Below are 42,303 nucleotides of genomic sequence, written 5' to 3'. Positions count from 1 at the left end.
GGAAGGGCCGCCCCGCACCGAGGGTGCCGTCCCCCCGCGAAGCGAGAGGGGGAAGCGGCGCAGCTGCTCAGGGGGCTCAGTCGTTGTCTCCGGTCATCTTGCGATACCACCCCCGGTGATGCTGCTTGGCCCAGGCCCGCGTTACCGTGCCGTACAGCATGGCGCGGATGGTGCCCCGGGTCCAGATGGCCGCGTACACGTGCATGATGATCAGGCCGATCATCCACACGCCCGCAATGGCATGCACCACCGAGGCGGCGCGCACCACGTTGACGGGCAGCGTCCACCAGGCGCGCCACATGAGCGCGCCGGTCACGGTGATCGCCAGCATGCCGATGACCAGGCCCCAGAACAGCAGCTTCTGGCCGCCGTTGTACTTGCCCTGCTCGGGCATGTCGTGGTCGTCGCCGTCGATCATCTTGTTGACGTTCTTGAGCCACTCGATGTCGCGAGGCTCGACCACGTTCAGGCGCCAGAAGCGCAGCGCCATGATGATGAAGAACAGCGCCATCACCACCCCGATGTAGGGGTGAAGGATGCGCGTCCACGGCCCGCCGCCGAACAGCTGCGTGAGCGGGAAGAAGGCCGGGTGGAAGAACGCTAGGCCCGAGAGCGCCAGCAGGATGAAGCAGATGCCGACCACCCAGTGGTTGGCACGCTCCGATGCGTTGTAGCGCACCAGGTCACGTGGATTGCGTTTCATCGGCGGGCCTCCTTTTCAGCGGCTTCCTGGTCCTTGCGGTCCATTTCGTCTTCCAGTTCCTTGGACACGTCGTTCGGGCCCTTGGTGATGTAGTGGAACAGGCTGCCGACGGCAGCTGCACCCAGCGCGGCCATGGCCAGCGGCTTGGCAACGCCCTTCCACAGGGACACCATGGGGCTGATCTTCGGGTCGTCGGGCAGGCCCTTGTACAGCGAAGGCTTGTCCGCGTGATGCAGCACGTACATCACATGGGTGCCTCCCACGCCTTGCGGGTCATAGAGGCCCGCCTCGGCATAGCCGCGCCGCTTGAGGTCGCCGATGCGGTGCTCGGCCTGGTCCTTCATCGCCTCCTTGGTGCCAAACATGATGGCGCCCGTGGGGCAGGTCTTGACACAGGCAGGCTCGCGGCCGACGGCCACGCGGTCCGAGCACAGCGTGCACTTGTAGGCCTTGTGGTCCTTCTTGGAGATGCGCGGGATGTTGAACGGGCAGCCCGTGACGCAGTAGCCGCAGCCCACGCACTGGTCCTGCTGGAAGTCCACGATGCCGTTGCTGTACTGCACGATGGCGCCCGGCGAGGGGCAGGCCTTCAGGCAGCCCGGGTCCTCGCAGTGCATGCAGCCGTCCTTGCGGATCAGCCACTCCAGGTTGCCGGTCGCTTCGTTCTCGTACTCGGTAAAGCGCATGACGGTCCACGACTGATCGGTCAGATCGGTCGGGTTGTCATAGACGCCGGCCGCGCAGGTTCCGATTTCGTCGCGCAGGTCGTTCCACTCCATGCAGGCGGTCTGGCAGGCCTTGCACCCGATGCACTTGGAGACATCGATGAGCTTGGCCACCTCGCCGCTGTGCGTTTCGCGCGCACTGGGAGCAGGCGTCGTCGTGGCCGAGCGACGCTTGATATCGAGAGACATGGTTGATGACATCAGCTGCTCCTTAAACCTTTTCCACCTTCACGAGGAAGGTCTTGGATTCCGGGGTAAGGCTGTTGCCATCGCCCACCGATGCCGTCAGGTTGTTGGCCATGTAGCCCTTGCGGCCCGTCGACGAGAAGCCCCAGTGAATGGGCACGCCCACGTGGTGGATGGTCTTGCCATCGATCTTCATGGGCTTGATGCGTTTGGTCACCACGGCTGCGGCCTTGACGAAGCCGCGCTTGGAGCTGACCTTCACATGCTGGCCGGTCTCGATGCCCAGTTCCTTGGCCAGCGCCTCGCCGATTTCCACGAACTGCTCGGGCTGAACGATGTTGTTCAGCTGAACGTGCTTGGTCCAGTAGTGGAAGTGCTCGGTCAGGCGGTACGTCGTGCCCACGTGCGGGAACTCGCTGGGCGAGCCCGCCGAATCCTTGACGGAGTCAAAGATGCGCGTGGCCGGGTTGATGACCGCCAGCTTGTTGTCGGGATACATGGGGTTGTATCCCAGCGGGTTGTCAAAGGCCTCGTAGTGGGTGGGGAACGGTCCCTCGTTCATGCCCTTGCGGGCGAAGAAGCGCGCCACGCCCTCGGGGTTCATGATGAACGGATCGGTGGTCTCCGGCGGCATGGTCGGGCCCATGTCGGGCACGTCGGCACCGCCCCAGGCCTTGCCGTTCCAGCGGATCAGCGTGCGCTTGGGATCGAACGGCTGGCCGTTGCGGTCGCAGGAGGCGCGGTTGTAGAGCACGCGGCGATTGGCCGGCCAGGCCCAGGCCCAGTTCAGCGTGTTGCCTATGCCCGTGGGGTCGCTGTTGTCGCGCCGGGCCATCTGGTTGCCGGACGAGGTCCAGCAGCCTGCCCAGATCCAGCAGCCGCCCATCGTCGTGCCGTCGTCGCGCATCTCGCCGAAGCCGGCCAGCTGCTCGCCGGCCTTGCGGATGAGCTTGGTCGGGTCCTTGGGGTCGAACAGGTCCACCAGCGCGCGGCCGTTGTACTCCTTGGCGATCTCTTCCGAGGTCGGATGATCGGCATGGGCATAGGGCCACCACAGCTTGGTGATCGGCTCGGGGAACTTGCCGCCATCCTTCTCATAGGCCTGCTTCAGGCGCAGGTGCAGGGCCGACATGATGGCGATGTCGGTCTTGGCCTCGCCCGGGGGCTCGGCCGCCTTCCAGTGCCACTGCAGCACGCGCGAGGAGCTGACGACGGCGCCGTCTTCCTCGGCAAAGCAGGTCGTGGGCAGGCGGAACACCTCGGTCTGGATCGATGCCGGATCCACGTCGTTGAACTCGCCGTGGTTCTGCCAGAACTCCGATGTCTCGGTGACCAGCGGGTCCATGATCACCAGGAACTTCAGCTTCTTGAGGCCTTCGCGCACATTGTTGCTGTTCGCAAGTGCCGCCAGCGGGTTGAAGCCCTGGGCGATGTAGCCGTTGATCTTGCCCTGCGCCATCAGGTCGAACACCTGCAGCATGTCGTACTGCCTGTCCAGCTTGGGCAGGTAGTTGAAGGCCCAGTTGTTCTCGGCCGTGGCCGCCGGTCCCCACCAGGCCTTCATCAGGCTCACGTGGAACTTGGGCGTGTTCGACCAGTAGTTCATCTGGCCCGGGCGCATGGCCTTGGGCGTGCGCGCGTCGATGTACTTCTGGTAGTCCTGCTCGCCCTCGTTGGGCAGCGTCAGGTAGCCGGGCAGCGAGGCCGACAGGATGCCCAGGTCCGTCAGGCCCTGGATGTTGGAGTGCCCGCGCAGCGCGTTCATGCCGCCACCGGCCACGCCGATATTGCCCAGCAGCAGCTGGACCATGGCGCCCGTGCGTAGGATCTGCGCGCCCGTGGTGTGCTGTGTCCAGCCCAGTGCGTACAGGATGGTCGCGACGCGGCCCGGCACGGCGGTCGATGCCAGCTTCTCGCACACGTGCAGGAACTTTTCCTTGGGCGTGCCGCAGGCGCTCTCCACCTTCTCGGGCGTGTAGCTGGCGTAGTGGCGCTTGAGCCATTGGTACACGCAGCGCGGATGCTGCAGGCTGGCGTCCACCTTCACGTAGCCGTCGGCGTCGAGCTCATAGTCCCAGCTGGACTTGTCGTATTTGCGTGTCTGCGGGTCGTAGCCCGAGAAGATGCCTTCGTCGAACGCAAACTCCTCCTTCACGATGTACGAGAAGTCGGTGTAGTTCCTCACGTATTCGTGATGGATCTTGTCGTTCGTGAGCAGATAGTTGATCACGCCACCCAGGAACACGATGTCCGAGCCCGACCGGATGGGGGCGTAGAAATCGGCCACGGAGGCGGAGCGGTTGAAGCGCGGATCGACCACCATGAAGTGCGCACCGTTGTGCTCCTTCGCTTCGGTCACCCACTTGAAACCGCAGGGATGTGCTTCAGCGGCATTGCCGCCCATGATCAGGATAACGTCCGCGTTCTTGATGTCGACCCAATGGTTCGTCATCGCTCCACGGCCAAACGTCGGGGCAAGACCTGCCACCGTCGGGCCGTGTCAGACACGTGCTTGGTTATCGAGTGCGAGCAGGCCCCAGGAACGGGCAACCTTGTGTGTGACGTAACCGGCTTCGTTGCTGGAGGCCGAGGCGGCCAGCATGCCGGTGGTCAGCCAGCGGTTCACCGTCTGGCCCTTGTCGTTTTGCTCGACGAAGTTCGCGTCGCGATCGTCCTTGAGCAGCTTGGTGATGCGCGTCAGCGCCTCGTCCCAGGACATGCGCTTCCACTCGTTGGAGCCGGGGGCGCGGTACTCGGGGTACTTCAGGCGGTGCGGGCTGTGGACGAAGTCCAGCAGCGAGGCGCCCTTGGGGCACAGCGTGCCGCGGTTGACGGGGTGGTCCGGATCGCCCTCGACGTGGATCACCGACAGCTTGGCGTTCTTGGCGCCGTCGCTCAGCGAATACATCAGGATGCCGCAGCCTACCGAGCAGTAGGTACAGGTCTGGCGGGTGACCGTGGTGGCGGCCAGCTTGAACTGGCGCACTTCAGCCAGGGCGGCAGTGGGCGAGAAGCCCATCAACGCCAGGCTGGATCCGGCCAGAGTCGAACCAGTCACTTTCATGAACTGGCGTCTGGAGAATTGGACCATGTGGGGTACCTTCTAATAGAAATTGACGCTTGTAAGCAAATTCTACGAGTGCACCCCGGAATCAATCCGGGAAATAACCCTTAATCCTGAGTCGGCCTGTGCGGCATTCGCGCGCAAGCTCCACGCCAGGCCTTGCTGCGCGGTGCTTGCCGGGGCGCCGCCCGGCGGGATCATCAGTTGAAATGATTATCTGGATTCAGGGCTTCGGACATTTTGTTTTATATCAATCCGCCATTCATTGAATGGATGAATGAGGTCGATGAATCCAGGCTATTGCGCGAATGCGATCCATTTGCACCCATTGAATGCCTGAAAATGGATTTCCGGCCCCCGTCCAGAGGGAGGGGCCGGAGCGGGCTCAGCGTGCCGGCGGGCGCGGATCGTGCGGTGCTTGCTTGAGGTCCATATCATCCGATGTCTGATATTCAGCATGCGCCAAACCTGCCTGGGCAAGTTGGCGGCGCTTTTCCTCATCCTGCACTTGCATGCGCGAGAACATGTCCCAGATCGCCATGAACAGGGCCGCGATCACGGGGCCTATCACAAAACCCGTCAGTCCGAAGAGAGCCATGCCGCCCAGCGTCGAGATCAGCACGATGTAGTCGGGCATCTTCGTGTCCTTGCCCACCAGCAAGGGGCGCAGCACGTTGTCCACCAGTCCGATCACCAGCACGCCGTAGGCGATCAGGATCAGGCCCTTGCCCATGGCACCGGTGGCCAGGAAGTAGATGGCCACCGGTGCCCAGATCAGGCCGGCGCCCACGGCGGGCAGCAGCGACAGGAAGGCCATCACCACGCCCCACAGCACGGGCCCCTGGATGCCCAGGATCCAGAAGATCAGCCCGCCCAGCGCGCCCTGGGCGGCCGCCACGGCCAGGTTCCCCTTGACGGTGGCGCGGATCACGGTGGTGAACTTGCTCGACAGTTCGGCCTTGTGGTCGGACTGCAGCGGAATGGCCATGCGGATGCGCTGTGTCAGGTCACGGCCGTCGCGCAGCAGGAAAAACAGCAGGTACAGCATCACGCAAAAGCCCACCAGAAACCCGAAGGTGTTCTGGCCTATGCCCAGCGCCTTGGTGGCCGCCAGCTTGGAGGCCTGCATGGCGATGCTGGACAGCTTGTCCTGCAGCTCGGCCAGCGAGCCCAGGTGCAACCTCTCCAGCCAGGGTGTGACCCAGGAGGGCAGGGCGTCCATGATCTGTTGCACATAGGTGCCCGCGTCCAGGTTGCCGCTGTTGACGCGCTCATAGATCAACGAGGCCTCGCGCACCAGGGAGGCGCCGATCAGCGCCAGCGGCAGGATGGCCACGACCAGGCACAGCAGCAGGGTGGACAGGGCGGCGAGATTGGTGCGCCGGGGCATGCGCGCCAGCAGGCGCCGGTGCAGCGGCGAGAACAGGATGGCCAGGGCGACGCCCCAGAAGATGGCCCCCATGAATTCCCAGAGCACGGCACCGAAGCCTATGGTCGCCGCGATCAGCAGCAGCATGAAAGTGCGTTTGTGTAAGGGCAGCAGGTTCATCTGTCGGTCCGTTCGGAAGATGCGCCAATGTACGCGACTGCGGGAACTCCCGGAGGGTCCAGGTAATCGCTTGGTAACTGCCCTGCTGCGATGTTTGAACGGTGGCACAATGGCGGTCGCAACCAGGCCCTTCCCCAGCCACAGTCGCATCCGCCAATCGGTACAGCCGTGTCGCGGAAGGTTCCACAAACCAGCTAATGCCTCCTTCAGGGAGGCTGAGGTCAGCGCAATATGAGCGATCAGACGTCGGTCTACCAAGCCTACCAAGGCAATACCTACCTCTTCGGCGGCAATGCCCCCTACGTCGAAGAAATGTACGAGAACTACTTGGCCAACCCCGGTAGCGTGCCGGATTCCTGGCGCGAGTACTTTGATGCACTGCAACATGTGCCCGCAGTCGACGGCACGGACTCCAAGGACGTCCCGCACCAGCCCGTCATCAACGCTTTTGCCGAGCGCGCCAAGCAAGGCGGCACCAAGGTGGTCGTGGCCTCCGGCGCCGACTCCGAGCTGGGCCGCAAGCGCACCGCCGTCCAGCAGCTGATCGCCGCCTACCGCAATGTCGGCGCACGCTGGGCCGATCTCGATCCCCTCAAGCGCACCGAGCGCCCCGAAATTCCCGAGCTGGAGCCGTCGTTCTACGGCTTCACCGATGCCGACCAGGAAACGGTGTTCAACACGAGCAACACCTTCTTCGGCAAGGAGAGCATGTCGCTGCGCGAGCTGATGAACGCGCTGCGCGAGACCTACTGCGGCACCCTGGGCACCGAGTACATGTATGCCACCGACCAGACGCAAAAGCGCTGGTGGCAGCAAAAGCTGGAAACCAGCCGTACCAAGCCCAGCTTTGACGCCAACCAGAAAAAGCGCATCCTCGACCGCCTGACGGCTGCCGAAGGCCTGGAACGCTACCTGCACACCAAGTACGTCGGCCAAAAGCGCTTCTCGCTGGAAGGTGGCGAAAGCTTCATCGTCGCCATGGACGAGCTGATCAACGCTGCCGGCCAGAAGGGCGTGCAGGAAGTCGTGATCGGCATGGCCCACCGCGGCCGCCTGAACGTGCTGGTCAACACCCTGGGCAAGATGCCCAAGGACCTGTTCGCCGAGTTCGATCACACCGCTCCCGAAGATCTGCCCTCGGGCGACGTGAAGTACCACCAGGGCTTCAGCTCCGATGTGTCCACCGCTGGCGGCCCTGTCCACCTGTCGCTGGCCTTCAATCCCTCGCATCTGGAAATCGTCAACCCCGTGGTCGAAGGCTCTGTGCGCTCGCGCATGGACCGCCGCGACGACCCGCACGGCAAGCAAGTGCTGCCCGTGCTGGTGCACGGCGATGCCGCCTTTGCCGGCCAGGGCGTGAACCAGGAAACCCTGGCGCTGGCCCAGACCCGTGGCTACACCACGGGCGGCACGGTGCACATCATCATCAACAACCAGATCGGCTTCACCACGTCCGATCCGCGCGATACCCGCTCCACGCTGTACTGCACCGACATCGTCAAGATGATCGAGTCGCCCGTGCTGCACGTGAACGGCGATGATCCGGAAGCCGTGGCACTGGCCGTGCAGCTGGCGCTGGAATTCCGCATGGAATTCTCCAAGGACGTGGTCGTGGACATCGTGTGCTTCCGCAAGCTGGGCCACAACGAGCAGGACACGCCTGCCCTGACCCAGCCGCTGATGTACAAGAAGATCGGCGCCCACCCCGGCACCCGCAAGCTGTACGCCGACAAGCTGGCCACGCAAGGCCTGGGCGAATCGCTGGGCGACGACATGGCCAAGGCCTACCGTGCCGCCATGGACGAAGGCCGCCACACCGTGGACCCGGTGCTGACGAACTTCAAGAGCAAGTACGCCGTGGACTGGAGCCCGTTCCTGGGCAAGACCTGGACCGACGCTGGCGACACCGCCATCCCGCTGACCGAATGGAAGCGCCTGGCCGAACGCATCACCACCATCCCCGAGACCGTGACCCCGCACGCGCTGGTCAAGAAGGTCTATGACGACCGCGCAGCCATGGGCCGCGGCGATGTCAACGTGGACTGGGGCATGGGCGAGCACATGGCCTTCGCATCGCTGGTCGCATCGGGCTACCCCGTGCGCCTGTCGGGCGAGGACTGCGGCCGCGGCACCTTCACCCACCGCCACTCGGTCATCCATGACCAAAAGCGTGAAAAGTGGAGCGAAGGCACCTACATCCCGCTGCAGAACGTGGCCGACAGCCAGGCTCCGTTCACCGTCATAGACTCCATCCTGTCCGAAGAGGCCGTGCTGGGCTTCGAGTACGGCTACGCGTCGAACGATCCCAACACCCTGGTGATCTGGGAAGCCCAGTTCGGCGACTTCGCCAACGGCGCCCAGGTGGTGATCGACCAGTTCATCGCCTCCGGTGAAGTCAAGTGGGGCCGCATCAACGGCCTGACGCTGATGCTGCCGCACGGCTATGAAGGCCAGGGCCCCGAGCACAGCTCGGCACGCCTGGAGCGCTTCATGCAGCTGGCCGCCGACGCCAACATGCAGATCGTGCAGCCCACCACGGCCAGCCAGATCTTCCACGTGCTGCGTCGCCAGATGGTGCGCCCGCTGCGCAAGCCGCTGGTCATCATGACGCCCAAGTCGCTGCTGCGTAACAAGGATGCGACCTCGCCGCTGTCCGAGTTCACCAGCGGTGGTTTCCAGACCGTGATCCCCGAGCAGGACGAAGCCGTCGTGAAGAACGCGGCCAAGGTCAAGCGCGTGATCGCATGCTCGGGCAAGGTCTACTACGACCTGGTCAAGAAGCGCGCCGAGAAGGAAAGCAAGGACGTCGCCATCATCCGCGTCGAACAGCTGTACCCCTTCCCGCACAAGGCCTTCGCCGCTGAACTCAAGAAGTTCGGCAACGCCACCGAGATCGTCTGGTGCCAGGACGAGCCGCAGAACCAGGGCGCCTGGTTCTTCGTGCAGCACTACATCCACGAGAACATGCTCGATGGCCAGAAGCTGGGCTACTCCGGCCGCGCTGCCTCGGCATCGCCCGCCGTGGGTTACGCACACCTGCACCAGGAGCAGCAAAAGGCCCTGGTGGAAGGCGCGTTCTCCAAGCTCAAGGGTTTTGTCCTGAACAAGTAAGGCAGCCCCCACCCGCTACGTATCAGTACAGAACACTTTTGGAAAGAATCACAAATGGCTATCGTTGAAGTCAAAGTTCCCCAGCTGTCCGAGTCCATCGCTGAGGCCACCATGCTGACCTGGAAGAAGAAGGCCGGCGAAGCGGTTGCAATCGATGAGATCCTCATCGAAATCGAAACCGACAAGGTCGTGCTCGAAGTGCCCGCACCTGCCGCTGGCGTGCTGGCCGAGATCGTGCAAGGTGACGGCGCCACCGTGGTGGCCGAGCAGCTGATCGCCAAGATCGACACCGAAGGCGTGGCCGGCGTGGCCGCTGCCGCTCCTGCCGCAGCCGCCGCTCCCGCTGCCGCCGCTCCCGCCGCCGCTCCCGCTGCCGCCGCTCCCGCTGCCGCTCCCGCCGCTGCTGCTGCCACTGGCGGCAGCAAGGGCGATGTCGCCATGCCCGCTGCTGCCAAGCTGCTGGCCGAGAACAACCTGTCGGCCGCCAACGTGGCTGGCTCCGGCAAGGATGGCCGGGTGACCAAGGGCGACGCCCTGGCCGCCGTCAAGGGCGGCGTGCAGTCCACGGCTGCCGTCATCCCCACCGGCGTGCCCACCAAGGCGCTGCCCCAGGTGTCGGCTCCCGCTGCCAAGGAAGACCTCAGCGGCCGTCCCGAGCAGCGCGTGCCCATGAGCCGCCTGCGCGCCCGCGTGGCCGAGCGCCTGCTGCAGTCGCAGTCCACCAACGCCATCTTGACCACGTTCAACGAAGTCAACATGGCCCCGGTGATGGATCTGCGCAAGAAGTTCCAGGACGCCTTCACCAAGGAACACGGCACCAAGCTGGGCTTCATGTCCTTCTTCGTCAAGGCGGCAGTGCACGCCCTGAAGAAGTACCCCGTGCTCAATGCTTCCGTGGACGGCAACGACATCGTCTACCACGGCTACTTCGACATCGGTATCGCCGTGGGTTCGCCCCGTGGCCTGGTGGTGCCCATCCTGCGCAATGCAGACCAGATGAGCTTCGCCGACATCGAAAAGAAGATTGCCGAATTCGGCAAGAAGGCGGCGGACGGCAAGCTGGGCATTGAAGACATGACCGGCGGCACCTTCTCCATCTCCAACGGTGGCACCTTCGGCTCGATGATGTCCACCCCCATCATCAACCCGCCCCAGTCGGCCATCCTGGGCGTGCACGCCACCAAGGACCGCGCCATGGTCGAGAACGGCCAGGTCGTGGTGCGCCCGATGAACTATCTGGCCATGTCCTATGACCACCGCATCATCGACGGCCGCGAAGCCGTGCTGGGCCTGGTGGCCATGAAGGACGCGCTGGAAGATCCTTCGCGCCTGCTGTTCGACCTGTAATTCCACAGGGTTCGACACGACGAAAACCCACCCTTGGCCGCGTGCCCTGCGGTGGGTTTTTTCATGCATCACAGACAAGAGATTCCTGAAATGAGCAAGCAATTCGACGTCATCGTCATCGGCGCGGGCCCTGGCGGCTACATCGCCGCCATCCGTGCCGCACAACTGGGCTTCAACGTGGCCTGTATCGACGAGTGGAAGAACGCCGCGGGCGGCGCCGCTCCGGGCGGCACCTGCACCAACGTGGGCTGCATTCCCTCCAAGGCCCTGCTGCAGTCGTCCGAGCACTTCGAGCACGCCAATCTGCACTTTGCCGACCATGGCATCTCCACCGGCAAGGTCGAGATGGACGTGGCCAAGATGATCGCCCGCAAGGATGCGGTCGTGAAGCAGAACAACGACGGCATCCTGTACCTGTTCAAGAAGAACAAGGTCACCTTCTTCCACGGCCGTGGCTCGTTCGTCAAGGCGGTCGAGGGCGGCTACGAGATCAAGGTTGCCGGCAAGGAAGAGGAAGTGCTGACGGGCAAGCAGATCGTGGTCGCCACGGGCTCCAGCGCCCGCGCGCTGCCCGGCGTGCCTTTCGATGAAGAGAACATCCTGTCCAACGACGGCGCCCTGCGCCTGGGCAAGGCCCCGAAGAAGCTGGCCCTGATCGGCGCTGGCGTGATCGGCCTGGAAATGGGCTCGGTCTGGCGCCGCCTGGGCACGGAAGTGGTCGTGCTCGAAGGCATGGACAAGTTCCTGTCCGCCGTGGACGAGCAGATCGCCAAGGAAGCCAAGAAGGCGTTCGACAAGCAGGGCCTGAAGATCGAGCTGGGCGTGAAGATCGGCGAAATCAAGAACGGCAAGAAGGGCGTGTCCATCGCCTACACCAACGCCAAGGGCGAAGCCCAGGCGCTGGAGGCCGACAAGCTGATCATCTCCATCGGCCGCACCGCCAACACGGCCGGCCTCAATGCCGAGGCCGTGGGCCTGGCACTGGACGAGCGCGGCTGCGTCGTGGTCGATGACGACTGCAAGACCAGCCTGCCCGGCGTCTGGGCCGTGGGCGACGTGGTGCGCGGCCCGATGCTGGCGCACAAGGCCGAGGAAGAGGCCGTGGCAGTGGCCGAGCGCATTGCCGGCCAGCATGGCCATGTGAACTTCGGCACCATTCCCTGGGTGATCTACACCAGCCCCGAAATCGCATGGGTGGGCCGCACCGAGCAGCAACTGAAGGAGCAGGGCGTCAAGTACAAGGCTGGCACCTTCCCCTTCCTGGCCAACGGCCGCGCGCGCGCTCTGGGCGACACCACGGGCATGGTCAAGTTCCTGGCCGATGCCGAGACCGATGAAATCCTGGGCGTGCACATGGTCGGCCCCATGGTCTCGGAGCTGATCTCCGAAGCCGTGGTCGCCATGGAGTTCAAGGCATCGAGCGAAGACATCGCCCGCATCTGCCACGCCCACCCCTCGCTGTCCGAGGCCACCAAGGAAGCGGCACTGGCCGTCGACAAGCGCACTCTGAATTTCTGAGTGCCAGGCTAGCCATCTAGCCCAAGCCAAAGACCTGAAAGCGCTTGCCTTGCAAGCGTTTTCAGCTTCTGAATACATAGCGAATGGTTGATGCTGCATGAGCGTTTCAGTGCGAGAGGCCTACGAGGCCGAACTGGTAGCCAAGGGCTTTCACAGTGATCCTGCGCAGTTGCGCGCCGTCGAGGCGCTGCAGCGCTGTGCCGACGACTGGGCGGTCTACCGCCAGCGCCGCTCCAACGCCTTCAAGAAGCTCATCAACCATCCCGAGATTCCCCGCGGCGTCTACATGTACGGCGGGGTGGGGCGCGGCAAGAGCTTTCTCATGGACTGCTTCTTCAACGCCGTGCCGCTCAGGCGCAAGGTGCGCCTGCATTTCCACGAATTCATGCGCGAGGTCCACCGCGAGCTCGCCGTGCTGCAGGGCACGCAGAACCCGCTGGACGTGCTGGGTGCCCGCATCTCCAAGAAGTACAAGCTGATCTGCTTCGACGAATTCCACGTGGCCGACATCACGGACGCGATGATCCTGCACCGGCTGCTGGTCTCGCTGTTCGCCAACGGCGTGGGCTTTGTCACCACCTCCAACTTCAAGCCCGACGAGCTGTATCCGGGCGGCCTGCACCGCGACCGCATCCTGCCGGCCATCGACCTGCTCAACGAGCGCATGGAAGTCGTCAACGTTGACAACGGCACGGACTACCGCCGCCGCACGCTGGAAAACGCCCGGCTCTATCACACGCCCCTGGGTGCAGAGGCCGATGCGGCCATGACCGAAACCTTCGACAAGCTGGCCGAAGTCAAGGACGAAGACCCTGTGCTGCACATCGAGGCGCGCGAGATCCGTGCGCGCCGCCGCGCCGGTGGCGTGGTCTGGTTCGACTTCCGCGAGCTGTGCGGCGGCCCGCGCTCGCAGAACGACTACCTGGAGATCGCAAGCCAGTTCCACACCGTGCTGCTGTCCGACGTGCCCTATATGCCGGTCAACATGGCATCGCCCGCGCGGCGCTTCACCTGGCTGGTGGACGTGTTGTACGACCGCAGGGTCAAGCTGGTCATCTCGGCCGCCGTGCCGCCCGAGCAGCTTTACACTGAGGGCCCGCTGGCCCATGAGTTCCCCCGTACCGTATCGCGCCTGAACGAGATGCAGTCCAAGGAATTCCTGGCGCTGGAGCGCCGTGTGGTGGACACCAGCCTGACCTGAGGCCGGTCCCGGCCGCTGGCGTCGTTTGCCGGACCTGTACATGCTGAAACTGCCTACCTCTGCTTTCGCCCTTGTGAAGAAACTGCCCGTTCCCCTGGGAGCTGCGCTGGCCTGCCTTGTGCTGGCCGGCCCGGCCATGGCTGCGGATGCTGGCGCCGATGCCGATGCGCGGCAGGAACGCGCCCAGGCTGCAAAGCAGGTCCAGGCCGAGCGCAAGGCCGCACGCGCCGAGATCGCGGCCCAGCGTGCCGTCATCGACAGGCGGCGCACGGCCCTGGAGTCCGAGTGCTACCAGCGCTTTGCCGTGGAAGACTGCCTCAGGCAGGCGCGCGAGGAGGCCCGCGAGCAGGACAAGCCACTGCGCGAACGCGAGCTGCAGATCAACGACGAGGAGCGCAAGGAGCGCGCCGCCCAGCGCCTTGAGGATATCGAGGCCAAGAAGGCCCAGAAGGCCGCCTCGTCCATGCAAGCCAAGGAGCGGCCACCGGCCGCCCAGCGCGACACCCAGGCCCTCAGGGCCCAGCGTGCCCAGGACGCACAGCAGCGCGCAGCCCAGCAGGCCAGCCACCAGCGTGATCGCCAGGCGCAGATCGAGCAGCGCCAGTCTGCGCAGGAGCAGGAGCGGCGAGCTGCCGCCCGCGCCCAGTTCGAGGCCAAGCAAAAAGAGGCTGCCGAGCGCAAGGCCCGCGCCGCCGATGCCGCCCGTGATCGCGGCCCGCAGGCAGCGCCACTGCCCGCGCCTGCGGCGCCCTGAGTCCGGTGGTCAGGCCGTCACCGGCTCCAGTGCCTCGAGCTTGAGCACCACCAGCGACAGGTTGTCACCACCGCCCTGGGCGCGCACGCGTGCCTTGTCGATCAGGAATTCCGTGGCCTCGCGCGGCGTGAGCGCGTTGAGCACGGTGCCCAGTTCCTCCGCCGTGTAGTAGTGCCAGACGCCGTCGCTGCAGGCCATGAGCGTGGTGCCCGGGTGCACGTGCTCGATCACGTGGTGGCTCATGGGCGGCTCGGCCTCGGTGCCCAGGCAGCCCAGCAGGATGTTGGACTTGGGGTGCACATGGGCCTCGAATTCAGTGAGTTCTCCCCTGTCCACCAGGGACTGGACGTAGGAGTGGTCCTTGGTGCGGTGGACCATGGTCGCGCCCTGGTAGTGGTAGATGCGCGAATCGCCCGAATGCACCCAGTGGCAGCGGCCCTGGGGCAGCAGCACGAAGGCGGCAATGGTGCTGTGCGGCTCCTGCTCGGCCGAGATGGCCGTCAGCCGGATCACCATGTGCGACTCGTGGACGATGCTCTCCAGCAGCGCCGTGCAGTCCTCCTTGCCCGGCTCGAAGCGCTCGAACAGCTGGCGCGCCGTGAGCATGACCTGGTCGGAGGCCTTGCGCCCGCCACTGCGCCCGCCCATGCCGTCGGCCAGCACGCCCAGCAGGCAGCCGTGTACATAGGGGTGGGCCATGAGCATCACCTGGTCTTGCTGGTATTGCCTGTCACCGCGATGGATGCCTGTGGCGGCTTGGAGTCGGTACGCTGGCTGCATGGTCTCTGGTTTGGTGGGCTCTTGGGGCGGTGGATGGGCACACCAATGTCATGGCGCATATTATCGGAGCACCGTCCCCGGCGCTGGCCCGCCGCACCCCGGCGGCGCTCTCTTTTTCAACAAACGGACCCGCCCTTTGCATTCCCTGACCGCCGCCGTGCAGGCGGCCTTCGCGCCGCAAGGCCTGCTGTCGCGCGCCGAGGCGCTGTTCCTGCCGCGTGAGGGGCAGACCCGCATGGCCCTGGCCGTGGCCCAGGCCATCGAGCAGCGCCAGACCCTGGTGGTCGAGGCCGGCACGGGCGTGGGCAAGACCTATGCCTACCTGGTGCCGGCCCTGCTCAGCGGCCAGCGCGTGCTGGTGTCCACGGCCACGCGCGCGCTGCAGGATCAGCTGTATGCCCGCGATCTGCCGCGCCTCGTTGCCGCATTGGGCATGCCGCTGCGCATGGCGCGCCTCAAGGGCCGCAGCGCCTACCTGTGCATGGAGCGGCTGGAGCGTGTGCGCCAGGGCCGCACGGCTCCGCAGGACCCGCAGGTGCTGCGCAGCGTGGCCCTGGTCGAGCGATGGGCACGCACCACGCGCACGGGCGACCTGGGCGAGTTGCCCGCGCTGGACGAGCGCTCGCCCGCGCTGCCCCTGGTCACTTCCACACGCGACAACTGCCTGGGTTCCGACTGCCCGCATTGGCAGGACTGCCATGTCAACGTGGCCCGCCGCGCTGCGCTGGAGGCCGACGTGGTGGTCATCAACCACCACCTGATGTTTGCCGACCTGGATGTGCGCGAGTCGGGCGTGGCCCAGTTGCTGCCCAGCGTGGGCGTGGTCGTGGTGGACGAGGCCCATCAGCTCAACGACACCGGTGTGCAGTTCGCGGGCCAGAGCCTGTCGGGCCAGCAACTGACGGGCTATGCCCGCGATGTGCTGCGCGCCGGCCAGGAACTGGCGCGCGGCATGGCCGACTGGATGCAGCTTTCGGCACGTGTGGAGCAGGCCTTGCGCGAGCTGCGACTGGCGGCAGGCAAGCCCCCGGTGGGCGGGCGCCTGCCCTGGCAGGGTGTGACGCCGCAGGGGCTGGACGCGCTGCGCTGGCGCACCGCCCTGGTGACGCTGGGGCGCAGCCTGCGGGCACTGCTGGAGCCGCTGGTGCAACTGCAGGTCAGCGACCCCGAACTGCGCAGGCTGTTCGAGCGCGGCAACGAGCTGCTGCGGCGCCTGGCCACCTTTGCCGCCGCCGCCGTGCAGGACACGGTGCGCTGGCTGGAGCTGGGCAGCCAGCAGATGCGCATGCTGGAGTCTCCGCTGACCATTGCGCACATCATGCGCACGCGGCTGCTGGGGTTGACGCAGGTGCAGGAGGGATCGGAAGAGCAGGAGCGAGAGGATGCACAGCCCGAGCCCGAGCCACAAGAACAGGAAGAAGGCGCGCCCGCGCCCGTTCCCGAAGCTGCAGGCCTGCCCCGGCAGACATCGGGCACCGCGTGGATCTTCACCTCGGCCACGCTGGGTGACGACGAGCGCCTGAGCTGGTTCACCGAGCCCTGCGGCTTGCGCGAGGCCCAGGTGCTGCGCGTGGACAGTCCCTTTGACTATGCGCGGCAGGCAGCGCTTTACGTGCCCCGGCCCTTTGCCCAGGCCGGAAGTGCCACGCACAGCACCGAGGTGGCGCGCCTGGCGCTGGATGCCGCCCAGCGCCTGGGCGGGCGCACGCTGGTGCTGACGACCACGCTGCGGGCGTTGCACGCCATAGGCGATGCGCTGCAGCAGTCGCTGGGGCTGTTTGGTGAACTTGATGTGCTGGTCCAGGGGCAGGCGCCCAAGCTGGCCTTGATTGAGCGCTTTATTGCGGCCGGAGAAGGCAGGGAAGGCACGCAAGGCGGGGAAGGCACGGGGGCGAGCCCGGGGCGGGGCTGCATTCTCGTGGCCTCGGCCACTTTCTGGGAGGGGGTGGACCTGCCGGGCGATGCGCTGCAACTGGTGGTCATCGACAAGCTGCCGTTTCCGCCGCCCGACGATCCGCTGGTCGAGGCGCGTTCGCGCAGCCTGGAATCCGTGGGGCGTCAGGCCTTTGCCGACTACATGCTGCCCGAGGCCGCCATGGCGCTCAAGCAGGGCGCTGGCCGCCTGATCCGGCGCGAGACGGATCGCGGCGTGCTCGTGGTCTGTGATTCCCGGTTGGCCACCATGGGTTACGGGCGGCGGCTGCGTGCTGCGCTGCCGCCCATGCGGACCCTGGTGGACGAGGCGGCCTTTGTTCAGGCCCTGCAGGCGCTGGCGCAGCCTGCGCCGCAGATCACCACAGCTTCCACCACGACTTCTGCTTTGCCGTGAGCTCCTGGTCGGACTCCTGGCCGTAGGAGGCGGTCAGCACGCGTTGCGCGTCGTCGCGCAACTGCGTCATGCCCAGGGCGTCGTATGAATTCACCAGGATCTGCATGGCCTCGCGCACGGCGGGCACGCCCTGGTAGTCCTTGACGGCCGTCTGCGCGCGCGCGATGGCGGCCACGTAGGCGCCGCGTCCGTAGTAGTAGCGGGCCACATGCACTTCGTACTGCGCCAGCGAGTTGACGATGTACTGCATGCGCAGCCGCGAATCCTCGGCGTAGCGCGACTCGGGAAAGCGCGTCACCAGCTCGCGGAAGGACTCGAACGAGTCCTTGGCGGCCTTCTGGTCACGCTCGGACAGATCCTGGCGCGACAGCCAGGAGAACATGCCCAGGTTGTCATTGAAGTTGACCAGGCCCTTCAGGTAGAGGGCGTAGTCGGTGGCGGGGCTGGCCGGATGCAGCTTCAGGAAGCGGTCCAGCGTGGCGGTGGCCTGGATCTTGTCGCCGCTCTTGTACTGGGCATAGGCCTTGTCGAGCTGGGCCTGCTGGGCCAGGGGCGTGCCGGCGGCACGGCCTTCGAGCTTCTCGAACAGCGGAACGGCCTTGTCGAACGCGCCGGAGGCGGCTTCGTCGCGGGCCTCGGTATAGATGCGGTCCGGGGTCCACTTGGCAGTAGGGTCTTGCTGCGTACTGGAGCAGGCTGTCAGAACGCCTGCGACCAGCATGGCGGGAACGATGGACAGGGGAATACGCTGCATGGTGGACGTTTCTCGGGCAATCGAAGGGCGGTGAGAGGGTTGGCGGGCAGGGACGCGGGCCGCGCTGAGGGGCCGCACAAAGCCTGATTTTCCCGCAACCGGGCCGAAGCATTGTAACGGCCTGCGATGACCGCCCCGCAGGCGGGGGCGGCGGCAAAGGCATGGCCGTGAACGGGTCCCGGCCTTGCGGAGCTTTCTACAATGGCGCCCATATGTTTGTCCATTTGCGCCTGCACACCGAATTCTCCGTCGTGGACGGAACCAACCGCATCAATGCCATCGTCAAGGCCGCCGCCGAGGATGGGCAGGTCGCACTGGCCGTCACAGACTTCAACAACCTGTTTGGCGGCGTCAAGTTCTACCGCGAAGGGCGGGCCAAGGGCGTCAAGCCCGTGCTGGGCGCGGAAATCCAGATCGAAGGCGAGAACGGCGCGGCCGTCTCGCGCATCATCGTGCTGGTGCAAAGCCCGCTGGGCTACCACAACCTGTCCGAGCTGCTGGCCCGTGGCTGGACCCGCAACGTGGTCAAGGGCCAGGCCGTGCACACCTGGGCCTGGCTGCAGGAGCTGGGCGAGGGGCTGATCGTGCTGGCCGGTGCCCAGGCCGGCCCCGTGGGCCAGGCGCTGATGCGCGGCGACGAGGCAGGCGCAGCCGCCGTGGCCCAGCGGCTGGCAGGCATGTTCCCGCACCGTTTCTTCATCGAACTGCAGCGCGCCGGCCGCCAGGACGATGAGGCCCATGTGCTGGCCGCCGTGCAACTGGCCGAGCGGCTGAACCTGCCCGTGGTGGCCACGCACCCCATCCAGTTCTTCGGTCCCGACGACTACGAAGCGCACGAGGCGCGCGTGTGCATCGCCGAGGGTGAGATCCTGGCCAACCCGAAGCGCGTGCGCCGCTTCACGCGCGACCAGCATTTCAAGACCGCCGCGCAGATGCAGGCGCTGTTTGCCGACATTCCCAGCGCCATTGCCAACACCGTGGAAATCGCGCGCCGCTGCAGCCTGACCCTGGTGCTGGGCAAGCCGCAGCTGCCCAACTTCCCCGTGCCTGACGGCATGACCATGGACGAGTTCTTCCGCAGCGAATCCTTCAACGGCCTGGAAGACCGCCTGACCCACCTGTATCCCGATCCCGCCAAGCGCGAGGCGCAGCGCCCGCGCTACGTGGAACGGCTGGAGTTCGAGATCGGCACCATCCTCAAGATGGGCTTTCCGGGCTACTTCCTCATCGTGGGCGACTTCATCAAGTGGGCCAAGCTCAACGGCTGCCCCGTGGGCCCGGGCCGCGGATCGGGCGCGGGCTCGCTGGTGGCCTACGTGCTCAAGATCACGGACCTGGACCCGCTGGAATACAACCTGCTGTTCGAGCGCTTCCTGAACCCCGAGCGCGTGTCCATGCCCGACTTCGACGTGGACTTCTGCCAGGCCAACCGCGACCGCGTCATCGACTATGTGAAGCAGCTCTACGGCCGCGACGCCGTCAGCCAGATCGCCACCTTCGGCACCATGGCCGCGCGCGCGGCCATCCGCGACGTGGGCCGCGTGCTGGACATGAGCTACACCTTCTGCGACGGCATCTCCAAGCTCATTCCCAACAAGCCGGGCCTGCACGTCACGCTCAAATACCCGCCCAATCCGAAGAAGGAGGGCGACAAGTACACCTATGCCATCGAGGCCGAGCCCATGCTGGCCGAGCGCATCGAAAAAGAAGAAGACGTCAAGACCCTGATCGAAATGGCCCAGAAGCTCGAAGGCATGACTCGCAACATCGGCATGCACGCGGGCGGCGTGGTGATCGCTCCGGGCAAGCTGGCCGACTTCTGCCCGCTGTACCAGCAGCCGGGCAGCGACTCGGCTGTGGCCATGTACGACAAGGACGATGTGGAGGCCGTGGGCCTGGTGAAGTTCGACTTTCTGGGCCTGGCCACGCTGACCATCCTGGAGATCGCGCGCGAGTTCATCATCAAGCGCCACAAGGGCCAGGAGAACTTTGCGTTCGAGAACATCCCGCTGGACGATGCGCGGACCTACCAGCTGTTTTCCGAGGGCAAGACCGAAGCCGTGTTCCAGTTTGAATCGCGCGGCATGCAGGGCATGCTGCGCGACGCCAAGCCCAGCCGCCTGGAAGACCTGATCGCACTGAACGCGCTGTACCGTCCGGGCCCCATGGACCTGATCCCCAGCTTCGTTGCGCGCAAGCACGGCAAGGAAGTGGTGGAGTACCCGCACCCGCTGGTCGAGCAGGTGCTGGCCGAGACCTACGGCATCATGGTCTACCAGGAGCAGGTGATGCAGACCGCCCAGGTACTGGGCGGCTACTCGCTGGGCGGCGCCGACCTCTTGCGCCGAGCCATGGGCAAGAAGAAGGTCGAGGAAATGGTCATGCACCGCGGGATCTTCCGCGAGGGCGCGGCCAAGCAGGGCATCAGCGAGGACAAGGCTGACGAGGTCTTCGACCTGATGGAGAAGTTCGCGGGCTACGGCTTCAACAAGTCGCACGCCGCCGCCTACTCGCTGCTGGCCTACCACACGGCCTGGCTCAAGGTGCACTACACGGCCGAGTTCTACTGCGGGAACATGACCGTGGAAATGGACAACACCGACAAGCTCAAGGTGCTGTACGAAGACGCGCTCAAGATGGGCATCAGTTTCGAGCCGCCGGACGTCAACCGTGGCATGTACCGTTTCGAGCCCGTCACCGACAAGGTCATCCGCTACGGCCTGGGCGCCATCAAGGGCACGGGCCAGCAGGCCATCGAGGCCATCGTTGCGGCGCGCGAAGGCCGCGGCGTGGGGCCGCGCGGCGCCGACAAGGGTCCTTTCAAGAGCCTGGCCGACTTCTGCGTGCGCGTGGACCGCACGCGCCTGAACAAGCGCACGCTGGAAGCCCTGATCAAGGGCGGCGCCTTCGACGCCATCGAGCTCAACCGGGCGTCGCTGGTGGCCTCCATCGACCATGCCTTCGAGTTCGGCAACAAGACGCTGGCCAATGCCAATCAGGGCGGCCTGTTCGACATGATGGGCGATGACGCTGTGGGCTCCAGCACCCAGGAGCCGCCGCTGGTCGAGGCACTGCCCTGGGGCGTGAAGGAGCGGCTGACCCAGGAAAAGACGGCGGTGGGCTTCTACCTCTCGGGCCACCTGTTCGACGAGGTCGAGAAAGAGGTGCGCCGCTTCGTGCGCACGCCCCTGGCCGAGCTGCGCGACAGCCGCGAGCCCCAGACGCTGGCCGGCATCATCAGCGACTTCCGCGCCATCAACGGCCAGCGCGGGCGGCTGGGCCTGTTCAAGATCGACGATGGCTCGGGCGTGATCGAGGCCTCGGTGGACGAGAACACGCTCAACACCTACCGCGAACTGCTCAAGGACGATGAATTCGTCGTCATTACCGGGCGCCTGCAGCTCGACCATTTCAGCGGCGGCCTGCGCATGAAGGCCCAGCAGCTGTGGAATCTGGCAGACGCGCGCTGCCGCTTTGCGCGCTACCTGCAGGTCAGCGTGGGCGAGAAGATGCCTGACGTGCTTGGCCTGCTGCGCCAGTTCCCCGCCGTGGTGGAGCAGGGCGAGCACGGCGAGCTGCAGCGCGGCATGAAAGTGCGCCTGGGGCTGGTCTGCGAGGACGAGCGCGGCTCGGCCAGCTGCGAGCTGGCGCTGGGCGATGCCAGCCGCTTCTATCCCAGCGATGCGGCCCTGGCGGCCTGGTACGCCCAGGCCGGCAGTGCCCAGGTCAAGGTGGTCTACGAATAACCCGCAAGGTGGCGCCGCGCCCGATGGCGGCGAGCAGGCACTGCTTTGGTGCGTGCTTGCCGGCCCGGGCGGGCGCCGCGCTTGAATTCTTCAGGCATGCCTCGCATATCCCTTCCGGAAAACAGTGGCTCCGATGGCTAGAATGATTTTCATGGCAACCCAACCCCCTTCGATCCCTCCTGCCATCCCTACAGTGCGGCCCGTGTCCGACGATGACGGCGCCGTGGTGCTGGAGCGGCGACGCCAGCGCGTCCAGCCGCCGCAGATGTACCAGGTCGTGATGCTCAACGATGACTTCACGCCCATGGAATTCGTCATCATCGTCCTGCAGGAACTCTTCGGTAAGGACCGCGAAACGGCCACCCAGATCATGCTCAAGATCCATTTGGATGGCCGCGGCGTCTGCGGCGTGTACTCGCGCGACGTGGCGGCCACCAAGGTCGAGCAGGTGCTGCAGGCGGCCCAGAAGGCAGGCCATCCGTTGCAGGCGATGTTCGAGCCTGTTGAATAAACCCGGGCCGCCCTGATTTATGGTTGCAGTCAATAATCCCCAGCAAGCGAAAAGGAGTCATCAATGATCGCCCAGGAACTGGAAGTCAGCTTGCACATGGCCTTTGTCGAAGCGCGCCAGCAGCGCCACGAGTTCATCACCGTGGAACACCTGCTGCTGGCCCTGCTGGACAACCCCAGTGCAGCGGAAGTGCTGCGCGCCTGCTCAGCCAACATCGATGACCTGCGCTCGGCCCTGTCCAACTTCATCAAGGACAACACGCCCCAGGTGGCGGGCTCCGATGAGGTGGACACACAGCCCACGCTGGGTTTCCAGCGTGTGATTCAGCGAGCCATCATGCATGTGCAATCCACCGGCAACGGCAAGAAGGAAGTCACGGGCGCCAACGTGCTCGTGGCCATCTTCGGTGAGAAGGATTCGCACGCCGTCTACTACCTGCACCAGCAGGGCGTGACGCGCCTGGACGTGGTCAATTTCATTGCCCACGGCATCAAGAAGGGCGAACCGCCCGAGCCCGCCAAGGCCGAAAACCCTGCGGAGTCCGAAGAGGGCGCCGGCGGCGAGCGCAACGAAAAGGCTTCGCCCCTGGAGCAGTTCACGCTGAACCTCAACCAGGCGGCCAAGGACGGCAAGATCGATCCGCTGATCGGGCGCGACTACGAGGTCGAGCGCACCATCCAGATCCTGTGCCGCCGCCGCAAGAACAACCCGCTGCTGGTCGGCGAGGCTGGCGTGGGCAAGACGGCGATCGCCGAAGGCCTGGCCTGGCGCATCACCGAGGGCAAGGTGCCCGAGGTGCTGACCGAAGCCGTGGTCTATTCGCTGGACATGGGCGCGCTGCTGGCGGGCACCAAGTACCGTGGTGATTTCGAGCAGCGCCTCAAGGGCGTGCTCAAGTCGCTCAAGGACCGGCCCAACGCCATCCTGTTCATCGACGAAATCCACACGCTGATCGGCGCGGGCGCCGCTTCGGGCGGCACGCTGGACGCGTCCAATCTGCTCAAGCCGGCGCTGTCCAGCGGCCAGCTCAAGTGCATCGGCGCGACCACCTTCACCGAGTACCGCGGCATCTTCGAAAAGGATGCGGCGCTGTCGCGGCGTTTCCAGAAGGTCGACGTGGTCGAGCCCACCGTGGCCGAGACCGTGGACATCCTCAAGGGCCTGAAGTCGCGTTTCGAGGAGCACCACAGCGTGCAGTACGCCGCTGCCGCCCTGCAGGCTGCGGCCGAGCTGTCGGCCAAGTACATCAATGACCGCCACCTGCCCGACAAGGCCATCGACGTGATCGATGAGGCCGGTGCCGCGCAGCGCATCATTCCGGTGGAGCAGCGTAAGCAGACCATCGACAAGGCCGAGATCGAGGCCATCGTGGCCAAGATCGCGCGCATTCCGCCCGCCAACGTGTCCAACGACGACCGCAGCAAGCTGCAGACGCTGGAGCGCGACCTCAAGAGCGTGGTCTTCGGCCAGGACAAGGCGCTGGAAGCGCTGGCCTCCTCGGTCAAGATGGCGCGCTCGGGCCTGGGCAAGCCGGACAAGCCGATTGGCTCCTTCCTGTTCTCGGGCCCCACGGGCGTGGGCAAGACGGAAGCGGCCAAGCAGCTGGCCTACATCCTGGGCGTGGACCTGATCCGCTTCGACATGTCGGAGTACATGGAGCGCCACGCCGTCAGCCGCCTGATCGGCGCGCCTCCGGGCTATGTGGGCTTTGACCAGGGCGGTCTGCTGACCGAGGCCGTGACCAAGAAGCCGCATTCGGTGCTGCTGCTCGACGAAATCGAGAAGGCGCATCCGGACATCTTCAACGTGCTGCTGCAGGTCATGGACCACGGCACGCTGACGGACAACAACGGGCGCAAGGCCGACTTCCGCAACGTGATCCTCATCATGACCACGAACGCGGGCGCCGAGACCATCAACAAGGCCTCGATCGGCTTCACCAACCCGCGCCAGGCCGGCGACGAAATGGGCGACATCAAGCGCCTGTTCACGCCGGAGTTCCGCAACCGTCTGGACGCCATCGTCAGCTTCAAGCCGCTGGACGAGCAGGTCATCCTGCGCGTGGTCGACAAGTTCCTGCTGCAACTGGAGCAGCAACTGGCCGAAAAGCGCGTGGAGGTCACCTTCACCGATGCGCTGCGCAAGCACCTGGCCAAGAAGGGCTTCGATCCGCTCATGGGCGCTCGCCCCATGCAGCGCCTGATCCAGGACACCATCCGGCGTTCGCTGGCCGACGAGCTGCTGTTCGGGCAGCTGGTCGACGGTGGCCGCCTGGAAGTGGACTGGGTGGCCGACGCCGACGATGCCGACAAGGGCGAAGTCAAGCTCGACATCACGCCCCAGCCCAAGCAGGACCCGGCTTCCGAGCCGGCCGAGCCCAAAGAGGCCACTGCCGATTGAGATGAAACACCCCCTGAGGCGCTGCGCGCCTTCCCCCTCTCTACCCGCTGCGCGGGGGAGGGGGACAACACCCTCGCCGCGGGGCGGCGCGGCCGGCGTAGGCCCTTGCTCGGTGTCTATGACCTTGGGGCGCGGCGGTTTCATTGCGTCCGGGTGGCGCTTAGCGCTGCGGGTGCCTGATATGCGTATCGTCTGATACCCACCGCACAAGCCGACAGTCCCACGGGCTGCCGGCTTTTTCTTTGATCGCCTTTCGGGAGAGCTTGTGTGCAGTGGATTCATCAGCACCTGACCCAGGACAATGCGACGTGGCTGTTGTCCATCACCTGGTCAGTCTATGTGGTGATCGTCGCGGTGTGGATCCTTCTGCAGCGCAGCGCGCCCGTGGCCACACTGAGCTGGCTTCTGTCCATGGCGGCGATTCCCGTGGGCGGGCTGGCCATTTACTACTTCTTCGGCCCGCAGCGGCTCAAGCGCCAGCGCATCAAGCGGCTGCGTGCGCGCAAGACATCGCGTGTGCGAACAGGCGTGCAGCGCCTGCGCGAGCGCATGCCGGGCAGCTCGGAGCGACTGCACCAGGTCGCGCGGCTGGTGGCGGCCACCAGCGACTTCCCCGTGAGCACGGCCGCCGACCTGCGGCTGCTGGTGGGCGGCGCTGCCACCTTCGACGCCATCATCGAGGCGGTGAATGCGGCGCGCCACCACATCCACCTGGAGTACTACATCTTCGAGCCCGACCAGACCGGCACGGCCCTGCGCGACCTGCTGATACAGCGGGCCCGCGCAGGCATACAGGTGCGCCTGCTGGTGGATGCCCTGGGTTCCAAGAAGCTGGGACGGCGCTTTCTGCAGCCGCTGGAGGATGCGGGCGCCGAGGTCGCGCTGTTCCATGGCACCAAGATTGGCCGGCGGCTGCGCCCGGTCATCAACTTCCGTACCCACCGCAAGATCCTGGTGTGCGACGGCAAGGTGGGCTTCACGGGCGGCGTCAACGTGACCGACGAAGAGAACGCGCGTGTCATGCCCGATGCCTACCACGACGTGCACCTGCGGCTGGAGGGCGCCATCGTCAACTGGCTGCAGACCGTGTTCCTAGAAGACTGGGCCTATGCCCTCGAAAAGGACCCCAAGAACGAGCCCGCCGACATCGACCTGCTGCTGCCGGATGCGCCCGAGGGCCCGCTGCCCGTGCAGATCATCACCTCGGGCCCCGACAACGGCCTGCAGGCCATCTACCGCGCCCATCTTGCGGCCATCAACGCGGCCGAGGAACGTGTCTGGCTGACCACGCCGTATTTCGTGCCGACGGAGGCCGCGCTGGCAGCGCTCACCAATGCCTCGCTGCGTGGTGTCGATGTGCAGCTGCTGGTGCCACGCCGTTCGGACTCGGCCCTGGTCACGGCGGCTGCGCGCTCCTACTACGACGAGCTGATCCGCTGCGGCGTGCGCGTCTACGAGTACAAGGCACGCATGCTGCACTCCAAGACCCTGGTGGTGGACGACAACATCGCCATCATCGGCACGGCCAACTTCGACTACCGCAGCTTCTTCCTGAACTACGAGGTCTGCGCCATCGCCTACGGGCCTGCGCTCAACGGCGATCTGGCCAAGCAGTTCGAGGCCGATCTGGAGCAGGCCCAGCGCGTGCACTTCAAGCGCGACCTGGGCTTTGCGCTGCGCCTGTTCGACTCGGGCGCGCGGCTGTGTTCGCCCCTGCTGTGAGGGCCGGTGGCTCGTTTTTCGCAGGCATACTCGCCCGATGGCCCATACCTTCTTCTGGCACGACTACGAGACCTTCGGCGCCCAGCCGCGCTATGACCGGCCCGCGCAATTCGCGGGCATCCGCACCGATGCGGAACTCAATGAAATCGGCGAGCCCGTCATGTGGTACTGCCAGCCGGCAGGCGACTACCTGCCCGATCCGCAGTCCTGCCTGATCACCGGCATCACCCCCCAGCAATGCCTGGAGCAGGGCATGCCCGAGGCCCAGTTCGCCGCCCACATCGAGGCAGAACTGGCCCAGGCCGGCACCGTGGGCGTGGGCTACAACACCATTCGTTTTGACGACGAGATCACGCGCTTCATGTTCTGGCGCAACCTCATCGACCCCTATGCGCGCGAATGGCAAAACGGCTGCGGGCGCTGGGACCTGCTCGACGTGGTGCGCATGGTCTATGCGCTGCGTCCCGAAGGCATTGTCTGGCCGAAAAAGGAGGATGGATCTCCAAGCTTCAAGCTCGAGGATCTGGCCCGTGCCAACGGCCTGCTGCACGAGAAGGCGCACGATGCGCTGTCCGACGTGCGTGCCACCATCGGGCTGGCCCGGCTGATCCGCAAGGTCCAGCCCAGATTGTTCGACTTCGCCTTCTCGCTGCACAAGAAGGATCGCGTGCTGCAGGAAATGGGCCTGCCGGCCGAGCCGGCGCATGCCCGGCCTTTCCTGCACGTCAGCGGCATGATCCGGCCCGAGCGCGGCTGCATCGCCGTCATGTGGCCGCTGGCCACGCACCCCACCAACAAGAACGAGATCATCTGCTGGGATCTGGCGCAGGACCCGTCCGAGCTGGCCTCCATCGACGTGGACACGCTGCGCCTGCGCCTGTTCTCGCGCGCTGCCGACCTGCCCGAAGGCATGCAGCGCCTGCCCATCAAGAGCATCCACGTCAACAAGTCGCCCATGGTGGTCGGCAGCCTCAAGACGCTGAGCCCGGCCATGGCCGCGCAATGGGGCATCGATGTGGAGCAGTGCATGGGCCATGCGGCCATTGCACGTGACCTGCCCGACATGAGCGCGCTGTGGCGTGCCGTTCACCAGCGCCCTGCGCAGGAAGGGCTGGATGCCGACCAGGACCTGTACGGCGGCTTTGTGGGCAACGAGGACCGGCGCCGTCTCAACCACCTGCGCAGCCTGTCTGCGCAGGAGCTGGCGCTGGATCGCACGGGCTTCGACGATGCGCGCCTGACCGAACTGCTGTTCCGCTACCGCGCCCGCAACTTCCCCGCCAGCCTGAACCCGGCCGAGCGCCAGCGCTGGCTGCAGCACTGCGCGGCCTGCCTGATCGAAGGCAAGGGCGGCGCACGCACGGCCGAGCAGATGTTTGCCATGGTCGATCAGCTATCGGAAACTGCCGACGAGCGCGGCGAGGAGATCCTGGGGGCGCTGTATGACTACGCCGAGGCGATCATGCCGGAACTTTAGTCCCCTCTGAGCCGCTGCGCGGCTTCTCCCGAGAGGTGCGACACCCTCGCGGCGAGGCTAGGCGGGGCGGCCGGCGTAGGCCCTTGCTCGGTCTTCCTCGCCTTGGGCCGCGTCGGCTTTAGGCGCAGCGCCCATTTGTGCCTTTAGCCAAAGAACTTGTAGCAGACCACGATGGCCGCCACCACGCCGGCCAGTTCGGCGATGAGAGCGCAGGGCACGGCGTGGCGGGCGCGCTGTATGCCTACGGCGCCGAAGTAGACGGCCAGGACGTAGAAGGTGGTTTCGGTGCTGCCCTGGATGGTGGCGGCCACCAGGGCGGCGAAGCTGTCCACGCCCTGGGTCTGCATGGTCTCGATCAGCATGGCGCGCGCCGCGCTGCCCGAGAAGGGTTTGACCAGGGCCGTGGGCAGTGCGTCCACGAAGCGGGCGTCCATGCCCAGGGCATCGACCACCCAGCGTATGCCCGACAGCGCATACTCCAGCGCGCCCGATGCGCGGAACACGCCCACGGCGCAGAGCATGGCCACCAGGTAGGGCAGCAGGCCCTTGGCCACGTCAAAGCCTTCCTTGGCGCCTTCGATGAAGCTGTCGTAGACCGCGACCTTGCGCCAGGCGCCCAGGGTGACGAACAGCACGATCAGGGCAAACAGCGTCAGGTTGCCCAGCAGCGATGACAGCTGCGCCAGCGCGGCCGCCGACAGCGTGGCCAGAAAGGCCATGAAGCCCGCCAGCGCCAGGCCCAGCGGCAGCAGATAGCCCAGCACCACGGGGCTCCACAGCGGCAGCCTCTGCACGGCGGCCACGGCCAGCAGGCCGACCAGGGTCGAGGCCGAGGTGGCCAGCAAGATCGGCAGAAAGACCAGGGTGGGATCGGGCGCGCCCTGCTGCATGCGGTACATGAAGATGGTCACGGGCAGCAAGGTCAGCGACGACGCATTGAGCACCAGGAACAGGATCTGCGCATTGGTGGCGGTGTCGGGCCGGGGATTGAGCTCCTGCAGCGAGCGCATGGCCTTCAGGCCCATGGGCGTGGCCGCGTTGTCCAGTCCCAGCCCGTTGGCCGCGAAGTTCAGCGTGATCAGGCCCAGGGCCGGATGGCCGCGCGGCACCTCGGGCATGAGCCTGGCGAACAACGGGCCCAGCACGCGCGCCAGCCACTCCACCACGCCCGCCTTCTCTGCGATGCGCAGAAAGCCCAGCCACAGCGTCAGCGTGCCGAACAGCAGCACCATGACCTCGACCGACAGCCTGGCCATGGCAAACAGCGCCTGCACCATGGCCGAGAAAATCCCGGCCTGGCCGCCGACCAGCCATTGCGCCAGCGCAGCCACGGCCGCCACCAGAAAAAAGCCCAGCCACAAGGCATTCAGCATGGATTCCCGTCCCTCACGAGGCAATTGCAAGCCGCCATTGTGGGGCCAGCTGCAGGGCTTACGGGCCAGGGCGGCAGGGCATTGACAGGGCTCCGTTATCCTCGCGGCCCCGCAGTCCGAGGACCGCACCATTGCTCCAAAGGATTCCATGCCCCAGGTGATAGGACAGGTAAGCGTCGCCGTGCGCGACTATGACGAGGCGCTGCGCTTTTATGTGGACGCGCTGGGCTTCGTGCTGATCGAGGACACCGCCCTGTCCGAGGGCAAGCGCTGGGTCACCGTGGCCCCCGGTGGCGGCGGTGTGCGCCTGCTGCTGGCCCGCGCCACGAATGAGGAGCAGGCCGCGCGCGTGGGCAACCAGACCGGCGGGCGCGTGTTCCTGTTCCTGCAGACCGACGACTGCCTGCGCGACTTCGAGGCCTACCGCTCGCGCGGCGTACGCTTTGTGCAGGACCCCCAGCGCAAGCCCCACGGCACCGTGGCCGTGTTCGAAGATCTCTACGGCAATCTGTGGGATCTCATCGAGCCGAATCCTGCGCGCTGAGGGCTGAAGGCGCGCTGCTTCAGCGGCTGGCCACGATGAACAGCCTGGGGAAGGGCAGCAGCACCGTGCCATCGTCCAGTGCGGGGTAGGCCTGGGAGATGGCCTGCAGATACGCTGCGTAGAAGCCGGCCTTTTGTTCCTCGTCCAGCGGCGCGACGAAGGGACGCAGCGCCGAACCCTTGAACCACTCAACCACCGCAGCATGGCCGCCCGCCAGCGGGTGGAAGTAGGTGGTGCGCCAGACATCGACGTTGCTGCAGTGCGGGCGAAGCAGGGCGTAGTAGAAGTCCGCGCTGTGCCGTGCGGGGTGGCGCACATCGCCAATCGTGGCGGCCCAGGGGCCGCTGGCGGCCACTTCGCGCGCCAGCCGGTGGGCCGGTTCTTCCAGGTTGTCCGGCGTCTGCACGGCCAGGCTGCCACCGGGTGCCAGGTGGCTGACAAGGCGCGGGTAAAGCTGCTGGTGGTCGGGCAGCCACTGCAGCGAGGCATTGGCCAGGATCACGTCCTGCGGCTGGTCGGGCTGCCAGGTGGCGATGTCGGCCAGTGAGAAGGCCGTGCCCGGCAGCCGCTTGCGTGCGGCATCCAGCATGTCCTCGGAATTGTCCAGTCCCGTCACGGTGGCCCCGGGGAAGCGCTGGGCCAGGACCTCGGTGGAGTTGCCGGGGCCGCAGCCCAGGTCCACGGCCAGCCGCACGGCGCGGCCAGGCAGATCGGGAATGGCGGCCACCAGGTCGCGCACGGGGCGCGTGCGTTCCTGCTCGAACGTTGTGTACTGCTTTGCGGACCAGGTCATCGTGTTGCCTTTCAGGTAGGTGTGTTTGTGGGGCGCGAGCGTAAATCCGTCCATCCATGATTGCAAATGCCATAATTGAAGTCTTCCCATACCTTGAAAGTATTGATGTGCCCGAGCTTCGCCAACTGCGCGCCTTTGTCGCCATCGCCGAGGAAGGCCACATCACCCGCGCGGCCGAGCGCCTGGGCATGCAGCAGCCGCCGCTGACGCGATTGCTGCAGGGCCTGGAGCACGAATTGGGCGTGGAGCTGGTGCAGCGCCTGCCGCGCGGCGTGCGGCCCACGGCGGCGGGGCTGGCGCTGCTGGAAGAGTCCAAGGCGCTGCTGGAGCGCTGTGACGTGCTGGCTGAGGTGGTGCGCCGCGCCGCCCGGGGCGAGACGGGCCGGCTGGCCGTGGGCTTCACCAGCTCTGCCGCGCTGCATCCCTTTGTCCCCGGCGTGCTGCGCATGTTCCGCCAGCAGGTGCCCGGCGTGGCCGTGGCGCTGGAGGAGGCGGGCACGGGTGAACTCATGGATGCATTGCTGCACGAGCGGCTGGACGCGGCCTTTGTGCGCTCGCCCCTGCATGGCAGCCAGGGGCTGCAGGCCGTGCCGATTCTGGAGGAGCCCATGCTGCTGGCCCTGCCGGCAGGGCATGCGCTGGCACGCCCATTGCGCCGGCCCGTGCCCCTGCCGCAGCTCGCCTCGGAGGATTTCGTGCTGTACCGGCGCAGGGTAGGGCAGGGCCTGTACGACGCCATTCTCAAGGCCTGCCTGGAGGCCGGTTTCAGCCCGCGCGTGGTGCAGGAGGCGCCGCGCATGACGGCCACGCTGAGCCTGGTCTCGGCAGGGCTGGGGCTGTCCATCGTGCCGGCCTCCATGCAGCGCCTGCGCAGCGACGGCATTGTCTACCGTGCGCTGTCCCAGTGCCCCGGGTTGGCCGCTCCCCTGCATCTGGCCACGCGCGTGGGCGATGCGTCGGCGGTGCTGCGCAGGTTCCAGGACCTGGTTGCCACGGCGGCCGTGGCGGAGTCCTGAAGGCGGGGACTATGGTGACCTGGTTGCTGCGCGTGCGGCAGCGCGCGGGCCGCCGCGCTGCTTGACCACGGTGCGTGCGCAGTCCACCAGCCTGTGGATCAGCGGCAGCCGTGCCGACGAGCGCAGCCACATCACGCCAAAGCGCCGCGACTGCGATTCCTCGGGCAGGGCCAGGCGCACCACGCCCTGGCCATCGGGCAGGTTCAGGGCCGTGTCGGGCACCAGCGAAACGCCCAGGCCGCGCTCCACCATCATGGCAATGGCCACCAGCGAGCTCAGTTCAAAGCGCTCCTGCGGCGCGATCTGCGCGGCGCGCAGGTAGCGCTCCACCATTTGCCCGCCGCCGAGGCTGCGGTCATAGCGGATCAGCGGCTGGGTGCGCAGCAGCGTGTGCGGGTCCAGGTGCGCCAGCTGGTGCGGCACCAGCAGCACCAGCGGCTCCTCGCGCAGCAGTGTCCAGTCGAAGGTCTTGGCCAGGGCGAAGGAGGGGTGCAGGCAGACGGCGGCGTCCAGCTCGCCCTGCTGCACGGCCTGGTACAGCTCGCGCGTGGTGGCCGAGCGCAGGAAGACCTTGGTCTGCGGGCACTTCTTCACAAAGCCCGCCAGGATGTCGGGCAGCAGGCTGTGCAGGGCCGTGTTGATGGTGCCTATCACCAGCTCGCCGTCGGCGCCCTCATGGTTGACATGGGTCTTGGCGTTGGCCAGCTCGCGCAGCAGCAGCGGGGCCGATTGCGACAGCCGGTGGCCGGCTGGGGTGGGCAGCACGGTGCGGCCTGCGCGGGCCAGCAGGGGGGCGTCGAACTCGCGCTCCAGGATGCGGATCTGCTGGGCCACGGCGGCGGCCGTGATGTTCAGGCGCCGCGCGGCCTCGGCCATGGAGCCCGTCTCGACCACGAGCAGGAAGCTGTGCAGGTAGCTGGTTTCCATAAACAAAGAATTTGTGTGGTTTGAACAAATATTACCTGTGTTTCTCTTGGCTTTCTGCCGCCCACAATGCGGTGCATGAGAAGCAAACTTTTTGTTCCCGCATCGCGTCCCGAGCTGTTCGCCAAGGCCCTGGCCGGCGAAGCCGACGCACTGTCCTTCGACCTGGAGGACGCGGTGGCCGAGGCCCGCAAGGACGAGGCGCGCGGCCTGCTGCGCAGCTTCCTGCTCAGCCCTGAAAGCCGGGGCCATGGCAAGACGCTGATCGTGCGCGTCAACGCCATGGATACGCCGCATTTCGGCGCCGACATCGCCGAGATGGTGCGCGACGGCGTGCACCTCATCAACCTGCCCAAGCCCGAGACCGTGCAGCAGGTGCGCGAGGCCGCACAGCGCATTGCCGAGGCGGCAGATGCCAACGGCGTGGCCCAGGCGCCTGGCCTGCTGCTCAACATAGAAACACCCCGCGCCCTGCGCTGCGCTGCCGAACTGGCCAGCGCCCATGCCAGCGTGGCCGGCCTGCAGATGGGTCTGGGCGATCTGTTCGAGCCCTTTGGCGTGAACCGGCGTGAGCCCGCTGCCATTGCCCAGGCGCTGTTTACCGTGCGCATGGCCGCCGCGGAGGCCGGCGTCTACGCCTACGACGGCGCCTTTGCCGACATCCGCGACAGCGAGGGCTTCAGCGCCGAGGCCCGCCTGTCACGCGGCCTGGGCTTTCTGGGCAAGACCTGCATACACCCCAGCCAGGTCGCCCTGGCCAATGCGGTCTACCAGCCCACCGAGCAGGAAATAGGGCACGCCCTGAAGGTGGTGGAGGCGGCCCGCCAGGCAGATGCCAACGCCCTGGGCGCCTATGTGGTGGACGGAAAGATGGTGGACAAGCCCTTTGTGCTGCGTGCCCAGGCCATCGTGGCTGCGGCGCACGCACAAGGGCTGCTGGCGGCCTGAACGGGCGGCCGGCAATCCGGTGCCCCGGCATCCCGCATGCCGGGCATCCCCATGACAAGAAACAGTACAGGAGACAAAGACATGAGCATTTCCCATTGCCGCGCGCGGCGCAGGCTGGTGGCGCTGGCCGCCACCACAACGGTGGCCACGCTGGCCGGGCTGGCTTCGCCGGGATTGATGGCGCAGGGCGCCTTCCCGTCCAAGGCCATCACCATGGTGGTTCCCTATCCGCCGGGAGGCTCCAACGACGTGTTCGCACGCCAGGTCGCCAAGGAAATGGGCGATCTGCTCAAGCAGACCGTGATCGTGGACAACCGGCCCGGCGCCAGCGGCAACACCGGAACGGCCTCGGTGGCCAAGGCGGCGGCAGACGGCTACACGCTGGTGGCGGTCTCGTCCAGCATGACCACGAATGCCGCGGTGCAGGCCAAGATGCCCTTCGACCCCGTCAAGGACCTGGCGCCCGTGGCCATGTTTGCCAAGGGCCCGCTGGTGGTGGCCGTGAACAACGAATTCCCGGCCAGGACGCCGCAGGATCTGGTGCGCGCCATCAAGGCCAGCCCGGGCCAGTTCAACTACGCCACCTCGGGCACCGGCAGCATCAACCACTTCGCGACCGAGATGATGCGCTCCATGGTGCCGGGCATGGACATCATGCATGTGCCCTACAAGGGCCAGGGTCCGGCCGTGACCGACGTGATCGGCAACCAGGTGCAGATGCTGGTCTCCAGCGGCCCGTCCATCCTGCCCATGGTGCGCAACGGCAAGCTGCGCGCCATCGGCATCACCAGCCTCAAGCCCAGCCCCATTGCGCCGGACCTGACGCCCATGGCAACGGCCATCCCGGGCTACGAATTCGATCTGTGGTGGGGGCTGCTGGCGCCTGCGGGCACGCCCACCGACATCGTGGACCGCCTCAACCAGGCCGTGAACCAGGTGCTGGCCAAGCCGACCATCCAGGCCAGCTTCCTGCGCGAAGGCGCCATTGCCAACCCCGTGACGCCGCAGCAGTTCGCACAAGTGATCCGCAGCGACGTGGCGCGCTGGAAGCAGCTCGCCAAGGACCGCAATATCCAGGCCGATTGAACCCGGCCTTTGGCGGGAGGCGCCCCAGGCCTTCCCGCTTCCCTATCAGGAGAAACGAATGAGTTTTGTGCCCGGTGAACGCCAGGGACCGAAAGGCCCGCTCAGCGGTGTGCGCGTGCTGGATCTGAGCGCCTATATCGCGGGGCCTTATGGCTGCTCGCTGCTGGCGGACCAGGGCGCCGAGGTGATCAAGGTCGAGCCGCCCGTGGGCGACAACCTGCGCAAGTACCCCTCCACGCTGGAAGCTGAAAGCCGCGCCTTCCTGGGCGTGAACCGCAGCAAGTGGGGCATGGTGCTGGACCTGAAGGATGAGGCCGACCACGCCGTGCTGCTGCGCCTGGTGCGCGAGGCCGATGTGCTGGTCCACAACTTCCGGCCCGGCGTGCCCGAGCGGCTGGGCATCGGTTTTGCGCAACTGGCCGCCATCAACCCACGCCTCATCTATTGCAGCGTCACCGGCTATGGCAGCCGCGGACCGCTCAAGGCCAAGGCGGGCTACGACCAGGTGCTGCAGACCATGACCGGCATGTGCGCCATGCAGGGCAAGTCAGGCGGGCCGCCCGAGATTCTCTATGGCTCCGTGGTGGACTACTACGCCTCGGCCCTGGTGGCGGGCGGCGTATCGTCGGCGCTGTACGAGCGCGAGAAAAGCGGGCTGGGCCAGCATGTGGGCGTGTCCCTGCTGCGCGCGGCGCTGACCATGCAGTCCGCACGCATGGTCTGGGCCGAGGGCGAGCCGCGCGAGGTAGGGCGCGACATGCGCTCGGGCGGCATCACGGGCATCCACCCGACGCGCGAAGGATATCTCTACATTTCGGCCAACACCGCGCATTTCTGGACGGCGCTGTGCCGCAAGCTGGATCTGCCCGAGGTGGCCAGCGACGAGCGCTACGACTCCGTGCGCAAGCGCGCCCAGCACCGCGACGTGCTGGTGCCCCTGCTGCGCCAGGCGCTGGCGGGGCGCAGCGCACTGGAATGGGAAGCCTTGTTTGGCGAGGAAGTACCCTGCGCGGCGGCCCGCACGGTGGAAGACATGTTCGACGACCCGCAGGTGCAGGCCGAGGGCATGGTCACCCGCTTCGAGCACCCGACCCTGGGCAGCTACCGGGGCTTTGCCGGCGCCGTCGAATTCGACCGCACGCCCGGCCCGCCGGCCTTTGCCGCGCCCACGCTGGGCCAGCATACCGAGGCGCTGAAGGCCGCCGCGCAAGAGAGCCTCTGATGCACGCGCTGCCTGCAGGCGCCTGCGACGCCCATCTGCACGTCTTCGATCCGCGCTTTGATACGCGCTTTGGTACGCGTTTTGATACGCGTTTTGGCGCCCATGCCACGGCTGCCGACTATGCGCAGCTGCGCGGCGCCATGGGGCTGGAGCGCGCCGTCATCGTCCAGCCGCGTGCGCATGGCACGGACAACCGGGTCACGCTGAACGCCATCCAGTCTCTGGGCGCAGCAAGCACGCGCGGCATTGCCGTGGTGCACCCCGATATCACCGACGCACAGTTGCAGGCGCTGCATGAAGGCGGCATTCGCGGCATCCGCTTTTCGCTGCATACCGAGCACGATGCAGCCGTGCGGCTGGACATGCTGGAGCCGTTGGCCGAGCGCATTGCCCCGCTGGGCTGGCATGTGCAGCTGCACTGGCTGGCCAGCCAGATCGAGGCCCATGCGGCGCTGCTGCAGCGGCTGCCATGTACCCTGGTGTTCGACCACATGGCGCGGCTCGCTGACAGTGCTGACGGCGCTGGCGTGCACCAGCCCGCCTTCGGCGTGGTCCGTGGGCTGGTGCAGCAGGGCAGGGCCTGGGTCAAGCTCTCGGGCCCGTATCTGAACAGTCGGGCGGGCCTGGCCGCAGGCTATGCCGACTGCGACGCGCTGGCGCAGGCCTGGGTGTCCGAGGCCCCGCAGCGCCTGGTCTGGGGCAGCGACTGGCCCCATGTCACCGAAGTTGCCCATCCGCCGCAGACCCCCATGCTGCTGGCGCTGTTGTCGCGCTGGATTCCCGATGCGGCGCTGCGCGCCCGTGTGCTGGTGGACAACGCCGCCGAGCTGTACGGATTCGATTGAGGGCGCGGGGCACGCAAGCCTCGCAGCCCAGGTTTTCACCATTGAGCAACAGGAGACAGAAACGTGAAGAAGATCAAGACACTGCAGCCCGCCATGACGGTGCTGGCCTTGGGTATTGGGGCGGGGCTGGGCCTGTTCCAGGGCACGCTGCATGCGGCCGACTATCCGGCCGCTCAGGCCATCACGGTCGTCGTGCCATTCTCGGCCGGCGGCGGCGCGGACAATGCGGCGCGCATCATCGCCAAGGCGCTGGGCGAGGTCTCGGGCCAGACCGTGGTGGTGGACAACAAGGCCGGCGCCAGCGGCGCCATCGGTGCCGCCCTCGTGGCGCGCGCCAAGGCCGATGGCTATACGGTGCTGTATGATGCATCGTCCTTCGCCATCAACCCCGCGTTGCGCAAGCTGCCCTATGACCCGGCCAAGGACTTCATTGCCGTGTCCCAGGCCATCAGCGTGCCCAACATCCTCGTGGCGGCGCCGTCCTCGCCCTACAACAGCCTGGCCGACTTCATGAATGCCGCGCGGCAAAAGCCCGGCAGGCTCACCTATGCCTCCTACGGTCCGGGCAGTCTGGCCCAGATGGCGACGGAACTGCTCAAGGCAGACGCCAAGTTCGATGCCGTCCACGTTCCCTACAAGGGCGGGGCGCCCGCCATCGTCGATGTCATGGGCGGCCAGGTCGATGTGTACTTTGCCAACGCGGCCTCCAGCATCAACTACGTCAAGGGCGGCAAGCTCAAGGCGCTGGCCGTGTCCTCGGCCAAGCGCATGCCGGACCTGCCCGACGTGCCCACGGTGGCGGAAAGCGGCATCAAGGGCTTCGAGGTGACGGAGTGGAACGGCTTCTTCCTGCCTGCGGGTACGGCGCCCGAGACTGTGCAGAAGCTGCAGGACCTGGTGCAAAAGGCCCTGGCCTTGCCGGCCACGCGCGCCAGCCTTGAAAAGCTGGGCCTGACGCCCGTGGGCAGTTCCTCCGCCGCCTTCACGGGCTTCGTGGCGGCCGAGCGCAAGCGCTGGGATGCCGTGGTCAAGGCCAACGGCATCACCGTGCAGTGAGCCGTCGCGCGTGACGGGGCTCAGGGCGTGGCGGTGACGCGCAGCAACTGCCCGTCCTGGGCGTCCGTCAGCAGGTAAAGCCAGCCGTCCGGTCCCTGGCGGACATCACGGACGCGCTGGCCCAGGCGCGGCAGTACCTGCTCGCTGGCCGTTACCTTGCCGGACCTGACCGTCAGGCGCTCCAGCCTCTGGAACTTGAGCGAGCCCACGACCAGCGATCCCTTCCACTGCGGCCCATAGCGGTCACTGATCACGAAGGCCATGCCCGATGGTGCAATCGAAGGCACCCAGTAGTGCTGTGGCTGCTCCATGCCCTCCTTGCGCGTGATGCCGGCGCCGATCTTGCCGCCGCCGTAGTTCTCGCCGTAGGTGATCACGGGCCAGCCGTAGTTCTTGCCGGGCTCGGGCCGGTTGACCTCGTCGCCGCCCTGGGGGCCGTGCTCATGCATCCACAGGCTGCCATCGGGCGCCAGCGCCGCGCCCTGGGCGTTGCGGTGGCCGTAGCTCCAGATCTCGGGCCAGGCATCTGCACGGCCCGCGAACGGGTTGTCCCCGGGCACGCTGCCATCCTTGGCAATGCGCACGATCTTGCCCAGGTGGCTTTTCAGGTTCTGGGCCTCTTCCTTGTAGCGCGAGCGCTCGCCCAGCGCCAGGAACAGCGTGCCATCGCTCTTTCCTTCCACCATGCGCTCCACGATGCGGCAGCCGAAATGCAGCGCGCTCGCGTACTTGGGGCGCTGCGAGAACAGCACTTTCACCTGCTCCAGCCGGCTGGCATCGTCGGACAGCCGAGCGCTGGCCAGCGCCGTGCTGTTCTTGCTGCTGTCGGCGCCGCTGCCCGGCTCGGAGTAGCAGAAGTACAGCTGGCGGTTGCGCGCGAAATCGCTGTCCAGCACCACGTCCAGCAGGCCGCCCTGGCCTGCGGCCTCCACGGCCGGAAGGCCTGCCAGGGGAGCGCCCAGCCTTCCATCGCCCTGCACGATGCGCATGCGGCCCGGCCGCTCGGTCACCAGGTGGCGCCCATCCGGCAGGAAAGCCACGGCCCAGGGATGCTCCAGGCCTTCCGCGACGATTTCGGTGGAGAGATTGGGGCTGCCGGCGGCCCACAGTGCACCGGACAGGCCCAGAGTGCTGATGCTGATGGCGGCGGATAGGGATGGCGGCATGCCGATGTTCCTGTGAAGAGGGGGCAAGAGGGACGCCCGACTGCGCTGCAGCGCATTCGGGCGGCTTTGATCTGGCAAACATCATGCACGACGCGGCCAGAGCCAGCGGCGCCCTGTCAACCACTGCGCAAAAAGCCCGCGCAGCCACTTGCGCGGGTGTATAAACAGCGCTCTTTCGGCGCCGGGCCGGGTCCCTGCGTGGGGCGGTCGGCGGCGCCTCCTACCCACCAGAGAATCCGCAAGGGAAAAGCAGCCATGGGCGCGCAATGGAAAGCAAAGGGCAAGGCGCTGGTCGCCGATGCCAAGGGAAAGCTGTTTGGCAAGCTGGCCAAGGAAATCATCGTCGCGGCGCGCGCCGGCGCCGATCCGGCAGGCAACTCGCGCCTGCGCATGGCCGTGGAAGCCGCCCGCAAGGCCTCCATGCCCAAGGACACGCTCGAGCGTGCGATCAAGAAGGGCTCGGGCGTGGGTGCCGATGCCGTCAACTACGAACGCGTGGTCTATGAAGGCTACGGCCCCAACCGCGTGCCCGTGATGATCGAATGCCTGACCGACAACGTGAACCGCACGGCGCCCAACATGCGCGTGTGCTTCCGCAAGGGCCAGATGACGGCCGTGGCCTGGGACTTCGACCATGTGGGCATGATCGAGGGCGAGCCCGAAGGCGGTGCCGATGCCGAGCTGGCCGCCATCGAGGCCGGCGCGCAGGACTTCGAGCCCGGCGAGGAAGAGGGCACGACGCTGTTCATCACCGACCCGACGGACCTGGATACCGTGAGCAAGGCGCTGCCGGCCCAGGGCTTCAAGGTGTTGTCGGCCAAGCTGGGCTACAAGGCCAAGACGCCGGTCAGCATGGCCAGCCTGTCGGCCGAGCAGCAGGAGGAAGTGCAGGACTTCCTGGCCGGCATCGAGAACGATGATGACGTGCAGCACGTCTACGCGGGCCTGGTGGATTGATCCCGCTGCCCCCCGCTCCCCAGCAAAAAAGCCGCACGATGTGCGGCTTTTTTGTGGGTGCGTGCACCAAGCCTACTTGGTGCCGAAGATGCGGTCGCCCGCGTCGCCCAGGCCCGGCAGGATGTAGCCGTGCGCGTCCAGCTGGCGGTCCACGGCGGCAGTGTAGATGTCCACGTCGGGATGGGCCTTTTGCATGGTGGCCACGCCTTCGGGCGCTGCCAGCAGGCACATGAACTTGATGGACTTCGGGTTCAGTTGCTTGAGGCGCGCCACGGCGGCGGCTGCCGAGTTGCCCGTGGCCAGCATGGGATCGACGACCAGCACGTCGCGTTCTTCCATCTCGGAGGGCATCTTGAAGTAGTACTCGACGGGCTGCAGCGTCTCGGGGTCGCGGTACAGGCCGATGTGGCCGATGCGCGCGCCGGGCACAACATTGAGCATGCCGTCGAGGAAACCGTTGCCGGCGCGCAGGATGGACACCAGCACCAGCTTCTTGCCGTCGATGACCTTGCCGGTCATGGTCTCCAGCGGGGTTTCGATCTCGATGTCCTGCAGCGGCATGTCGCGCGTGATCTCGTAGGCCATCAGCGTGGACAGCTCGCCCAGCATGCGGCGAAAGCTGTTGGTGCTGGCTTCCTTGCGGCGCATCAGCGTGAGCTTGTGTTGGACCAGCGGGTGGTCGATCAGGTGCAGAGTACTCATGGTTTTCTTCTGGAAAAAAGGGGCGCCGGCATTTGCGGCCGGCGCCAGGGGGCGGTTCAGTCGTGCAGAAAGCGTGCGTAGCGCGCCAAGTCCACATTGCCGCCGCTGATCAGAATGCCCACGCGCGCGCCCGACAGCGCAACCCCGCCATGCAGGGCGCCCGCCAGCGAGAGCGCTCCCGTGGGTTCGACCACGATTTTCTTGCGTTCCGCGTAAAAGCGCATGGCCTGCACCAGATGCTCGTCCGCCACGGCCAGGATATCTTCCACATGCTCGCGGATGATGGCGAATGTGATATCGCCGATGGACTGGGTCTGGGCGCCGTCGGCAATGGTGTGGGGCGTGGGGATCTGCACGATCTGGCCTGCCCGCAGCGACTGGCGGGCATCGTCGCCGGCCTGGGGCTCGACGCCGTAGACCTTGCAGCGCGGCGCCAGTTGTCCGGCCGCCAGCAGGCTGCCCGACAGCAGGCCGCCGCCGCCCAGGCAGACGAACAGGTAGTCCAGATCGGGCACCTCCTCGAACAATTCCTTGGCCGCCGTGCCCTGGCCGGCAATCACGTCGCGGTGGTTGAACGGCGGGATCAGCGTCATGCCGCGCTCGTCGGCCAGGCGGCGGGAGATGGCCTCGCGGTCCTCGGTGAAGCGGTCATAGGTCACGACCTGGGCGCCGTAGGAACGCGTGGCCGCCATCTTGGAGGCGGGGGCATCCTCGGGCATGACGATGAGCGCGGGCATGTCCAGCATCTGCGCTGCCAGGGCCACGGCCTGCGCATGGTTGCCCGAAGAGAAGGCCAGTGCGCCGCGCTTGCGCTGCTCGGGCGTGAACTGCGACAGCGCGTTGTAGGCGCCGCGTATCTTGAAGGCGCCCGTGCGCTGCAGGTTCTCGCACTTGAAGAACAGCTGGGCGCCCAGCAGCTCGTCGGCGGTGCGGCTGCGCAGTATGGGTGTGCGGTGGGCCACGCCTTCCAGCCGGCGAGCGGCGGCGGCGACATCGTCATAGGTGGGCAGCGAGGGAGGGCTGTTCGTCGTCATGGCGTGCGGTTCCGCAAAGTGGATGGAGGCGCTTTCGATCATAGCCGCATGCGCGGGCTTTCAGAGCCCTGAAATGCGCCAGCCGTTGCATGGCAACGGCTGGGTGCTATGGTGTTTGATGCGGCGCAGGGCCGGTGCGCCAGCGCTTCAGCGCTTCTTGTTGCCCAGGATGCCGCCGAGCACGCCGCGCAGGATCTCCTTGCCCAGCGAATTGCCCATGGTGCGCATGGTGGACTTGGCCATGGTCTGCACCAGGCCGTCGTGCTTGCCGCCGCGCGGGCCCGTGGTGCCGAACAGCAGGTCCTTGAGCCCGTCCATCATGGCGCCACCTTCGCTCGCCGCAGGCGTGGCACCGGCCGGGCCCGTGCCGGTTGGCGCTGTGCCGTCGCCGGTCGCTGCCGTGCGGCCGCGCAGCACCTCGTAGGCCGATTCGCGGTCCACGGCCTTTTCATAGACGCCAGCCACCAGCGACTGTGCCAGCATGGTCTTGCGCTGCTCCTCATTGATGGGGCCGATCTGGCTGCCGGGCGGGATCACGTAGGCACGCTCGGTGATGCCGGGGCGTCCCTTGTCGTCGAGGAAGCTCACCAGGGCCTCGCCCACGGCCAGCTCGGTGATGGCGGCCTCGATATCCAGGCCGGGCTTGGGCCGCATGGTGGTGGCCGTGGCCTTGACGGCCTTCTGGTCGCGCGGCGTGAAGGCGCGCAGCGCGTGCTGCACGCGGTTGCCCAGCTGGGCCAGCACGGTGTCGGGCACGTCC

32 protein-coding genes (1 of these 32 cut by a window edge) are annotated in these 42,303 nt (G+C 66.4%); 19 read left to right on the top strand and 13 right to left on the bottom strand.

Annotated features, from left to right (window positions below):
• Positions 1-76: 76 nt before the first annotated feature.
• The 4 genes from KDK82_RS11320 to KDK82_RS11300 form a co-directional block, all read right to left on the bottom strand.
• Entirely contained in the window at positions 77-703 is a 627-nt protein-coding gene (locus tag KDK82_RS11320) for a formate dehydrogenase subunit gamma (protein ID WP_012205324.1), read from the bottom strand.
• Positions 700-1,629, bottom strand: a complete 930-nt coding sequence (gene fdxH, locus KDK82_RS11315; RefSeq protein WP_012205325.1) for a formate dehydrogenase subunit beta — start codon at positions 1,627-1,629, stop codon at positions 700-702. The genes KDK82_RS11320 and fdxH overlap by 4 nt, the downstream gene beginning before the upstream one ends.
• A 10-nt stretch (positions 1,630-1,639) precedes the next feature.
• Positions 1,640-4,705, bottom strand: a complete 3,066-nt coding sequence (fdnG, locus tag KDK82_RS11310) for a formate dehydrogenase-N subunit alpha (RefSeq protein ID WP_080518199.1) — start codon at positions 4,703-4,705, stop codon at positions 1,640-1,642.
• 358 nt (positions 4,706-5,063) lie between these two features.
• A complete protein-coding gene (locus KDK82_RS11300; protein ID WP_088164917.1) occupies positions 5,064-6,227 on the bottom strand; it encodes an AI-2E family transporter in 1,164 nt (387 codons plus the stop codon).
• Between the two features lie 231 nt (positions 6,228-6,458).
• On the opposite strand from KDK82_RS11300, the gene KDK82_RS11295 reads away from it, so the two are divergent.
• The 5 genes from KDK82_RS11295 to KDK82_RS11275 all read left to right on the top strand — a co-directional run bounded on the left by KDK82_RS11295 (position 6,459) and on the right by KDK82_RS11275 (position 14,158).
• Positions 6,459-9,338, top strand: a complete 2,880-nt coding sequence (locus KDK82_RS11295; protein ID WP_034393004.1) for a 2-oxoglutarate dehydrogenase E1 component — start codon at positions 6,459-6,461, stop codon at positions 9,336-9,338.
• Between the two features lie 54 nt (positions 9,339-9,392).
• Positions 9,393-10,685 (top strand): 2-oxoglutarate dehydrogenase complex dihydrolipoyllysine-residue succinyltransferase, encoded by a 1,293-nt coding sequence (odhB, locus tag KDK82_RS11290; RefSeq protein WP_088164916.1) that lies wholly within the window; start codon positions 9,393-9,395, stop codon positions 10,683-10,685.
• A gap of 90 nt (positions 10,686-10,775) precedes the next feature.
• A complete protein-coding gene (lpdA, locus tag KDK82_RS11285) occupies positions 10,776-12,203 on the top strand; it encodes a dihydrolipoyl dehydrogenase (RefSeq protein ID WP_088164915.1) in 1,428 nt (475 codons plus the stop codon).
• A 97-nt stretch (positions 12,204-12,300) separates the two neighbouring features.
• Positions 12,301-13,404 (top strand): cell division protein ZapE, encoded by a 1,104-nt coding sequence (zapE, locus tag KDK82_RS11280; RefSeq protein WP_012205332.1) that lies wholly within the window; start codon positions 12,301-12,303, stop codon positions 13,402-13,404.
• Positions 13,405-13,444: 40 nt separating this feature from the next.
• A complete protein-coding gene (locus KDK82_RS11275; RefSeq protein ID WP_088164914.1) occupies positions 13,445-14,158 on the top strand; it encodes a hypothetical protein in 714 nt (237 codons plus the stop codon).
• A gap of 9 nt (positions 14,159-14,167) precedes the next feature.
• Here KDK82_RS11275 and KDK82_RS11270 read toward each other — a convergent pair whose 3' ends face one another.
• Entirely contained in the window at positions 14,168-14,938 is a 771-nt protein-coding gene (locus KDK82_RS11270; protein WP_012205334.1) for a PP2C family serine/threonine-protein phosphatase, read from the bottom strand.
• Between the two features lie 136 nt (positions 14,939-15,074).
• On the opposite strand from KDK82_RS11270, the gene KDK82_RS11265 reads away from it, so the two are divergent.
• Positions 15,075-17,267: an ATP-dependent DNA helicase gene (locus tag KDK82_RS11265; RefSeq protein ID WP_088164913.1), complete on the top strand. Its 2,193-nt coding sequence runs from the start codon at positions 15,075-15,077 to the stop codon at positions 17,265-17,267.
• Here KDK82_RS11265 and KDK82_RS11260 read toward each other — a convergent pair.
• On the bottom strand, positions 17,230-18,021 hold the full coding sequence (locus tag KDK82_RS11260; RefSeq protein WP_088164912.1) for an outer membrane protein assembly factor BamD: 792 nt from the start codon (positions 18,019-18,021) through the stop codon (positions 17,230-17,232). The genes KDK82_RS11265 and KDK82_RS11260 overlap by 38 nt on opposite strands.
• A 212-nt stretch (positions 18,022-18,233) precedes the next feature.
• Between KDK82_RS11260 and dnaE the strand changes: the two genes are divergently transcribed.
• The 5 genes from dnaE (at position 18,234) to sbcB (ending at position 27,877) form a co-directional block, all read left to right on the top strand.
• On the top strand, positions 18,234-21,767 hold the full coding sequence (gene dnaE / locus KDK82_RS11255) for a DNA polymerase III subunit alpha (protein ID WP_088164911.1): 3,534 nt from the start codon (positions 18,234-18,236) through the stop codon (positions 21,765-21,767).
• A gap of 133 nt (positions 21,768-21,900) precedes the next feature.
• On the top strand, positions 21,901-22,278 hold the full coding sequence (gene clpS, locus KDK82_RS11250; RefSeq protein ID WP_012205338.1) for an ATP-dependent Clp protease adapter ClpS: 378 nt from the start codon (positions 21,901-21,903) through the stop codon (positions 22,276-22,278).
• Positions 22,279-22,341: 63 nt separating this feature from the next.
• Positions 22,342-24,678, top strand: coding sequence for an ATP-dependent Clp protease ATP-binding subunit ClpA (clpA, locus tag KDK82_RS11245; protein WP_012205339.1), 2,337 nt, complete (start codon positions 22,342-22,344; stop codon positions 24,676-24,678).
• A gap of 267 nt (positions 24,679-24,945) precedes the next feature.
• Positions 24,946-26,400 carry a cardiolipin synthase gene (gene cls / locus KDK82_RS11240; RefSeq protein WP_088164910.1) on the top strand — a complete coding sequence of 485 codons (1,455 nt, stop codon included), beginning with the start codon at positions 24,946-24,948 and terminating at the stop codon, positions 26,398-26,400.
• 37 nt (positions 26,401-26,437) lie between these two features.
• Positions 26,438-27,877, top strand: coding sequence for an exodeoxyribonuclease I (gene sbcB / locus KDK82_RS11235; protein WP_088164909.1), 1,440 nt, complete (start codon positions 26,438-26,440; stop codon positions 27,875-27,877).
• Between the two features lie 143 nt (positions 27,878-28,020).
• Here sbcB and KDK82_RS11230 read toward each other — a convergent pair whose 3' ends face one another.
• Positions 28,021-29,250, bottom strand: a complete 1,230-nt coding sequence (locus tag KDK82_RS11230; RefSeq protein ID WP_063326291.1) for a nucleoside recognition domain-containing protein — start codon at positions 29,248-29,250, stop codon at positions 28,021-28,023.
• 148 nt (positions 29,251-29,398) lie between these two features.
• Between KDK82_RS11230 and KDK82_RS11225 the strand changes: the two genes are divergently transcribed.
• Positions 29,399-29,794 carry a VOC family protein gene (locus tag KDK82_RS11225; protein ID WP_088164908.1) on the top strand — a complete coding sequence of 132 codons (396 nt, stop codon included), beginning with the start codon at positions 29,399-29,401 and terminating at the stop codon, positions 29,792-29,794.
• A 19-nt stretch (positions 29,795-29,813) separates the two neighbouring features.
• Here KDK82_RS11225 and tam read toward each other — a convergent pair whose 3' ends face one another.
• Entirely contained in the window at positions 29,814-30,587 is a 774-nt protein-coding gene (gene tam / locus KDK82_RS11220) for a trans-aconitate 2-methyltransferase (RefSeq protein WP_179217887.1), read from the bottom strand.
• Between the two features lie 107 nt (positions 30,588-30,694).
• Between tam and KDK82_RS11215 the strand changes: the two genes are divergently transcribed.
• Complete coding sequence (locus KDK82_RS11215) at positions 30,695-31,603, top strand: LysR family transcriptional regulator (protein ID WP_193760945.1); 909 nt, start codon at positions 30,695-30,697, stop codon at positions 31,601-31,603.
• 9 nt (positions 31,604-31,612) lie between these two features.
• On the opposite strand, the gene KDK82_RS11210 is transcribed toward KDK82_RS11215, so the two are convergent.
• Positions 31,613-32,530: a LysR family transcriptional regulator gene (locus KDK82_RS11210; RefSeq protein ID WP_063326287.1), complete on the bottom strand. Its 918-nt coding sequence runs from the start codon at positions 32,528-32,530 to the stop codon at positions 31,613-31,615.
• A gap of 75 nt (positions 32,531-32,605) precedes the next feature.
• Here KDK82_RS11210 and KDK82_RS11205 point away from each other — a divergent pair, with 75 nt between their 5' ends.
• The 5 genes from KDK82_RS11205 to KDK82_RS11185 all read left to right on the top strand — a co-directional run bounded on the left by KDK82_RS11205 (position 32,606) and on the right by KDK82_RS11185 (position 37,684).
• Positions 32,606-33,475 carry a CoA ester lyase gene (locus KDK82_RS11205; RefSeq protein WP_088164906.1) on the top strand — a complete coding sequence of 290 codons (870 nt, stop codon included), beginning with the start codon at positions 32,606-32,608 and terminating at the stop codon, positions 33,473-33,475.
• A gap of 81 nt (positions 33,476-33,556) precedes the next feature.
• Positions 33,557-34,561, top strand: a complete 1,005-nt coding sequence (locus KDK82_RS11200; protein ID WP_088164905.1) for a tripartite tricarboxylate transporter substrate binding protein — start codon at positions 33,557-33,559, stop codon at positions 34,559-34,561.
• Positions 34,562-34,619: 58 nt separating this feature from the next.
• Entirely contained in the window at positions 34,620-35,783 is a 1,164-nt protein-coding gene (locus KDK82_RS11195) for a CoA transferase (protein ID WP_088164904.1), read from the top strand.
• On the top strand, positions 35,783-36,628 hold the full coding sequence (locus KDK82_RS11190; RefSeq protein WP_088164903.1) for an amidohydrolase: 846 nt from the start codon (positions 35,783-35,785) through the stop codon (positions 36,626-36,628). Before KDK82_RS11195 ends, KDK82_RS11190 begins: the two co-directional genes overlap by 1 nt.
• A 63-nt stretch (positions 36,629-36,691) precedes the next feature.
• The gene (locus tag KDK82_RS11185; protein WP_088164902.1) at positions 36,692-37,684 is read left to right on the top strand and encodes a tripartite tricarboxylate transporter substrate binding protein; all 993 of its coding nucleotides are present in this window, start codon (positions 36,692-36,694) and stop codon (positions 37,682-37,684) included.
• A gap of 20 nt (positions 37,685-37,704) precedes the next feature.
• On the opposite strand, the gene KDK82_RS11180 is transcribed toward KDK82_RS11185, so the two are convergent.
• A complete protein-coding gene (locus tag KDK82_RS11180; protein WP_088164901.1) occupies positions 37,705-38,850 on the bottom strand; it encodes a PQQ-dependent sugar dehydrogenase in 1,146 nt (381 codons plus the stop codon).
• A gap of 255 nt (positions 38,851-39,105) precedes the next feature.
• Here KDK82_RS11180 and KDK82_RS11175 point away from each other — a divergent pair, with 255 nt between their 5' ends.
• Complete coding sequence (locus KDK82_RS11175) at positions 39,106-39,807, top strand: YebC/PmpR family DNA-binding transcriptional regulator (RefSeq protein ID WP_012205353.1); 702 nt, start codon at positions 39,106-39,108, stop codon at positions 39,805-39,807.
• Between the two features lie 72 nt (positions 39,808-39,879).
• Here KDK82_RS11175 and upp read toward each other — a convergent pair whose 3' ends face one another.
• From upp to KDK82_RS11160, 3 genes are all read right to left on the bottom strand, one after another.
• Positions 39,880-40,509, bottom strand: a complete 630-nt coding sequence (upp, locus tag KDK82_RS11170) for a uracil phosphoribosyltransferase (protein ID WP_012205354.1) — start codon at positions 40,507-40,509, stop codon at positions 39,880-39,882.
• Between the two features lie 56 nt (positions 40,510-40,565).
• Complete coding sequence (locus KDK82_RS11165) at positions 40,566-41,543, bottom strand: threo-3-hydroxy-L-aspartate ammonia-lyase (protein ID WP_034398468.1); 978 nt, start codon at positions 41,541-41,543, stop codon at positions 40,566-40,568.
• A 147-nt stretch (positions 41,544-41,690) separates the two neighbouring features.
• Positions 41,691-42,303 carry the end of a helicase HerA-like domain-containing protein gene (locus tag KDK82_RS11160; protein WP_088164900.1) on the bottom strand. The gene runs 914 nt beyond the window's last position, so the window shows 613 of its 1,527 coding nt (coding positions 915-1,527); the start codon falls outside the window, past its right edge; it ends in the stop codon at positions 41,691-41,693.

Source organism: Delftia sp. K82 (genome assembly GCF_002193035.1).
GTDB classification, from domain to species: domain Bacteria; phylum Pseudomonadota; class Gammaproteobacteria; order Burkholderiales; family Burkholderiaceae_C; genus Comamonas; species Comamonas acidovorans.
The sequence above is the reverse complement of the archived record's forward strand: the minus strand, read 5'-3'. Positions and strand labels throughout refer to the sequence as shown.

Coding starts and splice junctions, on each gene's coding strand:
- odhB (WP_088164916.1), top strand. CDS start 9,393: ATGGCTATCGTTGAAGTCAAAGTTCCCCAGCTGTCCGAGTCCATCGCT.
- KDK82_RS11260 (WP_088164912.1), bottom strand. CDS start 18,021: ATGCAGCGTATTCCCCTGTCCATCGTTCCCGCCATGCTGGTCGCAGGC.
- KDK82_RS11270 (WP_012205334.1), bottom strand. CDS start 14,938: ATGCAGCCAGCGTACCGACTCCAAGCCGCCACAGGCATCCATCGCGGT.
- upp (WP_012205354.1), bottom strand. CDS start 40,509: ATGAGTACTCTGCACCTGATCGACCACCCGCTGGTCCAACACAAGCTC.
- KDK82_RS11165 (WP_034398468.1), bottom strand. CDS start 41,543: ATGACGACGAACAGCCCTCCCTCGCTGCCCACCTATGACGATGTCGCC.
- dnaE (WP_088164911.1), top strand. CDS start 18,234: ATGTTTGTCCATTTGCGCCTGCACACCGAATTCTCCGTCGTGGACGGA.
- KDK82_RS11180 (WP_088164901.1), bottom strand. CDS start 38,850: ATGCCGCCATCCCTATCCGCCGCCATCAGCATCAGCACTCTGGGCCTG.
- KDK82_RS11230 (WP_063326291.1), bottom strand. CDS start 29,250: ATGCTGAATGCCTTGTGGCTGGGCTTTTTTCTGGTGGCGGCCGTGGCT.
- KDK82_RS11320 (WP_012205324.1), bottom strand. CDS start 703: ATGAAACGCAATCCACGTGACCTGGTGCGCTACAACGCATCGGAGCGT.
- KDK82_RS11200 (WP_088164905.1), top strand. CDS start 33,557: ATGAGCATTTCCCATTGCCGCGCGCGGCGCAGGCTGGTGGCGCTGGCC.
- KDK82_RS11295 (WP_034393004.1), top strand. CDS start 6,459: ATGAGCGATCAGACGTCGGTCTACCAAGCCTACCAAGGCAATACCTAC.
- clpA (WP_012205339.1), top strand. CDS start 22,342: ATGATCGCCCAGGAACTGGAAGTCAGCTTGCACATGGCCTTTGTCGAA.
- KDK82_RS11175 (WP_012205353.1), top strand. CDS start 39,106: ATGGGCGCGCAATGGAAAGCAAAGGGCAAGGCGCTGGTCGCCGATGCC.
- KDK82_RS11210 (WP_063326287.1), bottom strand. CDS start 32,530: ATGGAAACCAGCTACCTGCACAGCTTCCTGCTCGTGGTCGAGACGGGC.
- KDK82_RS11300 (WP_088164917.1), bottom strand. CDS start 6,227: ATGAACCTGCTGCCCTTACACAAACGCACTTTCATGCTGCTGCTGATC.
- fdxH (WP_012205325.1), bottom strand. CDS start 1,629: ATGTCATCAACCATGTCTCTCGATATCAAGCGTCGCTCGGCCACGACG.
- clpS (WP_012205338.1), top strand. CDS start 21,901: ATGGCTAGAATGATTTTCATGGCAACCCAACCCCCTTCGATCCCTCCT.
- zapE (WP_012205332.1), top strand. CDS start 12,301: ATGAGCGTTTCAGTGCGAGAGGCCTACGAGGCCGAACTGGTAGCCAAG.
- KDK82_RS11195 (WP_088164904.1), top strand. CDS start 34,620: ATGAGTTTTGTGCCCGGTGAACGCCAGGGACCGAAAGGCCCGCTCAGC.
- KDK82_RS11190 (WP_088164903.1), top strand. CDS start 35,783: ATGCACGCGCTGCCTGCAGGCGCCTGCGACGCCCATCTGCACGTCTTC.
- KDK82_RS11205 (WP_088164906.1), top strand. CDS start 32,606: ATGAGAAGCAAACTTTTTGTTCCCGCATCGCGTCCCGAGCTGTTCGCC.
- lpdA (WP_088164915.1), top strand. CDS start 10,776: ATGAGCAAGCAATTCGACGTCATCGTCATCGGCGCGGGCCCTGGCGGC.
- KDK82_RS11225 (WP_088164908.1), top strand. CDS start 29,399: ATGCCCCAGGTGATAGGACAGGTAAGCGTCGCCGTGCGCGACTATGAC.
- tam (WP_179217887.1), bottom strand. CDS start 30,587: ATGACCTGGTCCGCAAAGCAGTACACAACGTTCGAGCAGGAACGCACG.
- sbcB (WP_088164909.1), top strand. CDS start 26,438: ATGGCCCATACCTTCTTCTGGCACGACTACGAGACCTTCGGCGCCCAG.
- KDK82_RS11275 (WP_088164914.1), top strand. CDS start 13,445: ATGCTGAAACTGCCTACCTCTGCTTTCGCCCTTGTGAAGAAACTGCCC.